This window comes from Methylosinus sp. KRF6 (genome assembly GCF_018887255.1).
GTDB classification, from domain to species: domain Bacteria; phylum Pseudomonadota; class Alphaproteobacteria; order Rhizobiales; family Beijerinckiaceae; genus Methylosinus; species Methylosinus sporium.
This window is the reverse complement of record NZ_JAHLJF010000001.1, coordinates 3,360,936-3,417,644: the sequence shown is the minus strand read 5'-3', so window position 1 is coordinate 3,417,644 and position 56,709 is coordinate 3,360,936. Positions and strand designations below refer to the sequence as shown.

The 56,709-nt window shown below is 65.3% G+C and carries 53 protein-coding genes and 1 pseudogene (1 of these 54 cut by a window edge); 43 read left to right on the top strand and 11 right to left on the bottom strand.

The window, feature by feature from the left end:
* The 4 genes and pseudogenes from dnaK to pyrF all read left to right on the top strand — a co-directional run.
* A pseudogene (gene dnaK, locus KP010_RS16115) lies at positions 1-1,299 on the top strand (molecular chaperone DnaK); it begins 603 nt to the left of the window's first position.
* Between the two features lie 403 nt (positions 1,300-1,702).
* Positions 1,703-2,824 carry a molecular chaperone DnaJ gene (gene dnaJ, locus KP010_RS16110; RefSeq protein ID WP_142861422.1) on the top strand — a complete coding sequence of 374 codons (1,122 nt, stop codon included), beginning with the start codon at positions 1,703-1,705 and terminating at the stop codon, positions 2,822-2,824.
* 76 nt (positions 2,825-2,900) lie between these two features.
* Positions 2,901-3,506: a class I SAM-dependent methyltransferase gene (locus tag KP010_RS16105; protein ID WP_142861423.1), complete on the top strand. Its 606-nt coding sequence runs from the start codon at positions 2,901-2,903 to the stop codon at positions 3,504-3,506.
* Position 3,507: 1 nt separating this feature from the next.
* The gene (gene pyrF / locus KP010_RS16100) at positions 3,508-4,224 is read left to right on the top strand and encodes an orotidine-5'-phosphate decarboxylase (protein ID WP_142861424.1); all 717 of its coding nucleotides are present in this window, start codon (positions 3,508-3,510) and stop codon (positions 4,222-4,224) included.
* A 9-nt stretch (positions 4,225-4,233) separates the two neighbouring features.
* Here pyrF and KP010_RS16095 read toward each other — a convergent pair whose 3' ends face one another.
* Positions 4,234-4,851, bottom strand: coding sequence for an HAD family phosphatase (locus KP010_RS16095; RefSeq protein WP_142861425.1), 618 nt, complete (start codon positions 4,849-4,851; stop codon positions 4,234-4,236).
* 122 nt (positions 4,852-4,973) lie between these two features.
* Here KP010_RS16095 and xth point away from each other — a divergent pair, with 122 nt between their 5' ends.
* The 7 genes from xth to KP010_RS16060 all read left to right on the top strand — a co-directional run bounded on the left by xth (position 4,974) and on the right by KP010_RS16060 (position 10,600).
* On the top strand, positions 4,974-5,753 hold the full coding sequence (xth, locus tag KP010_RS16090) for an exodeoxyribonuclease III (RefSeq protein ID WP_142861426.1): 780 nt from the start codon (positions 4,974-4,976) through the stop codon (positions 5,751-5,753).
* Positions 5,754-6,075: 322 nt separating this feature from the next.
* Positions 6,076-6,543, top strand: a complete 468-nt coding sequence (locus KP010_RS16085; protein WP_142861427.1) for a DNA polymerase III subunit chi — start codon at positions 6,076-6,078, stop codon at positions 6,541-6,543.
* Positions 6,525-7,235 (top strand): bifunctional 2-polyprenyl-6-hydroxyphenol methylase/3-demethylubiquinol 3-O-methyltransferase UbiG, encoded by a 711-nt coding sequence (locus KP010_RS16080; RefSeq protein WP_142861428.1) that lies wholly within the window; start codon positions 6,525-6,527, stop codon positions 7,233-7,235. The genes KP010_RS16085 and KP010_RS16080 overlap by 19 nt, the downstream gene beginning before the upstream one ends.
* 54 nt (positions 7,236-7,289) lie before the next feature.
* The gene (locus tag KP010_RS16075; RefSeq protein ID WP_142861429.1) at positions 7,290-8,348 is read left to right on the top strand and encodes an ABC transporter ATP-binding protein; all 1,059 of its coding nucleotides are present in this window, start codon (positions 7,290-7,292) and stop codon (positions 8,346-8,348) included.
* Positions 8,345-9,262: an ABC transporter permease subunit gene (locus KP010_RS16070; RefSeq protein ID WP_142861430.1), complete on the top strand. Its 918-nt coding sequence runs from the start codon at positions 8,345-8,347 to the stop codon at positions 9,260-9,262. The genes KP010_RS16075 and KP010_RS16070 overlap by 4 nt, the downstream gene beginning before the upstream one ends.
* Positions 9,259-10,053, top strand: a complete 795-nt coding sequence (locus KP010_RS16065) for an ABC transporter permease subunit (RefSeq protein WP_142861431.1) — start codon at positions 9,259-9,261, stop codon at positions 10,051-10,053. The genes KP010_RS16070 and KP010_RS16065 overlap by 4 nt, the downstream gene beginning before the upstream one ends.
* Positions 10,054-10,093: 40 nt before the next feature.
* Complete coding sequence (locus tag KP010_RS16060; protein WP_185966373.1) at positions 10,094-10,600, top strand: hypothetical protein; 507 nt, start codon at positions 10,094-10,096, stop codon at positions 10,598-10,600.
* Between the two features lie 109 nt (positions 10,601-10,709).
* Here the strand turns inward: KP010_RS16060 and KP010_RS16055 are convergent, their stop codons facing one another.
* The 3 genes from KP010_RS16055 to KP010_RS16045 all read right to left on the bottom strand — a co-directional run bounded on the left by KP010_RS16055 (position 10,710) and on the right by KP010_RS16045 (position 14,393).
* The gene (locus KP010_RS16055; protein ID WP_142861433.1) at positions 10,710-12,617 is read right to left on the bottom strand and encodes an AsmA family protein; all 1,908 of its coding nucleotides are present in this window, start codon (positions 12,615-12,617) and stop codon (positions 10,710-10,712) included.
* Between the two features lie 198 nt (positions 12,618-12,815).
* Positions 12,816-13,520, bottom strand: coding sequence for a transcriptional repressor LexA (gene lexA, locus KP010_RS16050; RefSeq protein ID WP_024878951.1), 705 nt, complete (start codon positions 13,518-13,520; stop codon positions 12,816-12,818).
* Between the two features lie 324 nt (positions 13,521-13,844).
* Positions 13,845-14,393, bottom strand: a complete 549-nt coding sequence (locus tag KP010_RS16045) for a helix-turn-helix domain-containing protein (RefSeq protein WP_216281188.1) — start codon at positions 14,391-14,393, stop codon at positions 13,845-13,847.
* 478 nt (positions 14,394-14,871) lie between these two features.
* On the opposite strand from KP010_RS16045, the gene KP010_RS16040 reads away from it, so the two are divergent.
* The 11 genes from KP010_RS16040 to KP010_RS15990 all read left to right on the top strand — a co-directional run bounded on the left by KP010_RS16040 (position 14,872) and on the right by KP010_RS15990 (position 24,808).
* Positions 14,872-16,656: a transposase family protein gene (locus tag KP010_RS16040; protein ID WP_216281186.1), complete on the top strand. Its 1,785-nt coding sequence runs from the start codon at positions 14,872-14,874 to the stop codon at positions 16,654-16,656.
* Complete coding sequence (locus KP010_RS16035; RefSeq protein WP_216281184.1) at positions 16,653-17,375, top strand: AAA family ATPase; 723 nt, start codon at positions 16,653-16,655, stop codon at positions 17,373-17,375. Before KP010_RS16040 ends, KP010_RS16035 begins: the two co-directional genes overlap by 4 nt.
* 61 nt (positions 17,376-17,436) lie before the next feature.
* A complete protein-coding gene (locus KP010_RS16030) occupies positions 17,437-17,670 on the top strand; it encodes a hypothetical protein (protein WP_216281182.1) in 234 nt (77 codons plus the stop codon).
* Positions 17,671-17,740: 70 nt separating this feature from the next.
* Complete coding sequence (locus tag KP010_RS16025) at positions 17,741-18,097, top strand: hypothetical protein (protein WP_216281180.1); 357 nt, start codon at positions 17,741-17,743, stop codon at positions 18,095-18,097.
* Entirely contained in the window at positions 18,094-19,107 is a 1,014-nt protein-coding gene (locus KP010_RS16020; protein WP_216281178.1) for a phage protease, read from the top strand. Before KP010_RS16025 ends, KP010_RS16020 begins: the two co-directional genes overlap by 4 nt.
* A 309-nt stretch (positions 19,108-19,416) precedes the next feature.
* Positions 19,417-19,890: a hypothetical protein gene (locus tag KP010_RS16015; protein WP_216281177.1), complete on the top strand. Its 474-nt coding sequence runs from the start codon at positions 19,417-19,419 to the stop codon at positions 19,888-19,890.
* Between the two features lie 11 nt (positions 19,891-19,901).
* The gene (locus KP010_RS16010; protein WP_216281176.1) at positions 19,902-20,798 is read left to right on the top strand and encodes a Mu-like prophage major head subunit gpT family protein; all 897 of its coding nucleotides are present in this window, start codon (positions 19,902-19,904) and stop codon (positions 20,796-20,798) included.
* A 54-nt stretch (positions 20,799-20,852) separates the two neighbouring features.
* Positions 20,853-21,203 carry a phage tail assembly protein gene (locus KP010_RS16005; RefSeq protein ID WP_216281175.1) on the top strand — a complete coding sequence of 117 codons (351 nt, stop codon included), beginning with the start codon at positions 20,853-20,855 and terminating at the stop codon, positions 21,201-21,203.
* 69 nt (positions 21,204-21,272) lie between these two features.
* A complete protein-coding gene (locus KP010_RS16000; RefSeq protein ID WP_216281172.1) occupies positions 21,273-23,348 on the top strand; it encodes a hypothetical protein in 2,076 nt (691 codons plus the stop codon).
* Positions 23,338-23,640 carry a hypothetical protein gene (locus KP010_RS15995; protein ID WP_216281171.1) on the top strand — a complete coding sequence of 101 codons (303 nt, stop codon included), beginning with the start codon at positions 23,338-23,340 and terminating at the stop codon, positions 23,638-23,640. Before KP010_RS16000 ends, KP010_RS15995 begins: the two co-directional genes overlap by 11 nt.
* Positions 23,641-23,743: 103 nt before the next feature.
* Positions 23,744-24,808 (top strand): ATP/GTP-binding protein, encoded by a 1,065-nt coding sequence (locus KP010_RS15990; protein ID WP_256448894.1) that lies wholly within the window; start codon positions 23,744-23,746, stop codon positions 24,806-24,808.
* A gap of 21 nt (positions 24,809-24,829) precedes the next feature.
* On the opposite strand, the gene KP010_RS15985 is transcribed toward KP010_RS15990, so the two are convergent.
* Both KP010_RS15985 and KP010_RS15980 read right to left on the bottom strand, forming a co-directional pair.
* Positions 24,830-25,828, bottom strand: coding sequence for an LLM class flavin-dependent oxidoreductase (locus tag KP010_RS15985; RefSeq protein ID WP_216281169.1), 999 nt, complete (start codon positions 25,826-25,828; stop codon positions 24,830-24,832).
* 69 nt (positions 25,829-25,897) lie between these two features.
* The gene (locus KP010_RS15980; protein WP_146188353.1) at positions 25,898-26,167 is read right to left on the bottom strand and encodes a hypothetical protein; all 270 of its coding nucleotides are present in this window, start codon (positions 26,165-26,167) and stop codon (positions 25,898-25,900) included.
* 39 nt (positions 26,168-26,206) lie between these two features.
* On the opposite strand from KP010_RS15980, the gene KP010_RS15975 reads away from it, so the two are divergent.
* From KP010_RS15975 to KP010_RS23385, 4 genes are all read left to right on the top strand, one after another.
* Entirely contained in the window at positions 26,207-27,922 is a 1,716-nt protein-coding gene (locus KP010_RS15975) for an OFA family MFS transporter (protein WP_216281168.1), read from the top strand.
* Positions 27,923-27,932: 10 nt separating this feature from the next.
* A complete protein-coding gene (locus tag KP010_RS15970) occupies positions 27,933-28,385 on the top strand; it encodes a cupin domain-containing protein (RefSeq protein ID WP_216281167.1) in 453 nt (150 codons plus the stop codon).
* Positions 28,386-28,448: 63 nt separating this feature from the next.
* Complete coding sequence (locus KP010_RS15965) at positions 28,449-29,672, top strand: exonuclease SbcCD subunit D C-terminal domain-containing protein (protein WP_142861439.1); 1,224 nt, start codon at positions 28,449-28,451, stop codon at positions 29,670-29,672.
* The gene (locus KP010_RS23385) at positions 29,672-33,436 is read left to right on the top strand and encodes an AAA family ATPase (RefSeq protein WP_142861440.1); all 3,765 of its coding nucleotides are present in this window, start codon (positions 29,672-29,674) and stop codon (positions 33,434-33,436) included. Before KP010_RS15965 ends, KP010_RS23385 begins: the two co-directional genes overlap by 1 nt.
* 4 nt (positions 33,437-33,440) lie before the next feature.
* Here KP010_RS23385 and KP010_RS15955 read toward each other — a convergent pair whose 3' ends face one another.
* Entirely contained in the window at positions 33,441-34,940 is a 1,500-nt protein-coding gene (locus tag KP010_RS15955) for an exopolysaccharide biosynthesis polyprenyl glycosylphosphotransferase (protein ID WP_142861441.1), read from the bottom strand.
* Between the two features lie 327 nt (positions 34,941-35,267).
* On the opposite strand from KP010_RS15955, the gene KP010_RS15950 reads away from it, so the two are divergent.
* Genes KP010_RS15950 through KP010_RS15940 form a run of 3 tightly spaced genes read left to right on the top strand, consistent with a single transcriptional unit; the run spans position 35,268 to position 36,828 of the window.
* Positions 35,268-35,840 carry an HNH endonuclease gene (locus KP010_RS15950; protein WP_174800236.1) on the top strand — a complete coding sequence of 191 codons (573 nt, stop codon included), beginning with the start codon at positions 35,268-35,270 and terminating at the stop codon, positions 35,838-35,840.
* Between the two features lie 9 nt (positions 35,841-35,849).
* Positions 35,850-36,308, top strand: coding sequence for a hypothetical protein (locus KP010_RS15945; protein WP_108916588.1), 459 nt, complete (start codon positions 35,850-35,852; stop codon positions 36,306-36,308).
* Positions 36,309-36,330: 22 nt separating this feature from the next.
* A complete protein-coding gene (locus KP010_RS15940) occupies positions 36,331-36,828 on the top strand; it encodes a hypothetical protein (protein WP_142861442.1) in 498 nt (165 codons plus the stop codon).
* A 12-nt stretch (positions 36,829-36,840) separates the two neighbouring features.
* On the opposite strand, the gene KP010_RS15935 is transcribed toward KP010_RS15940, so the two are convergent.
* A complete protein-coding gene (locus tag KP010_RS15935) occupies positions 36,841-38,400 on the bottom strand; it encodes a helicase HerA-like domain-containing protein (protein WP_185966374.1) in 1,560 nt (519 codons plus the stop codon).
* 368 nt (positions 38,401-38,768) lie between these two features.
* Between KP010_RS15935 and KP010_RS15930 the strand changes: the two genes are divergently transcribed.
* The 12 genes from KP010_RS15930 (at position 38,769) to KP010_RS15875 (ending at position 51,188) form a co-directional block, all read left to right on the top strand.
* Positions 38,769-39,407 (top strand): SCO family protein, encoded by a 639-nt coding sequence (locus tag KP010_RS15930; RefSeq protein WP_142861443.1) that lies wholly within the window; start codon positions 38,769-38,771, stop codon positions 39,405-39,407.
* A gap of 112 nt (positions 39,408-39,519) precedes the next feature.
* Positions 39,520-40,296, top strand: a complete 777-nt coding sequence (locus tag KP010_RS15925; RefSeq protein WP_108916585.1) for a M48 family metallopeptidase — start codon at positions 39,520-39,522, stop codon at positions 40,294-40,296.
* A gap of 214 nt (positions 40,297-40,510) precedes the next feature.
* A complete protein-coding gene (locus KP010_RS15920; RefSeq protein ID WP_142861444.1) occupies positions 40,511-40,957 on the top strand; it encodes an ArsC/Spx/MgsR family protein in 447 nt (148 codons plus the stop codon).
* A 42-nt stretch (positions 40,958-40,999) separates the two neighbouring features.
* Entirely contained in the window at positions 41,000-41,956 is a 957-nt protein-coding gene (locus KP010_RS15915; protein ID WP_142861445.1) for a bifunctional enoyl-CoA hydratase/phosphate acetyltransferase, read from the top strand.
* A complete protein-coding gene (locus tag KP010_RS15910; protein ID WP_371824214.1) occupies positions 41,953-43,140 on the top strand; it encodes an acetate/propionate family kinase in 1,188 nt (395 codons plus the stop codon). Before KP010_RS15915 ends, KP010_RS15910 begins: the two co-directional genes overlap by 4 nt.
* 327 nt (positions 43,141-43,467) lie before the next feature.
* The gene (locus KP010_RS15905; RefSeq protein ID WP_216281165.1) at positions 43,468-44,601 is read left to right on the top strand and encodes an alpha-amylase; all 1,134 of its coding nucleotides are present in this window, start codon (positions 43,468-43,470) and stop codon (positions 44,599-44,601) included.
* Positions 44,602-44,763: 162 nt separating this feature from the next.
* The gene (pheS, locus tag KP010_RS15900) at positions 44,764-45,846 is read left to right on the top strand and encodes a phenylalanine--tRNA ligase subunit alpha (protein ID WP_216281164.1); all 1,083 of its coding nucleotides are present in this window, start codon (positions 44,764-44,766) and stop codon (positions 45,844-45,846) included.
* A gap of 21 nt (positions 45,847-45,867) precedes the next feature.
* Entirely contained in the window at positions 45,868-46,191 is a 324-nt protein-coding gene (locus KP010_RS15895) for a hypothetical protein (protein ID WP_142862670.1), read from the top strand.
* Positions 46,188-46,646 (top strand): hypothetical protein, encoded by a 459-nt coding sequence (locus KP010_RS15890; RefSeq protein ID WP_142862669.1) that lies wholly within the window; start codon positions 46,188-46,190, stop codon positions 46,644-46,646. The genes KP010_RS15895 and KP010_RS15890 overlap by 4 nt, the downstream gene beginning before the upstream one ends.
* Positions 46,647-46,662: 16 nt before the next feature.
* On the top strand, positions 46,663-49,086 hold the full coding sequence (pheT, locus tag KP010_RS15885; RefSeq protein ID WP_142862668.1) for a phenylalanine--tRNA ligase subunit beta: 2,424 nt from the start codon (positions 46,663-46,665) through the stop codon (positions 49,084-49,086).
* An 11-nt stretch (positions 49,087-49,097) separates the two neighbouring features.
* Positions 49,098-49,379, top strand: a complete 282-nt coding sequence (locus tag KP010_RS15880) for a hypothetical protein (protein WP_142862667.1) — start codon at positions 49,098-49,100, stop codon at positions 49,377-49,379.
* A gap of 30 nt (positions 49,380-49,409) precedes the next feature.
* On the top strand, positions 49,410-51,188 hold the full coding sequence (locus KP010_RS15875) for an FAD-dependent oxidoreductase (RefSeq protein WP_216281163.1): 1,779 nt from the start codon (positions 49,410-49,412) through the stop codon (positions 51,186-51,188).
* Between the two features lie 7 nt (positions 51,189-51,195).
* Here the strand turns inward: KP010_RS15875 and KP010_RS15870 are convergent, their stop codons facing one another.
* Positions 51,196-52,173, bottom strand: coding sequence for a beta-ketoacyl-ACP synthase III (locus KP010_RS15870; RefSeq protein WP_142862665.1), 978 nt, complete (start codon positions 52,171-52,173; stop codon positions 51,196-51,198).
* A gap of 210 nt (positions 52,174-52,383) precedes the next feature.
* Here KP010_RS15870 and rimO point away from each other — a divergent pair, with 210 nt between their 5' ends.
* Both rimO and KP010_RS15860 read left to right on the top strand, forming a co-directional pair.
* On the top strand, positions 52,384-53,742 hold the full coding sequence (gene rimO / locus KP010_RS15865) for a 30S ribosomal protein S12 methylthiotransferase RimO (RefSeq protein WP_216281162.1): 1,359 nt from the start codon (positions 52,384-52,386) through the stop codon (positions 53,740-53,742).
* Positions 53,743-53,987: 245 nt separating this feature from the next.
* Entirely contained in the window at positions 53,988-54,251 is a 264-nt protein-coding gene (locus tag KP010_RS15860) for a hypothetical protein (RefSeq protein WP_216281161.1), read from the top strand.
* Here the strand turns inward: KP010_RS15860 and KP010_RS15855 are convergent.
* Positions 54,204-54,839: a nicotinate-nucleotide adenylyltransferase gene (locus KP010_RS15855; protein WP_216281160.1), complete on the bottom strand. Its 636-nt coding sequence runs from the start codon at positions 54,837-54,839 to the stop codon at positions 54,204-54,206. The genes KP010_RS15860 and KP010_RS15855 overlap by 48 nt on opposite strands.
* A 259-nt stretch (positions 54,840-55,098) precedes the next feature.
* Positions 55,099-56,391 carry a glutamate-5-semialdehyde dehydrogenase gene (locus KP010_RS15850; protein ID WP_216281159.1) on the bottom strand — a complete coding sequence of 431 codons (1,293 nt, stop codon included), beginning with the start codon at positions 56,389-56,391 and terminating at the stop codon, positions 55,099-55,101.
* Between the last annotated feature and the right edge of the window lie 318 nt (positions 56,392-56,709).

Here is a 56,709-nt window from a genome sequence, read left to right as displayed (position 1 = left end):
TCCATCCTGGAGATCGGCGACGGCGTGTTCGAGGTGAAGTCCACCAATGGCGACACCTTCCTGGGCGGCGAGGACTTCGACAGCCGCCTCGTCGAATATCTCGCGGGCGAGTTCAAAAAGGAGCAGGGCATCGACCTGACCAAGGACAAGCTCGCCCTGCAGCGCCTGAAGGAAGCTTCCGAAAAGGCGAAAATAGAGCTCTCCTCGGCGACGCAGACCGAGATCAACCTGCCCTATATCACTGCCGACTCCTCCGGCCCGAAGCATCTGACCCTGAAGCTGACGCGCGCCAAATTCGAGGCGCTGGTCGACGACCTCATCCAGCGCACGATCGAGCCCTGCCGCAAGGCGCTGAAGGACGCCGGCCTCTCGGCGGCCGAGATCGGCGAAGTGGTGCTCGTCGGCGGCATGACCCGTATGCCGAAAGTGCAGGAGGTGGTGAAGCAGTTCTTCGGCAAGGAGCCGCACAAGGGCGTCAATCCGGACGAGGTCGTCGCCATCGGCGCCGCGGTGCAGGCCGGCGTTCTGCAGGGCGATGTGAAGGACGTTCTGCTGCTCGATGTGACGCCTCTGTCGCTCGGCATCGAGACGCTGGGCGGCGTGTTCACGCGTCTCATCGACCGCAACACGACGATCCCCACCAAGAAGAGCCAGGTGTTCTCGACGGCCGAAGACAATCAGACCGCCGTCACCATTCGCGTCTTCCAGGGCGAGCGCGAAATGGCGCAGGACAATAAGCTGCTCGGCCAGTTCGATCTCGTCGGCATTCCGCCGGCGCCGCGCGGAATGCCGCAGATCGAGGTGACCTTCGACATCGACGCCAATGGCATCGTCAATGTGACGGCGAAGGACAAGGCCACCAATAAGGAGCAGCAGATCCGCATCCAGGCCTCTGGCGGCCTGTCGGACGCCGACATCGACAAGATGGTCAAGGACGCCGAGGCGCACGCGACCGAGGACAAGGCGCGTCGCGAGCTCGTCGACACCAAGAACCATGGCGAGGCCGCCGTGCATTCGGCCGAGAAGTCGCTGGCCGAGTTCGGCGACAAGGTTTCCGCCGCCGACAAGAGCGCGATCGAGGCCGCCATTGCGGCGCTGAAGACCGCGCTCGAGGGCGAGGACGCCGAGGCGATCAAGGCCAAGACCAATGAGCTGACCCAGGCTTCGATGAAGCTCGGCGAAGCGATGTACAAGGCCCAGCAGTCCGAAGGCGCCGCCCCGGCGGGCGAAACCCATGCGCAGGACGATGTCATCGACGCGGATTTCAAGGAAGTCGGCGGCGACGAGAAGAAGAAGTGAAGTAGACCGGTTCGCCGGAAGAAAAGGCGCCGCCGTCTCCCGCTCCTCGGGAGACGGCGGCGCCTTCGCGTCAGCGAGGGCGCATTCCTCCGCCAACATTCGCGACGCACAAAATTCGCGGCGCCCGACCCGGCCACCTACGAGCGGGAAAAAGACAGGCGGGAGCGAGCTTGGCGACGTCGCCTCACGGCCTGCCACGCTTTTCGCGCTGACAGTCAGATGCTGACGAACAGGTTGGAGGCGCAATTTCGCCGAGGCGCGAAAGACCCCAGCGGGTCCGGAAACACGACTTTGGCGCGTCCGTCAAACCGTGGTAACAAATTTTCCGAGTTCCTATATCGGCTGCGATCCTCGGCGCCTCCCGCCTGCAGGACGCCTTCCTCAACTCCTATCGACCGACCCCATGTCCAAACGCGACTTCTACGAGATTCTCGGCGTTTCCAAGACCTCGACCGACGTCGAGCTCAAGATCGCCTTTCGCAAGGCCGCGATGCAATATCATCCCGACCGCAATCCCGGCGACTCGGAGGCCGAGGCGCGCTTCAAGGAGGTCAACGAGGCCTATCAATGCCTCTCCGACACGCAGAAGCGCGCCGCCTATGACCGTTTCGGCCACGCCGCCTTCGAGCAAGGCGGCGGCGGTTTCGGCGGCGGCGACGGCTTCGCCGCCTCCATGGCCGATATTTTCGACGATCTCTTCGGCGAGGTGATGGGACGGCGCGGCGGTGGCCGCGGCTCCGCTCGCGAGCGCGGCTCGGACCTGCGCTACAATATGGAGATCACGCTGGAGGAGGCCTTCCACGGCAAGGCCGCGACTTTGAAGCTGCCGACCTCCGTCTCCTGCGAGGCTTGCGACGGGACCGGCGCCAAAAAGGGCTCCAAGCCCAAGACCTGCCCGACCTGCGCCGGCCATGGCCGCGTGCGGGCGCAGCAGGGCTTCTTCGCCATAGAGCGCACCTGCCCCACCTGCCAGGGCCGCGGCGAGGTGATCGACAATCCCTGCAGCGTCTGCTCGGGAACCGGCCGCGCCACCATAGAGCGCACGCTCTCCGTCAATGTGCCGCCCGGCGTCGAGGACGGCACGCGCATCCGCCTCGCCGGCGAGGGCGAGGCCGGGCTGCGCGGCGGCCCATCCGGCGATCTCTATATTTTCCTGTCGGTGAAGCCGCATACCTTCTTCCAGCGCGACGGCGCCGATCTCTATTGCCGCGTGCCGATCTCCATGGTGCGCGCGGCGCTCGGCGGCAAGATCACCGTGCATACGATCGACGGCGGCGAGACCGAGATCAAAATCCCCGAAGGCGCCCAAACAGGCAAGCAGATCAAGGTGAAAGCCAAGGGGATGCCGCTGCTGCGGGGGCGCGAATCGGGCGATCTCTATGTGCAGATCAGCGTCGAGACGCCGCAAAATCTCACCAAGCGCCAACGCGAGCTGCTCACCGAGTTCGAGGAGGAATCGTCCCACCAGACGCATCCCGAGGCCACCGGCTTCTTCGCCAAGATGAAAGAGCTGTTCGGCAAATGAGGCGGACGCCATTGACCGGGCGTGCGACCTCATACATGGTCGCGCGCGTTTGGAACGATCGAGGGGCTGTCTCAGCGTGTCACTGAATATCGAGCCACTGAAATCCGCTCTCGCCGATAATGCGCGCTTTCTGCGGTCCTGGATGGAAAATCCTCGCGGCGTCGGGGCCGTCTCGCCCTCGGGGCCTATGCTCGCCCGCGCCATGGCGAGCTATGTCGATCTCTCCCGCGAGGGGCCGATCGTCGAGCTCGGACCGGGCACCGGCCCGGTCACGCAGGCGCTGCTGGAGCATGGGGTTCCCGCCTCGCGCCTGCTGCTGGTCGAATATGAGACCGCGTTCTGCGATCTCCTGCGCCAGCGCTTTCCGGGCGTCGAGGTGGTGCAGGGCGACGCCTATTCGCTGAAGCAGACGCTCGCCGGCAAGGTCGAAGGGCCGATCTCCACGATCGTCTCGAGCCTGCCGCTGCTCAACCAGCCCGAATCGGACCGGCTGCGCCTGCTCGACCAGGGCTTCGAGATGATGGCGCCGGGCGGCATCATCATCCAGTTCACCTATGGCCTGTTCTCGCCCATGCCGCTGAAACGCCATCCGAACGGCTCCGCCTTCACGGCCGTGGGCTCGCAGGTCTGGGCGAATATTCCGCCAGCGCGCGTGTGGCGCTACGGCCGCAAGGCCGGCTGAGATGGCGAGCGGCGCGACGATCCCGGCGCGAGATCGCCTCATCGTCGCGCTGGACGTCGATAGCGTGGAGACGGCGCGCGCGCTCGTCGCGCGGCTCGGCGATTCGGTCTCCTTCTACAAGATCGGCATGGAGCTCGCCTATGGCGGCGGCCTGCCGCTGGTCGAGGAGCTGAAGGCCGGCGGCAAAAAAGTCTTCGTCGATCTGAAGCTGCACGACATCGGCCAGACGGTGGAGCGCGCGACGCGGCAGATCGCCCGGCTCGGCGCGGATTTCCTCACCATTCACGGCTTTCCGCAGACGATGCGCGCCGCCCGCCTGGGCGCGAGCGACCGCGGCCTGCGGCTGCTCGCCGTCACGGTGATGACCTCCTATGACGATTCCGATCTCGCCGAGGCCGGCTATTCCGTCGGCGTCGCCGAGCTGGTGTCACGCCGCGCTATTCAGGCGAAGGATGCGGGAATCGACGGGCTGATCCTGTCGCCGCAGGAAGTGGCGCCGATACGCGCTCTGGTCGGGCCGCGAATGGCGCTGGTGACGCCGGGCGTGCGCCCCGCCGGCGCAGCTCTCGGCGATCAGAAGCGCGTGATGACGCCGGGCGAGGCCATCGCCGCCGGGGCGGACCATCTCGTCGTCGGCCGACCGGTGACGCAGGCGCCCGACCCGCGCGCCGCCGCCGAACGAATCGTCGCGGAAATTTCCGCCGCTATGGGGGGGTGAGCGCGCCCTTCACAGCAGCGCCAGCTCCCGCAAATCCCGCTCGACCTGCTCTGGGCTCTCGAAGCGCGTCGCATGCATGCCGACAGCGCGGGCGCCCTCCACATTGGCCGCCGAATCATCGATGAAAATGCAGGCCGCCGGATCGAGCCCATAGCTCTCGAGCAGCAGCCGATAAATGGCGGCGTCGGGCTTCAGCAGCCCCACCCGCCCCGAGACGACGACGCCCGCGAAGCGCTGGAAAAAATCGAAGCGCGGGAATGTCTCCACATATTTCTCATCCGAGAAATTGGTGAGCGCATAGAGCGGCGTCCCGCGCGCGGCGAGCCGTTCCAGCAGCGCCACCGTGCCGGAGATCGGCCCGGCGATCATCTCGTCCCAGCGCGCGTCATAGGCGCGAATGAGATCGGCGAGATCGGGATAGAGCGCGATGCGCTCGGCCACCGCCTCGGCGAAGGGGCGGCCGCGATCCAATTCCAGATTCCAATCCGAGGTGCAGACCTCGCCGAGGAATCGCTCCATCGCCTGCGAATCGTCGAAAAGCTTGCGATAGAGGTAGCGGGGATTCCAATCGACCAGCACATTGCCGACATCGAAGACGACGGTGGTGACGTGGGATTTCACGAACATTCGGGGGCTCCAGGCTCGAGGCGAGCATATAGCGCCGGCCTGTGACGACAATTGGAGCGGAACGTTTCATTCCGGCGGCGCGCGCGCTATGACGAGGTCCGGTCCATGACCGGGAGCCCGCCTTGCGCATCGCCACTTGGAACGTCAATTCCGTCCGCCAGCGGCTGGAGCCGCTCACCGCCTATCTGCGCGAGGTCGCGCCGGACGTGCTGTGCCTGCAAGAGATCAAATGCGAGGACAAAGCCTTCCCGCGCGCCGAGATCGAGGATCTCGGCTATAATGTCGAGACGCATGGGCAAAAGACCTTCAACGGCGTCGCCATTCTGTCCAAGACGCCGATAGAGGTTGTGCGCGGCCTGCCGAAATTCGAGCATGATCCGCAGGCCCGCTACATAGAAGCCGTCGTCTCCACCGATCATGGCGCGCTGCGCGTCGCCAGCATCTATCTGCCCAATGGCAATCCGCCGGACACGGAAAAATACACCTATAAGCTCGCCTTCATGGACTGCCTCATCGCCCATGCGGCGAGCCTTCTGGCGCTGGAGGAGCCCGTGGTTCTGGCCGGCGACTATAATGTCATTCCCGCGGCCGGCGACGTCCATGACCCCAAAGCCTGGGCCGGCGACGCGCTGTTCCTGCCGCAGACGCGCGCCAAATTCCAGGAGCTGCTGAACCTCGGCTATACGGAGGCGCTGCGCGCCTCCACCGACGCCACCGGCCTCTACACATTCTGGGACTATCAGGCCGGCGCCTGGCAGAAGAACAATGGCATTCGCATCGACCATCTTCTGCTCTCGCCGCAGGCCGCTGACCGCTTGCAGAGCGTGACAATCGACAAGGAGCTGCGCGCCGGCGCGAAGCCCTCCGACCATGTGCCGATAAGATGCGAGCTGGAACGATGAGCGGCGGCACGAGGACCCCAGCCGCGGAGCTTCCCCCTCGAGCGCCGTCGAATGCGCCATCCTGCTCGCACCCGCGGCGTCATGGCCGGGCTTGTCCCGGCCACCCACGCCAGGAGGCCGAGGCGTCTAAAATGCTCAGCGGAACGTTGCCCCTCCGACGACGCCGGCCGTGGAATGAATCCGTGGATCGCGGGCGCTTTCCTTGGGTTTCGCAGCTGCTTGGCGTGGATGGCCGGGACGAGCCCGGCCATGACGGCCATTGTGTTTCGCGACGTGTGAAATCCCATAGCCCCTCGACGCGCGAAGCATGGAAGCTCACGCCATGACCGATGTCTGGTTCTACCATCTCCAGCGCCTCCCGCTGGAGAGCGCTCTGCCCAAGCTGCTCGAGCTGTCGCTGGCGCGCGACTGGCGGGTCGTGGTGCAGGCGACCAGCGCGCGGCGGCTGGAGGCGCTCGACGATCTGCTCTGGTCCTATGCGGGGGAGAGTTTTCTGCCGCATGGCTCGGCCAAGGACGATGATCCCGAGACGCAGCCGATCTTCCTCACCATCGGCGCGGACAATCCCAATCGCGCCCATGTCCGCTTCTTCGTCGAAAATGCGGAGCTCTCCCCCGTGCTCGCCGACTCTGCGAGCGCGCCGGAAGCGCGCGCAATACTCATGTTCGACGGCAATGACGAAGCGGCGGTGCAGGCCGCGCGCGCGCAATGGCGGCAGCTGAAGACGGAAGGCCACACGCTCTCCTACTGGCGCCAGAGCGAGGAAGGCAAATGGGAGAAGCAGGCGTGACCGAAGAGTTTTTCGCGCGCCGCGCCGCCGCGCGCGCCCGTCTCGACGAGATCGACCCACATAAGAGGCCCGGCGGCGTCGAGGCCGATCCGCAGCGCAAGGATTGGTTCGAGGCCGTCTATCGCCTCGCCGAGGGCGACGCCGCCGGCGTGCCATGGGCGCATCTCGCGCCGCATCCGCTGCTCGCCGACTGGCTCGCGACCCGACGCCTCGACGGTCTGCGCGCGCTCGATGTCGGCTGCGGGCTCGGCGACAACGCCGAGGCGCTCGCCGCCGCCGGCGCGAATGTGACCGCCTTCGACCTCGTCGGGGACGCCGTCGCCTGGGCGAAGCGCCGCTTTCCGCAGAGCGACGTCGATTATCGCGCCGCCGATCTCTTCGCCGCGCCGGAGGAATGGCGCGGCGGCTTCGATCTCGTCCATGAGTGCTACACGCTGCAAGCCCTGCCCGACACGCTGCTGGATAGAGCGGCGGAGGCGCTCGCCGGCCTCGTCGCGCCGGGCGGATTGCTGCTGGTCATCGCCCGCGCCCGCGACGAGGGCCAGGAGATCGGCGGCCCGCCCTGGCCGCTGCCGCCGAGCCGCATGGAAGCGCTCGCCGTGGGCGGCTTGCGTTGCGAGACGCTCGAGGATATTTCCGCGACGAACGCCATGGTCCGCCATTGGCGCGCGGCCTTCCGCCGGGACGGCTGACGGCAATCGGCGAGCCTTTTCGGCTCGCGCCTTCGATCCGAGAACAGGAGCGAAATGACCGACGCGCCGCTACTCTCGATCAAAGGCGCGTCCAAGCGCTTCGGCGCGATCGCGGCGCTCGAGGACGTGTCGCTCGAGGTGGGCGCCGGCGAGTTTTTCGCGCTGCTCGGCCCCTCTGGCTGCGGCAAGACAACGCTGATGCGCCTCGTCGCCGGCTTCGAGACCTTGGACGCCGGCCGCATCGAGATCGGCGGCGCCGATATGAGCGGCGCGCCGCCGCATCGGCGGCCGGTCAATCTCATGTTCCAATCCTACGCGCTGTTTCCGCATCTCTCGGTGTTCGAGAACATCGCCTTCGGCCTGCGCCGGCAGGGCAAGGGCAGAGCGGAGATCGCCGCCCGCGTCGCCGAGTTGCTGCAGATCGTGCGGCTCGAGGGCGTCGAGGAGCGCCGGCCGGACCTTCTCTCCGGCGGCCAACGCCAGCGCGTGGCGCTCGCGAGAGCCCTCGCGCCCGGCCCGCGGCTGCTGCTGCTCGACGAGCCCTTGGGCGCGCTCGATCGGCAATTGCGCGAGGAGACGCAATTCCAGATCAAGGAAATCCAGCGCCGGCTGAAGACGAGCTTCGTCGTCGTCACGCACGATCAAGACGAGGCGCTGGTGATGGCCGATCGCATCGCTGTGATGCGCGCCGGTCGCATAGAGCAGATCGGCGCGCCGACAGAGGTCTATGAGCGCCCCGCGACGCGCTTCGTCGCCAGCTTCATCGGCCAGATGAATTTCCTCGAGGGCCACATCGAGAAGGGCGCCTTCGTCGGCCCCTTCGGCCGTCTGCCGGCGGAAGGCGGCGGTCTCTCGCAAGGCGCGAAAGCCGTGCTCGCCGTGCGGCCAGAGCGGATCGCCATCGCGCCGGCGACGCAAGAAAACGCAGGCTTGGACGGCGTGGTGGAAGACGTCGCCTTTCGCGGCGAGACGACGCATTTCCGCCTGCGCCTTTCCGGCGGGGGGACCTTGCGCGTCTCGCGCGGCGCGAACAGCGGCGCGCCTTTTTGCGTCGGCGATGCGGCGCGCATCTCCATCGCGCCCGAGGCCGGGCGCATTTTCGCGAGCGAATGATGCAGGAGGGCGGCAAAAGACGCAGGCTCACGCGCGGCGAGATGCTGGTCATCGCCGCGCCCTATGCCTGGATCGCGCTATTCTTCCTCGCGCCCTTCGCGCTGATCGTCAAAATCTCGCTGTCGCGTCCGGCGCAGGCGCGCCCGCCCTATGAGCCTGTCTTCGACGGCGCCGGCCTCGCCGGCTTTTTCGAGAAGCTCTCGCAGCTCGGCCTCGACGCCTATCGCGGCCTCGCCGAGGATTCGCTCTATCTCGATTCCTATCTCTCCTCGCTGACCATCGCCGGCGTCGCGACGCTGGTCTGCCTTCTCATCGCCTATCCTTTCGCGCTCGCCATAGCGCGCGCGCCGCGCCGCTTGCGCCCCGTGCTCATCGGCTTCGCCGTCGCGCCCTTTTGGACGAGCTTTCTGATCCGCGTCTACGCCTGGATCACGCTGCTGAAGGACGAAGGGATCATCAATCACGCATTGATGGCGCTCGGCCTCATCGACGCGCCGGTCCCGATGTTCGCGACCAGCGGCGCGGTGGTCGTCGGCATCGTCTATTCCTATCTGCCCTTCATGCTGCTGCCGCTCTATGCGGCGATCGAGAGGCAGGACGCGTCGCTACGCGAGGCCGCCGCCGATCTCCGCGCGACGCCTCTCCAAGTCTTTCTGCATGTCACTCTGCCGCTGTCGCGCCGCGGAATCATCGCCGGCGCGCTGCTCGTCTTCATTCCCTCGGTCGGCGAGTTCGTCATTCCCGATCTGCTCGGCGGCTCCGACACGCTGATGATCGGCCGCACGCTCTGGAATGATTTCTTCGCCAATCGCGATTGGCCGGCGGCCTCCGCCACGGCGGTGGCGCTGCTGGCGCTGCTGCTCGTCCCCATTCTTCTCTATGAGCGCGCGCAATTGCGCGAGGGCGCGGGATGAGCGGCGCGCGTCTTCTGCGCCTCGCCGCGCTTTTGTTCGGCTTCGGCTTTCTCTATGGGCCGATCGTCATATTGGCGACGATGAGCTTCAACGCCTCGCGGCTTGTGACAGTGTGGGGCGGCTTCTCCACCAAATGGTACGCCGCCCTCCTCTATGACGAGCAAATGTTGCGCGCCGCGCAGATCAGCCTCTCCGCCGCTGCGCTCTCCGCGCTCATCGCGACGCTCAACGGATTGCTGGCGGCGCTGGCGCTGGCGCGTTTCGGCGGCTTCCGCTCGCGCACGCTCTTCGCGGGCTCCATCTATGCGCCGCTGGTGATGCCGGAAGTGGTGCTCGGCCTCGGCCTGCTGCTGGTCTTCGTCGCTTTCGGCGTCGAGCGCGGCTTTCTCACCCTCGTGCTGGCGCACGCATCTTTTACAATGTGCTTCGCCACTGTGATGATCCACGCCGCGCTGAAAGGCTGCGACCGCACGCTCGAGGAGGCGGCGATGGATCTCGGCGCGACGCCGGTCCGCGCCTTCGCGCTCGTCACTCTGCCTCTGATCGCGCCCTCCGTCGTCAGCGCCTATCTCCTCGCCTTCATCATCTCGCTCGACGATCTCGTGATCGCGAGCTTCACCACCGGCCCCGGCGCCACCACCTTGCCGATGCGCATCTACTCGCAAGTGCGGCTCGGCGTCTCGCCGGAGGTCAACGCCATTTCGACGCTGCTGCTCGGCTTCGTGGCCGTCGCGCTCGGCCTTTCGGCGCTAATCACGCGCGGGCGCGCCAAGGGAGGCGGGGCCGGGTGAAGGTCGATCTTCACGCCGTCGCGCTTTTCCTCGCGTTTTCTTGAATGAGATCGAACACACGCCGCGCATCGTCGATCATCAGAAATTGCGGCGTAGGATCGAGCGCGGGCGTCAAATCCGTCCAGCCTCGGTTTCCCCATATGGGTGCCGGGGCGCCGAAGCGGATGGAGCCGCTTCCGTCGATGCGCTCATTCAAATCGACCGCCGGCAGCCGGTCGAGCGCGAGCGCCGTGAATCGTCCGAAAGGCTCCGGTCGCATGATCAAAATGCGCAAGTTCGTGACGGCATAGCGCATATCGCTCCTGAGCCAAGAGTCGAACAGGAATCTACCGACGACGAAATAGAGCCCCATGCAAACAAAGAAGCCGCCCACGGCAATGAAGAACCAGGGCGCGTTCATCTGGCTGGCGGAAATCGTCCAAAACACTGCGAATCCACACCAGAGCAGGCTGAAGGGGATTTGAAAAACGTCGCGATTACGCAGCGACAGACCGCGAGCCGGCTGGCCCGACCAGAGAACACGCTCGCCGTCGAGCAGGCGATTTGAGAAATATTCGTCAGTCATGTGCGCCACTTCGAAACCGAGGATGGACGCCGCGTTTTATAGCAGAAGCGCTCGGTTGCCGTCACCGTCGACGAGTGGCTCGAGACGACCCTCACCGCTCCTTCGCCGCCCCACCCTCCGGCTCCACGCGCGGCAGCAGCGGCGCGGCGGCGCCCGAGCGCTTGATCAGCGCGGCGGCGTCCGGCGCGAAGACGGGATCGTCCCAAGCGCCGGAGAGATCGAAGCCGATCTGCACGCCCTTCTCGCGCGGCTTGCCGGCGGCGTCGGCCTCATTGGCCTGCGCCTTCATCGCGAGGCTGCGCTCCGGGATGCGCGCCTGGCCGGCGAAGGCCAGCGCGAAGCCCGGCCCATGCGCTTGGCCATCCTCTATATTCGCGGTTCCCTTGACGATTTTGATGGTCGCGCTGGCGCGATCCACCAGCGAGTGACCGGAGCGAATGTCCATCGCGCTCGACAAGGGCCGCTTGTCGATGCGGCGCAGCGCGCGCTCCAGGTCTATGCCGTCGACCTCGCCCTCGCTCAGCGTGAGGGTGGCGCGGCCGTCGAGATCGCGCATGAGCTGCGCGACGCTGTCGCCAGTGGCGTCGAGCGTGAAATTGGCGTCCAGCGCGCCGCCGAGATCGGGCCGCGCGGCGGCGTCCCAGGCGAGCGCGCCGGCGTCGACGCCGGTCAGCTGCGCATTGGCGTGGAATTCCAGCGCGCCCGCCGCATTGGCGGCGAAAATGGCGCGGCCCTTCACGGTTCCCTTATAAGCCGCCGCCTCGGCGAGAGCGAGCTCGAGCCGGCCGCCGCGCAGCAGCAGCGACAGAGCGGCGTCCTCGAGATTGAGCCGCAGAACGCGGGCGCGCGTCGCCGAAAGGCGCAGATCGACATCGGCGTTCTGAATATCCGGCAAAACGAAAGCGTCGCGGCTCCACTGGCCGTCGGCGCCGGAGAGCGGCGGCAGATCGGCGACCATCGGCTTCAGCGACACGTAATTGCTGGCGAGCGTCGCATGGACGATCGGCTTGTCGCCCTCGTGGCGCAGCCCGAAGGAGCCCTCGAACTCATTGTCGTCGGCCGAGAGCTTCAGATCGGTGAGCTGGAAATCGCGCAGGCCGACGCTGGCTTTGGCGGAAAGCTGGACATTCTCGAAAGGCCCGGGCAGCGGCGCGCTCACATTGGCGAGGGCGAGCGCATGGCGCAGCGAGGGCGAGGAGGCGGTGAGCCGCCCCATAAAGCGGGGCTTGGGGCCGAGCTGGCCGAAGCCCTCCGCCTCCGCCCGCAAGCTGTCGGAATCGAGCCGCACGGTGACCGCCGTTTGCTCGCCACGCAGAAGGGCGCCGGGCTTGAGCACCCACAGCGTGCCGCGCGGTCGCTCGCCGCGCCAGGAGAAGGCGAGGTCGAGCGTCGCGGGCGAGCCGACCGTGCGCCAGTCGAGACTGGCCTCTATGTCGCGCAGTGTCTCTTCGCCGCCGGCATATTTGACATGGGCCGCGCCGGAAACGATGGCGACGCCGCCGAGCCGGGCGCGATCGGCCTTTTCCGCCGCGGCAGTCGAGGGCCGCGCCGCCGCCGCGCGCACGGCGGCGCCTGCCGCGCTCATCGGCTTGCGGTCGAGATCGATCTCGATGGCGGGGCGAACGAGCTCTATGTCGGCGATCTCGAGACGGCCGGCGAGCAGCGGCAGCAGCAGCACATTGCCGTGCAATCGCTCCGCCTCGATGGTGAGCGCCGCGGTCGGGTCCGCGAAGGCGATGCCGTCTATGGTGATGTGCGGACGGGGGAGGACCGAGAAGGTCGAGCGCCCCTTGGCGGCGATGAAGAGACCAGCGGAGGAATTGAGCTGGCCGGAAATCTCCTCGAGCAGAGCGCTGGTGGAGAAGGTCCAGGGCGCGAGGGCCGCGCCGAGCGCCACCGTCACGACGGCGCCCATCACGATCAGCCAGCGCCGGGAAAGGCGCGCGAAAGGCAGGCGGCGGCCGAGGCTCGAGGGTTTCGATCCTTCGATTTCGCGCATTGGGCCGGTCGAGTGCGACATTCCATCGTCCATGCAGAAAGAGGCGGGGCAGAAAGAGGCGGGCCGGGCCGCACGGTCGCGCGCGACGGAGCGCGCTTCTTTCGAAAGGGCGGCCGCGCCGACAGGCCCGCGCGCCAATAGCGCGCGAGGCCGGACCATGGCGGCAAAGGGCGGCGAGATCGTGGCGGCGCGCGCCCTTCAGTATTTGCGCAGAAGGCTGACCAGACGACCCTGGATGCGGACGCGATCGGGCCCGAAAATGCGCGTCTCATAAGCCGGATTGGCGGCCTCTAGCGCTATTGACGCGCCGCGCTTGCGCAGGCGCTTCAATGTCGCCTCCTCGTCGTCGATGAGGGCGACGACGATATCGCCGGTGTCGGCGCTGTCCTGCTTGCGCACCACGACGACGTCGCCGTCGAGAATGCCGGCCTCGATCATCGAATCGCCACGCACCTCGAGCGCGAAATGCTCGCCGCCACCGAGCATATCCGGCGGCAGGCTGATGGTGTGGCTGCGATTCTGCAGCGCGGAGATGGGCGTGCCCGCGGCGATGCGGCCCATGACCGGGATCGCCACCTGCTGATCGGACTCGGGCTCGCCGGCCGGGACGGGCCGCACGCGGCCGAGCGCGCCCTCTATGACCGAGGGCGAGAATTTGCCGCCGCGCGCGGCGACGCGGGGCGTCGCCGATTCAGGGAGGCGCAGCACCTCGAGCGCGCGGGCGCGATTGGGCAGGCGGCGGATGAAGCCGCGCTCCTCGAGCGCGAGAATGAGCCGGTGAATGCCGGATTTGGAGCGCAGATCGAGCGCGTCCTTCATCTCGTCGAAGGAGGGCGGCACGCCCGTCTCCTTCAGCCGCTCATGGATGAAGCGCAGCAAATCGCTCTGTTTCTTGGTCAGCATAGGAGCCCCCCGGCGCCGCCCCGCCTGCGGCGCGCTTCCACTTATGTTGGCGCGGCTTCATAAACAAATCATGAACACGACATTATGCGTTCGCCCTGCGTTCCGCAAGTGGACATTGCGCTCGTCCCGTACTCGCCACTTCTCACGGGAGGCGCTATAAGGATTGGAGCGGCCATCGCTATTTGAGCGCGCCGGACATCGATATTTGGAAATCCATGTCAGCAAAGCTAGTAAATTCAGATATATAGATGAGGCAGATTGAGGAACCGATTGAGGAACCATCATTCGGGAATGCTGCGGGCCGTAAAGGTTTGAAATAAGGCGCTATTTACCGTTCGGATTGAGGAACCGCTCGTCTGGCGGGCCATCGCTTGAGGAACCAATTGAGGAACCTTGTTCGACACGAATGACCCCCGTAAGCTCGCCCGCGCTCATGAACTTGCCGTCGTAGGCCCGCTGGACCAACGAGATTAGATCATCTTCGGTCAGCTGGTGCTTTGCCTCAGATTGCACACGGCTTACTATTTTTTCAAGAAGCTCTTGCTCATTTGCGATCAAATACGAAACAATTGCATTTATGGAGTGCGGAGAGGATGAGTTAAAAGCGACTCCAACGGCATGGAGATATGCAATCCTCGTCACAGAAAGCACAACGCTGTTGCCCTCGATAGTGTCTGTGCGGACGCTATCGAACCTTATACCGCTAAGCTCCTCTATTACCTTAAGCTTTTTCTTTGGTATTTCTTCACGAAGTCGCCAACTCGCGATAGTGCTTTTTCCAACACCAAGGCGAGCGGCCAAATCTGCATCCCGGTCGGTGCCGAGCGCCAATTTGACTTTTTCCAAAAAGGTGGCGGTGGAGTTCTTCAGCATGGCCTTGACACGATAGCGAAACGCAATCAGATTGCATTTTGACCTCAAATACGAAGTCGGATGCAATCCATGGTTCCGTCTCCCGAACTCCTCATTCGCGTTCGAGCCGCCTTTGTAGAACAGGGCGGTTCATTTGCGAAATGGTGCCGTGAAAATCGGATATCACGCCAATGGGCGACGGCCGCGCTCACCGGGGGAAGGGACGGGCCGGCCGCAAGGTCACTGCGCACACGCATTCTCGAAGCAGTTTCCTTGAAGGCAGCTTGATATGAGCGCCGATTGGCTCGACTCGAACGGGTTCGCGGACCTTTGCGGGATCACACCCCGCGCGGCTCGCAAGGCGCTCGGACGGGCCAAAGCTGGCAAGCCGTATCTTGGGAAGGTGCTAGAGGTCCGCGAAATCCCCGGACGAGGCGGGCGAAAGGGAACAAATTTCCAAGTCCGCGCCGACAGCCTTCCGCTCGGCCTTCAAGAGCGTTTGAAAGCCTCTTCACAGCCCGCCGAGCCCCGCTCTTTCAAGACCGACATAGCCGCGATCATTGGCGTTTTCGGACCCGAGTTCGACAAGCTCCTCACACTCCGCAAGGGCTCGGTCGCGCGGGCGAAGGGCCTCGAGGAACTGAGCAAGCGCCCGCTGATCGACATAAAGGGCAAGAATGCTTTCCGATGCTATTCCGTCAACACGCTTCGCCGCTATCTCGCGGAATACGAGGCGAAGGGCGCCGCCGCGCTCGTGCGGCGGAAGCGGCGCGACGCGGGCGTGAAGAGCGTCATCCTTTCCAAAGAATGGGACCAGCAAGTCCCTTTCGATGACGCCAAAAAGCGCGAGATCGCGGAAAAGCTCAAAAAAGACATCCGCTCCTATTGGGCGCATGGCTACAAGAGAGGCGCCATTCTTTTCAGGGCCTCATTCGCGCTGGAAAAAATGACGCGCGAAGCCGGCTTCGAGCCGCCGCCCGGTCTCTGCCGAGTTCCTCATCACTTCGTCGGCAGCGAGCGGCTCTATCGGTCGATCCATGTCAAAAACACGGATCGAAAAACGTTCGAGGACAAGAGAGAGCGCGTTTGGCGTTCATATGACGCCCTTGTCGCGAATGAGCAATGGTTCGGCGATTGCCACAAGTGCGACGTGATCCTCAAAGAGTCCGCCGATTATCAGCGCCACGCGGTTTTCATCACTTGGATCGACGCCGCGACGCTACGCGTGCATATCGATGTTGTGATCCTCCCGAAGGGAAAGGGAATAACAAATTCGCACGTGAGCGCCAGCCTCTTGCGCGCGATGAAGAGCTTGGGCGTCCCCCAGTCGATCTGTATCGACAACGGGTCGGAATTCTACAATGTCGACTTTATCGCCGATCTGCTCAAATTGAGGTGCGGCGACGATCGGCAGGTGATCGTCCACTCTATCCCGCACAATCCGCAGGGCAAGGCGATCCTCGAAGGTTTCTTCGCCAATTTCGAGCAAAACTATCTCGGGGCCACACCCGGCCAAATCGGCGGCAACCGCATGGCGTCGAAAATAGCGAACGGCGGACGCAAGCCGGTTTCGTGGCCGCTGGACGAAGGAGCCTTCTTCCGACACATCGCCAACAACGTCCACATTTACCATCACATGCCGCAAAAGGGACGGATTTTGAAAGGGCTGTCGCCCTTCGAGGCTTATCAGAAACAAATCGACACCGGATTTGAGCGGGTCGAAATCGACGAAGAGGCGTTCATCGTCGCCTTTTCTGTTTTGAAACGCGTCGCTGTAGGCCGTGCCGGCATATCCCATGCGGGACGGCAATGGACGTGCGACGCCATTTCCTCATACCCCGGCGACCACGTTCTCATTCGCGTCCCGAAATACGACGATTGGGCCAATCTCCCCGTCTACGACGAGAAAGAACGCTTCCTCGGATGGGCGGCCCCAAAGCAGGCATTCGATTTTCACGATCGCGAGGGAGCGAAAGAAAGCGGGCGCCTGACAAAACTCGCGCGCGAGGGAATACACACCCTCGCCGAGGATACGCATTCTATCGACCCGATAGCGGACGCGGAGCATCTCGCCGCGATGCTGCCGGCGCCGCCGGTCGCGCCGAGCACTGGCGTCGTCACAACATCCGACACAGCGCGGGACATCATCAAGCGCGTGAAGGAAAGCCCCAAGGCGAAGCGCGAGCGCGAAGATGCAGCGCGACGGCGAGAGGCCGAAGAACAGCTCGCGCTCGGCGCAGAGTTTTTCGCAAAATTCGAAGCGCGGAAGGCACAAAACACATGAGACGCATCAGCAAAACATCGATCGTCGCCGCGATCGAAGACGCGGCCTCCTACGCTCGCACGATGAAACAGGCGGCGGCCGTCACCGGAGCGCCGGGAGTCGGCAAGACCACGGCGCTCGAGGCCGTCGCGAAGTCGCACCCGTCGTTTTCGATCTATGTCGGCGGCGCAAGGCAAACCCCGCGAGCGTTCACGTCCTTGCTGGCGAATAGCCTCGGCTACACGACGAAGGCCGAGAGCACGGCGAGACTGTGGGACATTATCGAGGGCTGGCTGGCGCATCCGCAATTCGACGACATTTTGCTGATCGACGAAGCGCAGAATATTCCGCTCGCGCTGCTCAAGGAAGTGGTCGACTTTCCCTCGCGTTTCGGCGTTCCCGTCCTCATCTGCGGCAATGCAGAGCTGTTGAAGCGCCAGCGCGCCACCGGCGCGGCCTTCGATCAGGTCTCGAGCCGTGTGGCGAAGCGCGTCGTTCTCAATGCTCCGACGCCCGAGGATTTCCAGACGATCGCAGTCGATTTCGACGTCTTCGGCAAGGACGCGCACGCGGCCTGCGTCGACTTCGGCCACAACACGTCCATTCGCGAGCTTGTCCAGGTGCTCGAGGCCGCGCGCGTCTATGCCGAAGACGGGCCGCTGCGCCTTCAGGAAATCAAGCGCGCCGTCTCCTGGATCAAGGGCACGCACGCTTTGAGGCTGCTTTCGCGGGCCGCGTGATTGGCCCGTGTCGTATGCGTCGCCGCGTTCATGGCAAATTTCTCGATAAAGGACTCTGGAAATGAAACCTGCCGCTACGACGCCCGAACTGCGTGAGACGCTTCTCGCGCTCCCTCCCGCGACGCTCGTCGACATCATCGAAGAGCACCGCGCGCATCTCTTCGCGCTCACGGATATTTGCAACGTCCTGACCGAGGGGCATCAGGCTTGGCTGGACGCCTGCAACAGAAATCAGGCTGCGCTGTCCGAGAACGTGAGCCGGCTGATCGACGGCCGCGGCGCCTTGCCGAACTGAAAGCGCAGCACGCGAGGCGGGTGGCCCCCCGCCTCGCGATGATCGCAGCCCCATGAACCGGATAGACCCTATGACGAAGCGACCGAAGACAGCCTACGCCAAAAAGCCCGCGCCGATCAAATTCGACGACGGCCCGAGCGCCCACGAAATGGAAGATGCGAAGCAAAACCTCAAGCTGGTGGACGACGGCCTGAGAGCGATACGCGACATGCTCGGCGTGATGGACATCATCGACCAGTCGGCTCTCGGCTCGGATGACCACGCCCGCCGGGAAAAGCTCGAGCGCTTTCTGGAAGTCCACCGCAAGTGCTTGGAAAACATGATTTCGGACTGCGACAGAGCGCTTATGCACGCACAATTCAACCTCGGGTTTGTTCGATGGGAGAACGGCGCGCGTGTGGAAATCACGGAAGTGAGGATATCATGACTCGGACAAGGCCAGCCTTTCAAAAACCGAATGCAGAGATAGCGCTTTGCGGCGACGCCTCTCCCGTCCTCGAGGGCGAGGCGCTGGCGCTTGCCGCAGAGGGCGGCGCGCCGGAATGGGCGCAGCTGCTCCCCAAGGGGCCGGATATCGTCGGCCGCGACGGCCGCAGATGGAAACTGCCCGACGCCGGCGCGCTGGTCGCGGCCTTCAATAGCCGCAAGGGTCCGCTGCCGATCGATTGGGAGCATGGGCAAGACCGGCTCGCGCCGCAGGGCCATCCGGCGCCGGCCGCCGGATGGATCGAGGCGCTCGAGGTCCGCGGCGGCGAGCTGTGGGGCCGCGTCGGCTGGACTGCAAAGGCCAAGGCCGCGATCGAGGCGCGCGAATATCGCTTCCTCTCCCCGACCTTCCTCCACAATCGCGCGAGCGGCGAAATCGTCTCGCTCGCCGGCGCCGGCTTGGTGAACCGGCCGAACCTCGAAATGGTCGCTCTCAACGCCGTCGATGAAAGGCAATCGGACTTGCGCGCGGCGCTCTCGGACGCGCTCGACGTGGCCGCCGACGCGGCGCCGGCCGACTTCGTCGCCGCGATCGAGCGACTGAAGACGGCCGCCGCGACGAATTCCGCTGACCTGTCGCTCTTCGTCCCGTGCGCCGATTTCGACGCCATGTCGGCGCGCGCGCTCAACGCCGAAAAAGCGATAGAGGATGCGGTCTCGGCGAGGCGCGAGGCGGAAATCGAGCGCCTCGTGAGCGAAGCCATGTCAGCGGGCAAGGTCACGCCGGCCACCAAGGACTACCACCTCGCGAGCTGCCGCGCGGAAGGCGGCGTCGAGCGCTTCAAGGCGTTCGTCTCCGACATGCCGTCGCTGTTCGGCGTGTCCAACATCGGAAAGCAGTCCGGCGGGCCGCAATCGGCGCTCGCGGCGACCGAGCGCGCGATCGTCGAGCAGATGAACATCAACGCCGAGGATTACCTCGCCGTGAAAGAGGCTGAGCGCGCAAAGTGACAAACACCGCGGGAGGCCTATAAGGAGGCCTCCCGCCTTTCCGCTACTGCGGTAGCCGATGGTCGAGCGAATCGCGCCCACGGCTTAAAATGGCCTTTCAACGCTCGAGCAAATCGCCGAGCCCGGCCCGCGCCCCTGACAAATCTATTCCGTTAGTCATTTCGGGAGACAGCTGTCTCCGGCAGTTGGCGGCGGCCGGCCCGTCTAAGTTCGCTTGGTTCCGCTTGTTTCTACGCTCGGCTGAACATCGGCGGAGAGGCCGGCGGGGAGAGCAACCCGCTTTGCGGGTTGCTCTCCATCGAGGTGAACATGTCGAAGCAGACCGACCGTTATTTGGATCTCGGCAACGACGCTCTGGAAGCTCGTCTCATCTGTCATTTGCCCGAGCCGTTGAGGCAAATCGGTGAGATCGCGGGCCTTCAACCTGCTGTTGCGATCGCCGAAGCGAAAGGCGGCGTATTGGTCTGGTTTCCGAATGGCAAGGGATTTTTGGCGAATAAAAGCTCGTGGCTCCTCGATTTCGTGGATGAGGAAATTGCGTGGAGGATTTGTGACGACATTTTCCCTATGGGGGAAAATGTCATGATCCCCATGGTTCCGTTCATCGTGCGGATCGTGCGCGTGAAAGAGTTGACGCTGGCGGGAATGAGCATCGCGAAAATCGCTCAGCGTCTCAGATGTCACAGACGCTCTGTCGTCCGCGCTCGCGCCTGGCTGATAAGCGAAGGCCAGCTACAGCGCATCGATCATGCCGCGCCGCCGGAAGCGGCCTCCGACTACTGAAAGGAACGGAAATGCTCATCACTTCCGAGACGCTGAACATGCTCACCACCGCCTACCAGACGAGCTTTCAGAAAGGGCTGAAAGCCGCGTCTCCCCGCGCCCTCGAAATCGCGATGAAGACTAAGTCGACGTCCGGCGAGACGATCTATCCATGGCTCGGACAATTCCCGCAGCTTCGCGAATGGATCGGCGATCGACAAATAACTCAGCTCAAAGCCTTTGGCTGGCTGATCAAGAACCGGCTCTTCGAAAGCACCGTCATCGTTCCCCGAATTGCGATCGAAGACGATCAATACGGCCTGTTCGCGCCTTTGTTCGAACAGATGGGCGATACGACGGCGCTCCATCCCGATCGGCTGCTCTTCGAGCTGATCCAGATGGGGTTTCAGAGCAAGTGCTATGACGGACAGAACTTCTTCGACGCGGAGCATCCTCTCAAAATGGACAATGCCGGTGACGAGGTGCTCGTCTCGAACATGCAGCCGGGCGTCGGCCCGGCTTGGTTCTTGATCGACGCTTCAAAGCCTATCCGGTCTTTCGTGTGGCAAGAGCGTCTTCCCTATGAGTTTCAGACGATCAATACGCATAATTCCGAGCGCGTCGTCTTGAAGGATGAATATCTCTACGGGGTGCGCGGAAGGGTGAACGCCGGCTACGGGCTGTGGCAACTGGCGTTCGGCTCCAAAGCCGCGCTCGATTGGGCGAACTACGCTGCCGCACGCCATTCGATGCAAAGCCTGCGCGGCGACACTGGGGGCTTGTTGGGGATCACGCCCACACATCTCATCGTCGGCCCCAGCCTGGAACAGGCAGCTCTGGAGCTGCTGAAAGCGGCGTTGGTGGAGAACGGCAGAAGCAATATTTGGATGGACAGCGCCAAATTGATCGTCTCGCCCTTCCTGGACTGATCGGATCGCAAACATTGCGATTTGATTTTACCCCTCTTTGACAAGGCTTTGAAAATGACAGACCCGAGACTTTCGGCCCTCGAACCCGAAACGGAAACCTTGGAGCCGCCCGCGGTTTCCGATCATTTCCGCGACATGGACAAGGAGGATGGTTGGGGCAGCGTCTCGATTCCGCTGCAACATCCCTTCACGTTTCGCGGCGTCGCTTGCGACAATCTCGTCTTTCGCATTCCGAACGGTGGCGACATGGTCCGCTATTTGTCCGAGCAGAAGCGCCCGGCGCATCTTCTTCTCAGCATCGTCTCGGATGCGCCGCGGGAATTGCTGGAGGCGATGCACGCCGCCGACTTTCTGACGTGCATCAACGCTCTCGCGCGCGTCATGAACGGCGAGACCGAGGAATGAAGGCCGGCAAGCGGGCGGTCGCGTGAGAGCGCGGCCGTTCGCTTCCTCCATGCTCGAGGCTGACTCCCCATGGCCATGAATGTCGAAATGATCCTGCGCCTGATCGATCAGGCGACAGGGCCAATTCGCGGTGTCGAGAGCGAGCTCGACAAGCTTCAGCGCACGGCCGCAAAGATCGACGCGCAACGCACCAGCGGCGGCGGCGTCAAGGCAAGCGTCTGGCTCGAGCAGCAACAGGCGATCAAAAAGGCGCAAGAGCAGGCCGAGGATTACGAAAAGCAGCTGCGGAGCGTCGACAGCGTACTTTCGAGGCTCGGAGGCGCGGCCGCCGGCTTCGCCGCTGCACACGCGGGACTGAAGCTTTTCAAAGACGAGGCCAGCGCCGGCGCCAATGCGGTCCGAAACGCCGTCAGCCTCGAAACAGCCGGTTTCAAAGCCTCCGATATCGCCAAGGCGCAAGCCGAGGCGCGGCGCGTTTCCTCGCTGTTTCCACAGTTCGATCGCAGTCAGATCGAAGAGCAGATCATAGAGACGACGCCGGCTCTCGGCTCGCTCGAACATGCGCTCGAATTCCAAGAGCCATTGACCCGATATCGAGCGAACGTCGAGGCGCAAGACCCCGGCGCCGGAACCGGCAAGGGAATGCTGGCGATCGTTCGCGCGCTCGAGGAATTCGGCGCGGCGAACACTCTGGACGATGCGGAAAAATATCTCGAGCGCTTCGCAAAGGTCGCCAACGCTTTCAAGAAGACGGTGAAGCCAGAGGACTGGTATCAGTTCGGCAAATACACGGGCTCTCTCAGCGCTCGCAATCTGTCGCTCGATTACATCGCCGGCCCCGCCGCGTCGCTCATCGCCGCGATCGGCGGCTCGACCGCCGGCGTCGATCAACGGCAGTTCTTTCAGGAAATCATCGGCGGGCGCATGTCGCCGAAAGCCGCGCAAGCATGGGTCGACGCGGGGTTTGTCCCGGACGCGAAAGACCCGCGATATGTCGACCTGGACAGCAAAGGGAATTTGAAAGGCATAAAACCCGGCGCGCTTCTGGGCCAGAATACGGCGAAAACGAACCCATTTCAGTGGGTTCATGAAATCGCGCTGCCACAGTTGAGACGGGCCGGTTACAGCGACGAACAGATCGACGCATGGTCGTCGAGGGCGATGGAAAACCCCTCGGTTCGAGGACTCTTCGATTTCTATCGCGCCAATAAGAGCCGTATCGACAAGGATACCGCGCTTTCGAGGCAAGCCATGGGGTTAGAAGCGGCGGACGTGTGGAAAAACAAGGACGCCGCGACCGCTTTCAAGGCTCTCGAGCGCCAACTCGAGAATTTCAAGCGCACGTCGGCCGAACCGCTCATGGGGCCAGGAACCTCTGGGCTCCATGGCGTGACATCCCTCCTCGATTGGTGGGAATCCAACGTCGCGAAGGATCGGCCATGGGTGGATACGCTCCTCTCGGGAGCCGCCGTCGGCGGGGGACTGTTCGCGGGCGCCAAGGGCGCGAACGCTCTCTTGTCTCTCAGGAACGGCGCGGGCGCCGCTTCGAAAGTCATCGGCGCGCCGAGCGATTTCGCGACGGAATTCGTCAAAGGGGCCGGCGGAGTGGAGCGCGTGCTCGAGGTTGCGCGCGGCGTCGGCGCCACGCTCCGCACTGGGCTCGCGCTCGGCGCCGTCCAATGGGCGGGACAATGGGCGCTCGGCAAGGCGGAGGAAAAGGCGTTCGGCTGGACGCCCGAGATATTGGCTCGAAAAGAGGCCGAAATCACCCGCAGGGCTCATGAGTGGTGGCGCTCTCACGGAATTTCCCTGCCTTGGTGGTCGGACCCGCGCAACCTCCCGGAGCCGCAGAAAGTCCCCACCCTCGCCGATGCGCCCGCCCCTCAGCCTGCCGCGCCGCAGGTCGACGCGACGAAAATGGAGGAAGGCCGCGACAAGGCGCGCGAGGTCGGGCGCGAGATCAAGGAAGCCCTCGAGGTCAAGGCCGAGCCGAGCGTAGAGACCGCAGGCCTGGAAAAAGCTCTCAGCCTCGCCCGCCAGCTCCGGCACGAATTGGAGGGCGTCGGCCGAGCCGCCGCCAACATCCGATACGGAACCCGCGGGCTTGGCCACCATAGCCTTCACGACGGGCCGGATGGCCATTGAAACCGGCTTGAAGGAGCCTTCAACCGTGGTCGAACAGTTCACCGTCGTCCTGTTCCGGCGGCCATGGTGGGAAAAAGACCCGGAAGTCGCCACGTATCTGCGGTCGATTTTCGGGACGATGCCGGTCGGACAGATGCCGGCGGCCATCGCCGCCCGGTTTTCCCCCGAACGGGCCCCGGCGAAGTCGTCGATTTTCCGCTACATGAATGTATTGCGAGGCCTGCCGCCGGTGCCGCCGAAGAAAAAGCGACGGCGCGGCCAAAGGCGGACGATCCCGGCTGATCGCGGCTGATCCCGGGCAATCCCGGTGAACATCACCAATTATCGCTGTCTATCACCCGGTATCGATGTCTCGTCCAGGATCGCGTTGATATAGCGGCGTCTTTGGGGAACCGATGGTCAACTCCTTTTCTATGCGAAATTTCCGTTGCTTTCGAGACGCGGAAGTGGACGGCTGCACGCGCGTCAATGTTGTCGTTGGAGATAATGGAACGGGAAAGACATCCCTTCTCGAAGGGTTATTTTTGGTTCGAGGAGTTAGCCCGGAGCTTGCCGTGAGCACTCGCAGCTGGCGCGGTCTCGAAGGAGTTCATTTGAGCGCAGAACAGGCGGATATTTGGGACGCGCTATTTTCCGATCTGTTTTTTGCATTTGACACCAATAAGCAGGCACTTATTTCTATGAAAGGCAAGCAAGACGAGAACAGGTCTGTAACTATTCAAATGCAAAATCGAACCAGACCACCATCTCCACGTCGAGACAACCCTAGCGTTCCTCCACAGACAATTCCACTCAGATCACCAATCCGATTCATATATAAACTCAATGGCGAAGTCGAAGATATCGTCGAACCAGAAATTCGAAATAGCGAAATAAGTTTTACAAAAGCATTAGGTGAGCATGTCAATATTTCTCTCATTTCAGCAAACAGGCCTCTATCACACCAAGAAACGCTGAGTCAATTTTCGCATTTGAGCCAGCATTATAGCGACGCTCAATTTGTGACACATTTTTCTAAAATTTATCCGTCAATATCTGGTATTTCTGTAGAAATAGCCGGAGGATCTCCCGTTCTATGCGCCTCTATCACAGGGCTACCGAAGAAAATTCCCCTCTCTCTTATGTCCAGCGGGATCACGAAGCTCGTATCGATACTGCTTTCTATTACAAAGCAAGCTGGAGGAATTGTACTCATAGATGAGCTCGAGAATGGATTTCACTACTCACACTTGTCTCAAATATGGGAATCTTTGCTATCATTTTCGCGGCATTATGATTGCCAACTCTTCATTTCAACCCACAGCCATGAATGCCTGTCGTTCGCCGCAGAATTCGCGAAACGTAATCCAACCGAGTTTGCCGTAATTCGTGTTGCAATGAAAAAAAACGAGGCGCAAATTCGTATCTTGGATGGATATAGGTTCGTCAATGCGGTAGAAGAGAACATCGAAATTCGATGAGACGCCGTTTTCGACTGCCCCTCACTGCGCCGCCGCCGCCTCCAAGCCCAGCATCGGCCGCACATGCCGCGCGAAATCCTCGAGCGAGCGCAAGTTCTTCTCCGGATCCCGCGAGATCGGCTTCAGCAATATCGCCCGCGCGCCCGTCTCCTCGCGATAGGCGGCGATCTTCTCCGCCACTTCGTCGAAATCGCCGATCAGCGAGCGTTGCAGCAACCCCTCCTCGGTCAGCGAGGCCGGCGCCGCGCCGTCCTGGCGGGCGAAATTGCCGCGCATCCGCTCGGCGAAGCGGGAGAGGAAGGGAATGGCCTCGGCCAGCGCCTGCTCGCGGCGCGGCGCGGCGAAATAAAAGCGCGCCATGGTGAAGCGCGGATCGCCCTCCGGCCCTGCGGCCTCGCAATAGATGCGCAAGGTCTCCTTTATCTGCTCTATGGGGAAAGGCGGGCCGGCCATCACGCCATGGCCATTGCGCGCGGCGTAGCGAATCGCTCCCGGCGTGGTGGTGGCGAGATAGGTGGGAATGGGCTTTTGCAGCGGGCGCGGCGTGAGGCTGAGGCCATTGGCCTCGTAATGCGCGCCGGTGAAAGTCACTCTGTCCTCATAGAGCAGGCGATTGACGAGGCCGAGCGCCTCCAGAGTCATCTCCCGCGTCGAATCCTTGCCGGCGCCGAAATGGCGATTCTGCAATTCGAACGGTCCGCCGCGCGCCACGCCGAAATCGAACCTGCCCTTGGAGAGAAGATCGATGGTGGCGACATCCTCCGCCACCTGAATCGGATTGCGGAAAGCGAGCAGCACCGCCGCCGAGCCGAGCCGAATCGTGCTCGTCACGCCGGCGAGATAGGAGAGAAGCGTGAGAATTGAGGGACAGGCGGCGTCCGGCTCGAAATGATGCTCGGCGACCCAGGCCTCCTCGAAGCCGAGCGCCTCGGCATGGCGCACGAGGCGCGTCTGCGTCTCGAAGCAGCGCGCGAAATCCTGCTGCGGGTTTTCGTAAGTGGAGAAGACGCCGAACCGCATGGCGAGGGCCTCGAGATGCGCGCCGCCGCTCCCATGCGCGCCTTGGCTATATACGGCAGTTACATATTGTCATACAGAATATGGACGCAAAAGCCCGCCCGCAAGCGCAAAAACATTGGCGTCACGCGCGAATTTCGGTCGGCCGATAGAAAGCTCTCGTCCAATCCGGCGGATGGGCGTCATAATAGAGAAATCAAATAAAGCGACGAGAAAAGCACATTGATCGACGATCGGCGCTGTGGCGATTTTCCGATAGAAAGAGTTGAAAAAGTCGCAGCCCTCGGCATTGTCTCTAGGAATAGCGGACGCTGCGGAAGCGGCGTTCGGGGGAACGCTCACGACGCCACGCGAAGCGCGGCTCGACTTTTGGAGGATTTGATGTCGGTAGCCGCAATGCCGTCCCGGCAATTTTTCAGCCGGGAGCGCTCCATCGCAGCGCCCGGCTTCAATCGCTGGCTGGTGCCGCCGGCGGCTCTCGCCGTGCATTTGTGCATCGGCATGGCCTATGGATTCAGCGTGTTCTGGCTGCCGCTGTCGCGCGTCGTCGGCGGCGCCGAGCCCAAGGCCTGCCCCGCGGATATGGGGTTTTTCGCCAGCGTCTTCGCCACGAGCTGCGATTGGAAGATCAGCATGCTCGGCTGGACATTCACTTTGTTCTTCGTCTTTCTCGGCTCCTCGGCGGCGGTGTTCGGCCATTGGCTGGAGACCGCCGGCCCGCGCAAGGCGGGCCTCGCCGCGTCGGTGTGCTGGTGCGGCGGCCTGCTGATCTCGGCTGCCGGCGTCTATCTGCATCAAATCTGGATGCTGTGGCTCGGCTCGGGCGTCATCGGCGGCATCGGCCTCGGGCTCGGCTATATTTCGCCGGTCTCGACGCTCATCAAATGGTTCCCGGACCGGCGCGGCATGGCGACCGGCATGGCGATCATGGGCTTCGGCGGCGGCGCGATGATCGGCGCGCCGCTCGCCGACAGGCTGATGTCCTTTTACGCGACGCCCGGCTCGGTCGGCGTGTGGCAGACCTTCGTCACGATGGCGGCGATCTATTTCGTCTTCATGGTGGGCGGCTCGCTCGGCTATCGCGTACCGCGCGAGGGCTGGAAACCGGAGGGCTGGGCGCCGTCCACGACGGCCGCCAACAAGATGGTGACGAGCCGCCACGTCCATCTGAACGTCGCCTGGAAGACTCCGCAATTCTGGCTGCTGTGGGCGGTGCTGATGCTCAATGTCAGCGCCGGCATCGGCGTGCTCGGCATGGCCTCTCCCATGCTGCAGGAAGTGTTCGGCGGCAAGCTCATCGGCCTCGACATCGGCTTTTCCGAGCTCGACGCGGCGCAAAAGGCGAAGATCGCCGCCATCGCCGCCGGCTTCACCGGCCTGCTCAGCCTCTGCAACATCGGCGGCCGCCTCGCCTGGGCGACATGGTCCGACAAGCTCGGCCGCAAGACGACCTATGCGATCTTCTTCATCCTCGGCATTATTCTCTATTCGACCGCGCCATGGGCCGCGCAGCAGGGCAATATCGTGCTCTTCGTGCTGTTCTTCTGCGTGATCCTGTCCATGTATGGCGGCGGCTTCGCCACTATTCCCGCCTATCTCGCCGATATTTTCGGCACGCATTATGTGGGCGCGATTCACGGCCGCCTGCTCACCGCCTGGTCGACGGCGGGCGTGCTCGGTCCGGTGCTGGTCAATTATCTGCGCGACTATCAGCTCGACCACGGCGTCGCGCGCGATGCGGTCTATAATCAGACCATGTATATTCTCGCCGGCCTGCTGGTTCTCGGCCTCGTCTGCGATCTCGCCGTGCGGCCGGTCGCCGAGAAGCTGTTCATGACCGATGAGGAGGTCGCGGCGGAGAAGAAGACCAGCGTCGCCGCCGTCGTCGCGGAGGAAAAAGAGCCGCACGCCGATTTCGAGGATTATGTCGAGGAAGGACAGGCTGCGGAGGCCGCCGCGGCCGATGCGCGCCGCGCCGCCGCCGCGCAGAACGGCAATTCGCGCATTCTGCTCTTCGCCGCCTGGGCCGCCGTCGGCATTCCGCTCGCATGGGGCGTGTCGATCACGCTGCAGAAGACCTTCGTCCTCTTCCACTGACGGAGGCCTCATGCGCGCTCGCAATCTTCTCGGCCTCGCGCTGGCGCTCTGCGCCGGCGCGGCGCTGGCCGACGGCCCACCGCCGGCCGTGCTGCAGAGCGAATTGAAATATGCGCCCGTGCCGATCTTTTCGGGCGTCGTCGCCGCGCCGGTGAGCGGAACGGCGACGCAGCCGGGCGCGCTCTATGCGCTCTCGGTGAAATATGCGGCCGGCGCGAAATCGTTGCCGCATACGCATCCCGACGCGCGCCTGGTGACGGTGATCTCCGGGCGCTTCCACGCCGGCGTCGGCGGTGAATTCGACGAGAAATCGCTACGCGTCCTCGGCCCGGGCGATTCCATCGTCGTGCCGGCGGAGACGGTTCATTTCGGCTGGGCCAAGGACGGCGAGGTCCTGCTGCTCGAGACCGGCGTCGGCCCTTCCGGCGCCAGCCTGTGGCCAAAGCCCGCTCCGCAGCGCTGACCGCCTTCTTGTCTTCCGCGTCTTCATGGTAGATCGAGCCACGAAGACGCGAAGGACAGGACGCTGCTCACCCTCCTCCATACGGCCGATTGGCATCTCGGCGCGCAGCTGCAAGGCTGGCCGCGCGAGGCGGAGCATCGCAAGGTCCTGCGCGCGCTGGTCGCCATCGCCGCCGAGCGCCGCGTCGATGCGGTGATCGTCGCCGGCGATATTTTCGACAGCCTCAACCCTTCCGCCGAGGCGCAGAAGCTCCTCTACGACACGCTGAAGGAGCTGCGCGCCGCCCTGCCCGCCGCGACCATCGTCCTTCTCGCCGGCAATCACGATCCCGCCGGCCGCATAGAAGCGCCGCGCGCTCTGTTCGATCTCGTCAATGTCGCCGGCGTCGGCGTGATCGCGCGCAAGAATGGCGAGATCGACGCCGACGTCCATCTCGTGCCACTGCGCGGCGCCGGCGGCGCGGTCGAGGCGCACCTCCTCGCCGTACCCTATCCGCGCGCCGCCGATCTGCCGGTTCTGGAAGGCGAGAACGAGGGCTCGCCGGTCGTGCGCTCCGTGCGCGCGCTCTATGGCGAGCTGATCGCCGCGGCGCGGGCGCGCATCGGCGCGGCGCCGCTCATCGTCACCGGCCATTTGCATGTCGCCGGCGGCCTCGAATCGGAAGGCGCCGAGCGCCGCATTCTCGTCGGCGGCGAGCATGCCGTTCCGCCGGACATGTTTCCGCCGGATGTGGCCTATGTCGCGCTCGGCCATTTGCATCGGCCGCAGGCGATCGGGCGCGAGAACATCCGCTATTCCGGCTCGCTGTTTCCGCTCTCCAAGACCGAGATCGACTATCGTCACGGCGTGTCGATCGTCACGATTCGAGAGGCCGAGACGACGATCGAGCATGTCCCGCTGCCGCGTCCGACAGCCTGCCTGCGCATTCCGCCGCGCGGCGGCATGGCGCGGAACGATGTCGAATCCGCTTTCGCCGCGCTCGCCCTCGATCCCGCGACGCCAGCGGATGAGAAGCCGTTTATTCACCTCACCATCGCCGCCGAAGGGCCGATCGTCGGCCTGGACGCCGAGATCGACGCGATAGCGGAGAAATTTCCGATCCGCCTCGCCTCACTCACCGTCGAGCGTCCGCAGCGCGCCGAGACGGAGGCGCCGGCGCCCGCCGCTCTGCGCCTTTCGGAACGCCAGCCGGTCGAGCTGTTCCGCGAGGCCTTCGCGCTCACCCATAAAGCCGAGCCGACGGCGGAGCATCTCACTCTGTTCCATTCCGCCGCGATGGAGGAATAGTGCGCATTCTCGCGATCCGGGGCGAAAATCTCGCGAGCCTCGCCGAGCATTTCGAGATCGATTTCGAGAAGGAGCCTCTGCGCGGCGCCGGCCTCTTCGCCATCACGGGCGAGACCGGCGCCGGCAAATCGACGATTCTCGACGCGCTCTGCCTCGCGCTCTACGACGCTTTTCCGCGCGTCGCCGCGCAGGGCGTCAATGAGAGCGTTCCCGACCCGAGCGGCCAGACGGTGAGCGCCGCCGATCCGCGCTCCATTTTGCGCCGCGGCGCGGGACGCGGCTTCGCCGAGGTGGATTTTCTCGGCCGCGACGGCGAGCACTATCGCGCCCGCTGCGACATTGCGCGCGCTCGCGGCCGCGCGACCGGCAATCTTCAGCAGCGCAGCCGCGCGCTGCATCGTCTGGATGCGGAAGGCGCGGTGGTCGCGGCTGTCGCCTCGGGCGTCGAGCCGGTGCGCGCCAAAATCGTCGAGCTCACCGATCTCACCTTCGAGCAATTCCGCCGCACCGTGCTGCTGGCGCAAGGCGATTTCGACGCTTTTCTGCGCGCCGATTCGAAAGAGCGCGCCGATCTGCTCGAGAAGATCACCGGCGCCTCGGTCTATGCGGAGATTTCCAAGCGCGTCTATCTGCGAACGAAAGCCGCGCTGGAGGCGCTGGACCATCTGCGCCGCCGCCGCGACGAGATCGGCCTGCTGCCGGCGGAAGCGCGCGCGGCGCTGGAGAGTGAGCGCGAAACCTCCGCCGCCGCCCGCGCCGAGGCCGCGCGGGAACGCGACGAAGCCGCCGCTCTGCTGCTGCGCCATGCGGCGATCACGCAAATGGAGACGCGCCTCGCCGAGGCGGAAAGCCGCGAGCGATCGGCGCTCGCCGCGCAGGAAACACTGGCGGAAACGCGCGAACGGACGAAGACCCTCGATCTCGCCGAGCCGCTGCGCGCGCCGCTCGCCGCGCGCGAAGCGGCAACGCAAAATCTCGCCCGCGCGACAACGAATGAGATGGCCGCGCGCGACACCTCGGAGAAAGCGCGGGCCGCGCTCGAAGGCGCGCGCGCCGCAGAGGCGCAAAAGCGCGTGCGTCTCGATGCGGCGGAGGCCGAATTCAAAGCATTCGGGCCTTTGTGGTCGCAGGCCGAAGGGCTCGACGCCGATGTCCTCGCGGCCGAGCAGGAGGCGGCGAAAGCCACGAAAATCGCAGGCGACGCGGCGCTGATCGCGCAGCAGAAGACGAGCGAGGAAGCGGCGCTGATCGAGCGCATCGGCGCCGCCGAGTCGCAAGCCGAAACTGCGCGCGCCGCGCTGGAGCGTCTCGCCGGCGCCGAACCGCTGCTCACGCGCTGGAACGAGATCGCCGAATGGCTCGGCCGCCGCAGCGAGGCGACGAAGTCGCTCGCCCGCGACGCTGCGCGCATGCAGGAGCTCGGCGCCGAGATCGACGCCGCCGCTCGCGAGCTCGCCGCGCTCGACGCCGATGACGGCGCGGCGAAAGAGCGGCGCGCGACTCTCGCAAAGCAGATCGAAGCGCGCGGCGACGCGCTGACGCAGTCGAAAGAGGAAGAGGCGAGCGGCCGCCGCCGCGCGCTCGACGCGCTCGCGCGCCTCGCCACGCAGATCGAGACGCAGATGCGCCGTCATGCGAAGGCGCGCGAGACCTCCCACCGCGCGACGCTCGATCTCGAGACGGCGAACGCCGCGCAGGAGAGCGAGACGCGCGCGCTCGGCGCGGCGCGCGCCGCGCTCGAGATGTGCGAGGCGCGACGCGGCGAGGTGGAGCGGCTCGGAGAAATCGCCGACGCCGCCGTCTCCAAACAGGCGCTGGCGCTGCGCGCCAGCCTCGTCGAAGGCGCGCCCTGCCCCGTCTGCGGCGCCAGCGAGCATCCCCATGCGCATTCGAGCGCGGCGGCGAATGCGCTGATCGCCGAGCTGCGCGCACGGCGCGACGCGCTACGCCGTGAAATGGCGGAAGCCGAGCGCGCGATGGCCTCTGCGAGCGGGCGCCGCGCCGCGGCGCAGGACCGCGCCGACGACGCGACGCGCCGCCGCGGCGAAGCGCAGGCCGAGGTAGAAGAGGCCGCGAAAGATTTCGACGCGGCGCGCGCGTTCTGGCGCGATGACGCGCCAGCGGCGCCGGCGGCGATCGACGATATGGCCGCGCTCGCCGTCGCCGCCGAAGCGATCGAGCGCGAGAGCGCCGCGCTCGACGAACGGATCGCGCGCGCGCGGGCGCTGCGCGCCGATATGGACACGCTGCGCAAGACATATGATCGCCTCGCCGAAGCGATGGAGGAACGCCGACAGAGGCGCGACGATCGTCTCGCGCGCATCGCCTCTGCGCGCGAAGAAGCGGCGCGCCTCGGCGAAGCGCGCGCGGCCGCGACGGAGAGCCGGAACGCCGCGGATCGCGCGCTCGCGCTGTTTCTGCCGCTCTGCGGTCTCGTCGCCGCCGATCTCGAGCGCGATCTCGCGGGCGCGACGCGCCGGCTGAAGACGAAGGGCGAGGATTTTCGCGACGCGCAGGAAAGCGCCGCGCGCATGAAGCGCGATCTCGAGGAGATGACGCAGACGCTGATCGCGCTGCGCGTCGAAACGCGCGCGCGCGCCGAGGCGGCGGCGATCGCGAAGCGGCAGAAGGAGGATCGCGCCAGCGCCCTCGCGGAACTGCGCGCGCAGCGCTGCGAATTGCTAGGCGGCGAAGCGACGGCGATCCATCGCACGCGCAGCAACGAGGCGCGCCTCCTCGCGCGGCAATCGCTCGACGCCGCGACGCGAAGCAGCGCCGAAGCCGAGGCGCGCCGCGCCGCCGCCGAACGCGATTTCATCCATGCGAGCGACGCGCGCGCCGACGCGCAGGCACGAAGCGATGCGGCGACGCAGGAATTTTCCGCGGCTATCGTCGCCGTGGGAATGGACGAGCCGGCGGCGCTCGCCCTGCTCGCCGTCTCGCCGCAGGAGCGCACGCAATTGCGCGCGCGGCTGGAAGCGGCGGACGCCGCGCTCGCCGCCGTGCGAACAGAGAGGAATGCGCGCGAGAGAGACCTCGCCGATGCGCTCGGCGGCGCAGGACGGCCGGAGCAGGATGTCGCGATTGTGGACGCGCGCCGCGCCGAAGCGGAAGCGAAATTGGAAGCGCTGGCGCGGCGACTCGGCGAGATCGGCGAAAGGCTCGCAGCCGATGATCTCGCGCATGGTCGCGCGCAGACGCTGGCCGGCGAGATCGCCGCCGCCGAGGCGACGCATAAGAGCTGGGCGGAGGTCGACGCCGCCATCGGCTCGGCGAACGGCGACAAATTCCGCCGCTTCGCGCAGAGCGTGACGCTGGAGCATCTCGTCGCCCTCGCCAATCGCAATCTGGCGACGCTGACGACGCGCTATCGGCTGGAGCGCTCGGCCAGCGACACCGCCGATCTCGGCCTGCAGATCGTCGATCGCGATCTTTGCGACGAGCGGCGCTCGACGCGCTCGCTCTCCGGCGGCGAGCGCTTTCTCGCCTCGCTCGCGCTGGCGCTCGGCCTATGCAGCCTCGAGGGCCGCGGCTCCTTCGTCGACACTCTGTTCATCGACGAGGGCTTCGGCACGCTGGATCAAGGAACGCTCGACGTCGCCATGGATGCGCTGGAGCGGCTGCATGGACAGGGCCGCAAGGTCGGCGTCATCAGCCATGTGGAGTCGCTGCGCCAGCGCATCCCCGTGCAGATCAGGGTGGAGAAGCGCGGCGGCGGCCGCAGCGCGGTGCGCATAGAGGCGCGCGCCGGCCTGCTGGTGTGAGGCCTCACAGCGCGTTGCGATAGGCCTTGCGCGAGAAGATCGTCATGAAGATGATCCACACGTCGAGCGGCAGCGACCAATGGTCGATGTAATAGAGATCATGCTCGACGCGCAGGCGGATCTTCTCCGGCGAGTCGATCTCGCCGCGCAGCCCATTGACCTGCGCCCAGCCGGTGATGCCGGGCTTCACATTGTGGCGGCGCGCATAGAGGGCGATCTTGCGCTCGAAGAGCTGGTCGTGCGCCAGAGCGTGCGGACGCGGGCCGACCAGCGACATGTCGCCGCGCAGCACATTGAAGAGCTGCGGCAACTCGTCGATATTGTAGCGGCGGATGAAGCGGCCGACGCGCGTCACGCGCTTGTCGCCGGCCGTCGCCTGAGTGATCTCGCGGCCGTCCTCCATCGTCGTCATGGAACGGAATTTGGCGATGCGGAAGGGCTCGCGGTTGAAGCCGTGGCGACGCTGGAAAAACAGCGCCGGGCCTTTGCTGTCGAGCTTGATCGCCGCCGCGACGGCGAGCAGCAGCGGCGACAGCGCGATGAGGCCCGCCGCCGCCAAGACGATATCGAAGAGACGCTTGGCGATGATCTCGAGCGATTCGTGCCGGCGGCCGCTCAGATTGAGGCTGGCGATCGAGCCGATCTTGTTGATATGCGCATCGGCGAAACGGTCGAGCACGCGCTCCGGCCCGAGATGAATGGAGGCGGGAACGCGCAGAAAAGCGGCGACGCAATCGTCGATGACGTCGGTGCGGCTCCAGGGCGCGAGGATGAACACATCGTCGGGCAGCAGCATTCGCGCCGAAGCCTGCGCCAGAGCGAGATCGTCCTGCATGGCGTCGGCGCGATCGCGCAGCGCCACGGCGGCGACGATATTCATGCCGCTCTCCCAGGGCTGATAGCGGCGCGTGAATTCGTCGATATCGCTCTCGAAGCCGACGAGAAACACGCGGCGCGCCGAGGCGCCGCCGCGCTCGGCGCTGCGCCGAACCACGCCGACCAGCGCCGCGCGCGCCGCATAGACGGAGAGAAAGCCCGTCGCATAGAAGAGCACGAAGGCGCCGCGCGAGGATTCTTCGGTCGCCTTGGCCAGAAAGCCGAAGGTCAAGGCGCAGACGAAGGCGACGCTCCACAGAACCGCGCCGCGCCAGCCATGGCCCTCCAGCGTCAGATAATTCTTGATCGCATATTCGTGCCGCATCACATTCGAGAGCACGAAGAGGATCGCCGCGAACATGCACAGCCGCAGATTGGGCAGCGTCGAGCCGTCATAGCCATAGGCGAAATAGTGATACAGCGTCTCGCAGGCGATGGCCGTGGCGAGAATGACCGCCATATCGACCAGCGCAGCGATCACCGAGAAGGAGGCGCGCATCAGCGCCGCATTGGGGCTCGGCATGGCGCGCGACCAGCCGCTGCGCAATGCGGCGCTGTCGGCTCCTGCTTTGGCGCGAGCGTCGCCTTTACGGAGCGACGAAAAGGGAAGATCGGCGATACTCGACACGGCCTCGTCTCCAACCCGATACTGCCGCCGTGCCGTAATGGAGCAATTCCCCCGTTTTGGCCGGCTTTCGGGAGTTTGGCTGCAAACGGCCTGCCCGCAGGGCGGCGAAATCGCGGCAAAATCGGGAGAAGAGGGCGGCGGCCGAGCCTCGCCATTCCATCAAGCTGTTGATTTATATAGTATTAACCAATAGCGGCGGCGGGTCCGCGCGTCTGCGGCGCCGCGGCGCCGAGAGAAGCCTTCACAATGGCGTCATCCTGCCTATAGACTATGGCCGCGGCTCGGGGGCTGGAGGGCGTCCGATCGATTCGCGGAAAGAGGGCCGAGGTGACCGTTCACTTTCGCCAGTCCAATGTTTCGCCGCAGGCCTGCCCTGCGCTGGTTCTCAACGCCGACTATCGGCCGCTGAGCTACTACCCTCTGTCCCTATGGGGATGGCAAGACGCGATAAAGGCGGTCTTCCTCGACCGGGTCAATATCGTCTCGGAATATGACAAGACGGTCAAAAGTCCGAGTTTCGAAATCAGATTGCCCTCGGTCGTTTCTCTCAAAGCCTATGTGAAGCCCGCCCGCCATCCCGCCTTCACCCGCTTCAACGTCTTTCTTCGCGACCGCTTCACGTGCCAATATTGCGGACAGCGGGACGACCTCACCTTCGATCACGTGATCCCCCGCTCCAAGGGCGGCGCCACCACTTGGGAGAATGTCGTCGCCGCCTGCTCGGCCTGCAATCTGCGCAAGGCCGACCGGCTGCCGCATGAGGCGCATATGGTTCCGGCGCAGCCGCCGTTTCAGCCGAGCGTCGCCGATCTGCATCGCAATGGGCGGCTGTTCCCGCCCAATTATCTCCATGACAGCTGGCTCGACTATCTCTATTGGGATTCGGTGCTGGAGCCCTGATATCCCCTTATGCTGCGCCGCCTTCTCGTCATCTCTTTCGCCTTCGTCCTGGCGGCCGGGGCCGGCATGATCTTCCTGCCCATCGCCGCGCTGAGCGATCCCACGACGCGCGAGGCCGGCTCGTCCCTGGCCATTGCGGCGCTGTTCTGGGCCGAGCCGGACGACGTCGCCGCAGCCTTCGGCTATGTGCTGTGGGCGATGGGGATCGCCGGCTGCGTGGCGCCGCTCGCCATTGTCGCGCTCGTCGGCGAGGTCGCCGGCGCGCGCGCCTATACATGGTATGCGGGCGCGACGGCGCTGCTCGCCGCTGCCGCGCCGACAATTCTCCGCGCCGCGCGCGGGGGCTCTCGCGTCGCAGAGGCGAGCGCGGCCGAGGGACGCTTCGCGCTGCTGTTCTTCCTCACAGGCGCGTTGACCGGCACGATCTATTGGCTGATCGCCATGCGCGGGCGGGAAGCGCGCGGCTGACGATAGCGACGCGGGATTTTCGATGAAATTGCCTCCGATTATGTTTTTGCCGCCCGCATTCGCCGTTTTGGTCGCCGCAGCGCGGGCGCAGACGGTCGAGAACGACCGCTGGCGCTTCGACGGCGATGCAGAGATTGCGCAACTGGTGCGCGCCTCGACCGAAGGCACCGATATGGTCGGGCGCTTCTCGTTCAAATGCCGCGCTCACTCGGGCGAAGTCGAGACGACCATCATCCTCGACAAAGGTGATCTCGGCGAGATCGGCGACCTCATCAAAAGAGACGGCGCCCCCGAGTTCCGAATGCTTCCCGATCTCGACAACCTAGAATTCAAGATCGAGAGCAATAATATGTATGGCTGGACCATGCTCTTCACCGTCGACGCCGGCTCCGAATTCATGCGCTCCTTCGGTCGCAGCGGCCAGCTGCGCTATCGTCTCGGCAAGACGACGCGGCAATATGGGACCACGGCCGGCAAGGACGACGCCGCGGCCTTCGTTGATGCCTGCTCGAAGAAATAGAGAGAGCCGCGATCAGCGCGATATGCCGCCGAGCACGCCGCGCAGCACTTCCTTCGCGATCTGCGTGCCGATGGAGCGCGCCGCCGATTGCACCGCCGAGCGCATGGCGAGCTCGCCCGTCGACATGCGCTTGGGATTCTCGCGCTTGAACAATCCGCCGACGACGCCGCCGACCATGCCGCCGATCTTGCCGAGAACGCCGCCGCCGGCGTTCGCCTGCGTCGTCTGCTCGCCGGGCCGCGCCGGGCCGGCGCCGGCCGAGCTCAAATGGCCCTCGGCGCGCTTCTGCAACACTTCGAAGGCCGATTCGCGATCGATGGGCGTGTCGTATTTGCCGCGCAGCGGACTCGCCGCCAGCACATTGGCGCGCTCCTCGGGGGTGATCGGCCCGACGCGCGCGGCCGGCGGCGCGACGAGCACGCGATCGACGATCTCCGGCTTGCCCTTGGCGTCGAGCATGGAGACGAGCCCCTCGCCGACGGAGAGCTGCATGATCGCCTCCGCCGTGTCGAAAGCCGGATTTTGCCGGAATGTTTCCGCCGCCGCGCGCACCGCCTTCTGGTCGCGCGGCGTGAAGGCGCGCAGCGCGTGCAGCACGCGATTGCCGAGCTGGCCGAGCACACTGTCCGGCACGTCGAGCGGGTTTTGCGTGACGAAATAGACGCCGACGCCCTTGGAGCGGATGAGCCGCACCACTTGTTCGATCGCCGTCAGCAGCGCCTTGGGCGCATCGTCGAAGAGGAGATGCGCCTCGTCGAAAAAGAAGACGAGCTTCGGCTTGTCGAGATCGCCGACCTCGGGCAGCTGCTCGAACAGCTCCGACAAGAGCCACAGCAGGAAAGTGGCGTAGAGCCGCGGCGAGCGCATGAGCTTGTCGGCCGCCAATATATTGATGACGCCGCGGCCGTCGCGATCGACGCGCAGGAAATCGGCGATGTCGAGCGCCGGCTCGCCGAAGAACTTCTCCGCCCCTTGCGCTTCCAGCACCAGCAGCTGGCGCTGGATGGCGCCCACGGTCGCCGGCGCGACATTGCCGTATTTGGTCTTCAAACGGCCAGCATTGTCGGCGACATAACTCAGAGCGGCGCGCAGATCCTTGAGGTCCAGCAGCAAGAGGCCCTGCTCGTCGGCGACGCGGAACGTCACATTGAGAACGCCCTCTTGAACATCGTTGAGCTCGAGCAGGCGCGCGAGCAGCAGCGGCCCCATTTCGGAAATGGTGGCGCGCACCGGGTGCCCCTGCTCGCCGAACACGTCCCAGAAGATGACGGGAAAGCGGTCCACCGCATAGGCGAGGCCGATCTCGAGCGAGCGATCGACGAAAGCCTGGCGCATCTCGCCCGTCTGCGACAGGCCGGCGAGATCGCCTTTCACATCGGCGAGAAACACCGGGCATCCAGCATTGGAGAAGCCCTCGGCCAATTTCTGCAGCGTCACCGTCTTGCCGCCGCCGGTCGCGCCGGCGATGAGGCCGTGGCGATTGCCGACGGAAAGAGTGAGGTAATTGTAAACGCCATCGGCATTCGCGCCGACGAGAATTTTTCCGGGGCTGGCGTTCGGGTCGTCGCTCATGTTCTCGCGCCTGCGCTCATTGGGAGAATCGCCGAGCCGACATTATATATCGAGCCGTCGCCCGCGCAGGCGTTTTCCTGCGGCGTGCTGCAACGCGGCGCCGCGGCGTCGGCCACGCCGCCCGACGCTCGACGCGGCGACGCGCGACGCGGCGACGCTTGGCGAACGCCCTTCCGCAGGCTAAGTTCTGCGGCGAGAGAGGAGCGTCGAACCATATCGCACGCAGGAGCGCCGCGCCGAAGGGCGCACGTCGCGCAAAGGCCGCCGAGCGCGAAGAGGTCTCACGACAGGCGATCGCGACAAGGCCGCGAGCCGTCGGGTCACGGCGATAAACGAGAAACGACGCCAAATTTTCGGGAAGCAAACGCATGTCCAAAAGTTACGCCTCCAAGAGTTCCGCCCGGAGTCGAAAGGGCCGCGCCGACGGCGGCAATATTCCCAAACTGCCTCTCTTCGCGATCGGCGGAGTCTTTCTCGCGGCCTTCGCCGCATTGGTGATTTTCACCAGCATGAAGCCGCCGCCGCCGCCCGCCGCCGCCATCGGCGGTCCGTTCCAGCTCGTCGCCCATAATGGCCAGACGGTCACCGAGAAGGATTTTCTCGGCCGGCCCTTCCTGGTCTTCTTCGGCTACACCCATTGCCCGGACATTTGTCATACGACTCTGTTCGAGATTTCCGAGATCCTGCTCGCGCTGGGGCCGAAGGCCAATGTCGGCGCATTATTCGTGACCGTCGATCCCGAGCGCGACACGCCCCCCGTGCTCAAGGACTATCTCTCCAATTTCGATCCGCGCATCGTCGGCGTCTCCGGCGAGCGCGCGCAGCTCGATCCGATGCTGAAGGAATATCGCATCTACGCCAAGAAGGCGGCCGAGAGCGGCGAGGACTATGCGGTCGATCACACGACCGTCGTCTATCTGATGGACAAGAACGGCCGCTTCGTCAGTTCCTTCAATGTCGGACGCAAGCCCGCCGACGCCGCGCGCGATCTCGAACGCTATTTGTGACGCGCGCGCCGCGCAGACGCGACGACGCAGAGACGACACAGTCGACATTTTTTTGCGTAAGTCGGACACTTCCCTGTCGCGACTCGGCATGGCTTTGCGTTAGCATCGCGCCATGCTTCGTTTGCGACGCGACGGATTCGCCAAAACCGCGGGCTCCACCGCCATAACAGTCACTCACGCCGGCGAGACGCTCACCGTCTCGCTGCGGCGCCTGGGCAGCGCGCGGCGTTTCACGCTGCGCGTTCGCTTCGCGGCGCGCGACGCCGTGCTCACAATGCCGGCGCGCGCCTCTTTGCGCGAGGCGCGCGAATTCACCGAACGTCACGCCGCCTGGATTTCCGCGCGGCTTCGTCGGCTGCCGGAGACGATTCCCTTCCGCGACGGCGCGATCGTGCCTCTGCGCGGCGTCGACCATTCGATCGCGCATCGCCCCGGCGCGCGCGGAACCGTATGGATCCAGACGCGTTTCGCGGAAGCGTCGAGCGACATAGCGGGATCCGAGCTCTGCGTCGCCGGAGCGCAGGAGCATATTCATCGCCGCGTCACCGATTTTCTGAAACGCGAAGCGCGCCGCGATCTGGAAGACGCGGTCGAGCGCCATACGCGCGCGCTCGGCCTGCCCGCGCGCAGCGTCGGCCTGCGCGACACGGTGAGCCGCTGGGGCTCCTGCTCGGCGACGGGCTCGCTGAACTTCTCCTGGCGGCTGATCATGGCGCCCGCTTTCGTGCTCGACTATCTCGCCGCGCATGAGGTCGCCCATCTCGAATATCTCGATCATTCGGATCGCTTCTGGGCGCTGACGCGGCGCCTCTGCGCGGAGACGGATCGCGCCGAGGGCTGGCTCTCCACGCATGGCGCGCATCTGCACAAATTCGGCGCGAGCGAATAGCGCCGCGCCGTCCCTCCGCTCCCCCTCGTCGAGGCATGATTTCATCTGCGCCGGAAAGGCCCGGAACGGCGGCCGTCATCGGCCCGTCACGACCGCTTGGTTTCTGAACGGTTAAAAATTCGGCGCCGCCGAATCACGCCATTCCGCGACGCACAAAAATGCGCTATAAAAGAGACGAGCTTTCTTCTTCGGTAGTCGCTCATCGAGGTGGCGTATGGCCGATGTGATCTTCTACGAGAAACCCGGCTGCTCCGGGAATGCGCGCCAAAAGGCGCTGCTGCTCGCCTCCGGCCATGCGCTGCAGGTGCGAAATCTGCTCGCGGAACCCTGGAGCGTCTCCAGCCTGCGGCCCTATTTCGGCGAGACGCCGGTGCGCGAATGGTTCAATCTCGCCGCGCCCAAGGTCAAATCCGGCGAGATCGACATCGACAGGATCACGCCGCAGGCGGCGCTGGTCATGATGATCATCGACCCGATATTGATCCGCAGACCTCTCATGAAGGTCGGCGGCCGCTGCGAGGCCGGTTTCGATCCCGAGCGGATCGGCGCCTGGATCGGCCTGCAGCCGACCGAGAAGCGGGTGAGCGACGCCTGCGTGCGGTCGGAAACGGCGGCGCGACGCGCCGAGAGCGAGACCAAAGCGACGCCCACCACCGATTGACTCGGCGGCGGCGAGAGCGAGCGGGCGCACAAGGAGGTCGTGATGCTGTTCCGGCGCGATGCTCTGGCCCCTGCCGCGCCCTGCGGCATGTATTTCGAGAGCTTGCTCGAGCGCTGCCGGGCGATGCGGCCCATTCGCATCGGCGTGGTGCATCCCTGCGACGCCGTGTCGATAGAGGGCGCCCTCGCCGCGCGCGACCGAGGGCTCATCACGCCCGTTCTTGTCGGGCCGCGCGCCAAGCTCGCGGCGGCGGCCGCCGCCGCGAACCTCTCGCTCGAAGGCGTCGAGATCGTCGATGCGCCGCATAGCCACGCCGCCGCCGACAATGGCGTCGAGCTGGTGCGTCGCGGCGAACTCGAGGCGCTGATGAAAGGCTCGCTGCATACCGACGAGCTGATGGGCGCCGTGGTGCGGGAGGGGACCGGCCTGCGCACGGAGCGGCGCGTCAGCCATGTCTTCGTGCTCGACGTGCCCAATTACTGCAAGCCGCTGCTCGTCACCGACGCGGCGATCAACATAGCCCCCACGCTCGCCGAGAAGCGCGACATTGCGCAAAACGCCATAGACCTCGCCCATGCGCTCGGCATAGAGCACCCCAAGCTCGCAGTGCTCTCGGCGGTCGAGACCGTCGACGCCAAAATCCCCTCGACGATCGAGGCCGCCGCGCTCTGCAAAATGGCCGATCGCGGCCAGATCACCGGCGCCGACGTCGATGGTCCGCTCGCCTTCGACAATGCCATCTCGCCCGAGGCCGCGAAGGCGAAAGGCATTGTCTCCAACGTCGCCGGCTATGCCGACATTCTCCTCGTTCCCGATCTCGAGGCCGGCAACATACTCGCCAAGCAGCTCGTCTATCTCGCCGACGCCGAGGACGCCGGCATTGTGCTCGGCGCCCGCGTGCCGATCGTGCTGACGAGCCGCGCCGATGGCGTGCGCGCCCGCATCGTCTCCTGCGCGCTGGCGCAGCTCTTCACCCATCGCGTGGTGGAGGGTGTGTGAGCGGCGCTTCTGCAGTTCTATTGGCGCTCAACGCCGGCTCCTCGAGCCTCAAATTCGCGCTCTATGACGCAGCGACGCGCGCGCCTCTGTGCCGCGGCGGCGTCACCGCCATAAAGGAAAAGGACCGGCCCGCCCATTTTTCGGCGAAAGGCGAGGCGGCGACGGCGCTGATGGCGGGAGAAGGCCCCTCGCCGGACACAGACCATGAGGGCGCGGCGCGCTGGCTCATCGCGGCGATCGGCGAGCGGCTGGCGGAGCTTCCCCTCGCGGCCGTGGGGCATAGGGTCGTCCATGGCGGCGCGGAATTCGACCGCCCCGTCCTGGTGACGCCGGACATTTTGCGGCGGCTGGAGGCGCTCTCGCCGCTCGCGCCGAGCCATCAGCCCCATAATCTCGCGCCGATCCGCAGCCTGCTCGACAGCGCGCCCGACCTGCCGCAGATCGCCTGTTTCGACACGGCCTTTCACCGCACGCAGCCGCGTCTCGCGCAGCTGTTTCCGCTGCCGCGCGAATTCGCCGAGCGCGGCGTGCTGCGCTACGGCTTTCACGGCCTCTCCTATCAGTTCATCGCGCAAGAGCTGCGCCGCCTCGAGCGCGCGCCGGGCCGAACGATCGTCGCGCATCTCGGCCATGGCGCGAGCCTCTGCGCCATGCGCGATCTCGAGAGCGTCGCCACCACAATGGGCTTCACGGCGCTCGACGGGCTGATGATGGGCACGCGCAGCGGCGCGATCGACCCCGGACTGCTGCTGCATCTCGTGATGCAGGAGGGCTATTCGCCGAAAGAGGTTCATGCTCTGCTCTATGAGCGATCGGGCCTGCTCGGCGTCTCCGAAATCAGCGACGATCTGCGCGCGCTCGAGGCGAGCGCCTCGCCGGCGGCGGAGGAGGCCATGGCGCTCTTCGCCTATCGCGCGGCGTGCGAGATCGGCTCGCTGGCGAGCGCGCTGAACGGGCTGGATCGCCTCGTCTTCACGGCCGGCGTCGGCGAAAATTCGCCGTCCATGCGCGCGCGAATCTGCGCCTATCTCGGCTTTCTCGGCCTCGCGCTGGACGATGCGGCGAATGCGGCCAATGCGCAAGTCATCAGCGCGCCGTCGAGCCGCGTCGAAACCCTCGTGCTTCCGACCAATGAGGAAGCGGTGATCGCCGAGGCCGCGCAGGCGCTGCTCGGCGTCCATTGAGAGCGACGAAGCGCCGAAAATCGCACAGCAATTCGGCGCCCGTCGCATATTTTGCAGGCTAATTTTCGCGCCGCCCGCGCGCCGCTTTTTCACAAGCGCCTGATTTGTCGAGATGAGGCCGGCCGCACTGAGATGGCGCGGAGATTGCGTCTAGTCGGACGCCGAGAGCCGAGCTTTCGGCGCGGCCCAAAGAGGGGCCAAAATCAGCAACGCCGCTGTTCCGATCGTGTCGCGCCCAAAACGCGATCGTCGGACGGCGGCTTTTTTTTGTCCGTCGCGCCCCGACGGAGCGCGGCGCCGACGAGGGGCAGACACAAAATGATGAGAATGAAACGAAGCGCTCCGCCGCGCCCGATCCTCGTGAGCGCGAAGACTTTGGCCATCGCCGCCGCTCTGCTCGGCGTCTGCGTCGGAGAGGCGGCCGGCGCGGACGCGCCAGCCAAGCTCGTCGCCGCGCCTGCGCCCGATGTCGCCGCCCCTGCGCCCCTGCCGCCGGCGCCGCTCGGCGTCTTCGGCGCCGATATGCCGCCCGCCGGCAAGCTCGTCGTCTCCATCATCCCGCAATTCGCCAATCTCTCGCATACGTTGAAAGGAACGCGGCGGCTCTCGTCGGAAGAGGTGGTCGCGACGACGCCCTGGTTCGGCCATCCGACATCGAAGCTCCGGCTCGTGCCGCAGAATGTCTCCGTCGCCTCGCAAACGCTGGCGCTCGCCTATGGAATTACCAAGGACTGGTCCGTCGTCGTCACCGGCGGCATGATCGAGCGCAATCTCGACATGCTGACCTTCCAAGGGCCGACGAACCTGAACCGGCTTGGAATCAGCCATACGGGAACCGACGGCCTCACCGATTTCACCGCCTCGACGATCTATCGCGTCTACCAGGACGAGATACATCGCATTCAGCTCAATCTCGGCATGAGCTTCCCGACCGGAAGCACCCACAACACATTCCGCCTGCTGCTGCCGGACGGCAGCTATGCGACGAGCCGCGCCTTCTACGCCTTGCAGCCCGGCGCCGGCACTTTCGACGTCATGCCCGGAATCGTCTATGCCGGTCATATCGACAAATGGTCCTGGGGCCTCTCCTATCGCGGCCGCTTTCCGCTGGCCGCCAATCCGGAAGGCTATCTCTACGGCGATCTGCACGAGTTCAACGGCTGGGCCGGCTATAGCTGGATAAAGGGCCTCACCACCACCTTCCGCGTCAACGCCACGACGCAGGGCGAGATTCGCGGGCTCGATCCGATGATCCGCGGCAAGGCGCAGGCGGCCAATCCCAATTTCTACGGCGGCCAGCGAGTGGAGCTGTGGGGCGGCGCGACGATCGGCGGCGGCCTCATCGGCCAGGAGGCGCTGACCATCGCGCTGGAGGCGGGCATTCCGGTCTATCAGAGCCTGAACGGGCCGCAGCTCTCCAAGAATTGGCAGGCTGGCATGGCGCTGCGCTGGAAAATCTAGGAGCATGTTCCCGAAAAGTGCGAAGCGGTTTTCGGAAAAAGAACATGCGAGCTCGACTCTGAGAAATCGAGCGGCGGGGCGCGGCGCCCCGCCCGCGTTCTCGACATCGCCTGCCGAGCGTGGCACAACCCGCCCCAGAAAATCAAAAGCCGTGGCGGGACGATGACGGATATAGCGGAACTGGAGACCGAGACTCTGGCGGCGATCGCGGCGGCGGCCGACGAGGCCGCGCTCGAGGCCGTGCGCGTCGGCGCGCTGGGCAAGAAGGGAAGCATTTCGGCGCTGCTGGCGACGCTCGGCAAAATGTCGCCCGAAGACCGCAAGACCGAAGGCGCCAAGATCAATGCGCTGAAGGACAAGGCCCAGGAGGCGATCGCTGCGCGTCGCGACGTCCTGCAGGCCGAGGCGCTGGAGAAGCGCCTCTCCGCCGAGACGGTGGATGTGACGCTGCCGGTGCAGGAGAGCGGCCAGGAGCTCGGCCGCATTCATCCGATCTCGCAGGTGATGGACGAGCTGACGGCGATCTTCGCCGATATGGGCTTTTCCGTCGCCGAAGGGCCGGATATCGAAAGCGACGATTACAACTTCACCAAGCTGAACTTCCCCGAGGGGCATCCCGCGCGGGAGATGCACGACACTTTCTTCTTCCCGCCGGGCGCGGACGGCAAGCGCAAGCTGCTGCGCACGCATACGAGCCCGGTGCAGGTGCGCACCATGCTCACCAAAGCGCCGCCGATCCGCGTGATCTGCCCCGGCCGCACCTATCGCTGCGACAGCGATCAGACGCATACGCCCATGTTCCATCAGGTCGAGGGGCTCGTCATCGACGAGACGACCCATATGGGCCATTTGAAATGGGTGCTGGAGGAGTTTCTGAAGGCATTCTTCGAGGTGAAATCGGTGAAGATGCGCTTTCGCCCCTCCTTCTTCCCCTTCACCGAGCCCTCGGCGGAAGTGGATGTGCAATGCCGCCGCAAGGACGGCGACATTCGCTTCGGCGAGGGCGAGGATTGGATGGAGATATTGGGCTGCGGCATGGTGCATCCCAATGTGCTGCGCAATTGCGGGCTGGACCCCGACAAATATCAGGGCTTCGCCTTCGGCGTCGGCATAGACCGTCTCGCCATGCTGAAATACGGCATGTCGGATCTGCGCGCCTTTTTCGAGGCCGATGCGCGCTGGCTGACGCATTATGGCTTCCGGCCGCTGGATTTCCCGACGCTGGCGGGTGGGCTGAGTGGGTGAGGTTTTTCTCGGGGTAACGCAATGGACAATGCGGACATTCAGATCGTCGCGGATCGCGTATTGCGGAGGGAACTCGGCAAGTTCGGCTATCAGCGGGCCGAAGTGCGCTCCGGATTCGATCACAGCGACGAGCCCGCTGTTTATGTGGACGCGGTTCTCGGCGCCGGCGCTCCGCCGCTCGAGCCGACGACCTTTTTCGATGCGCATGCCGCGCTCGGCCGCGCGCTCCTCGCCGAAGGCGAAGAAAGGTTTCCTTACTTCCGCATGAGACGGCTCGAAGAAGAACTGCCCGAGGACGAGGTTTCGCGCGAAAGCCCGCCGCGCCCCGAGCGGAGTCATTCGTGATCGACGATCTCCTGGGCCTCGCCGATGAGCTCGCTGGACGCGAGGCCGGTCGTCCGAAGCAAGCCTCGCTGCGACGAGCCGTCGCGACAGCCTATTACGCCGTGTTTCACACGCTGGCGAAGCTTTGCGCCGATCAGCTCATCGGCGCCTCGAAGCCGTGGGATGTCTATACGCCGATCTATCGGTCGCTCGATCACAATGCGGCACGCAAATTGTTCCGAGAGGCGCGCAAGTCCTCAGCGTTCGCAGCGCAGCTCGAAGCAATCGCTTTCGCCTTTCTCACCCTGTACGATAAGCGGATCGAAGCGGATTACATTCCCGAACCGTTCAAATATTCCCGTCAGGAAGTGAAGGATCTGATCCAGGACGCACGTAGCGCAATTGCGTCGATCGATGGATTGCCGACCGACACAAAGCTCGCGCTCGCCGTGCAGCTCTTGACGAAAACGCGCTGACTCGAGAACGAAAAGAATGAAACTCACACTCTCCTGGCTGAAAGACCATCTCGAGACGAGCGCCTCGCTCAAGGAGGTCGTCGAAACTCTGACGCGCATCGGGCTCGAGGTCGAGCATTTGCACGATCCCGCCGCGCAGCTGAAGGATTTCCGCATCGCGCATGTGATCGAGGCCAAGCCGCATCCCAACGCCGATCGCCTGCGCGTCTGCATGGTCGATACGGGCGAAGGCGCGCCGGTGCAGGTCGTCTGCGGCGCGCCCAACGCCCGCACGGGATTGAAGACCGTCTTCTCCGCGCCCGGAACCTATATTCCGGCCAAGAAGATCACGCTCGGCAAGGGCGTCATCCGCGGCGTCGAATCGCTCGGAATGCTGTGCTCGGCCGCCGAGCTGGAGCTCTCCGACGAGCATGACGGCATCATAGAGCTGCCGGAGGACGCCCCCATCGGCGCGGTCTATGCCAAATGGGCCGGGCTCGACGATCCGGTCATCGAGATCAATCTGACGCCCAACCGCTCCGACGCCGCCGGCATTTACGGCATTGCGCGCGATCTCGCCGCCGCCGGCCTCGGGACGCTGAAGACGCCGCCAGTGGAAACGATCGAAAGCCGCTTCGCCATTCCGCAGCGCGTCACGCTCGATTTCGTGGACGCGGACGAGCATCTCGCGCCGCTCTTCGCTCTGCGTCTGGTGCGCGGCGTGAAGAATGGCCCGAGCCCGGCCTGGCTGCAGGATCGCCTGCGCGCCATCGGCCTGCGCCCGATCAACGCGCTCGTCGACATCACCAATTATCTGACCTTCGACCGCGCGCGTCCGCTGCATGTCTTCGACGCGAAGAAAGTGGCGGGCGAGCTCGTGGTGCGCCGCGCCCGCGCCGGCGAGGAGCTGCTCGCGCTCGACGGCAAGACCTATAAGCTCGATTCCGACATGGTCGTCATCGCCGACGACAAAGGCCCCGAATCTCTCGCCGGCGTCATGGGCGGCGAGCATTCCGGCTGCTCCGACGACACGACGGACGTGCTGATCGAGACCGCGCTGTGGGATCCGGCCAATATCGCTCACACCGGCCGCAAGCTCGGCATCTCCACCGACGCGCGCTATCGTTTCGAGCGCGGCGTCGATCCGTCCTTCGCTCTGCCCGGCCTCGAGCTGGCGACGAAGCTGGTGCTGGAATTCTGCGGCGGCGAGGCGTCCGACGTCGCCATTTGCGGCGCGGCGGAAACGCCGACGCGTCAGCTACGCTTCCCCTGGAGCGAGACGAAGCGCCTCACCGGCCTCGACGTCTCGAAAGACGAGTCGACCGCCATTCTCACGCGCCTCGGCTTCACGATCGAGGCGGCGGGCGAGGAGGCGCTGGTGGGCGTTCCCAGCTGGCGCCCGGACATTGAAGGCAAGGCCGATCTCGTCGAGGAGATCGCCCGCATCGCCGGCTTCGACACCATCGCCGCGGCGCCGCTGCCGCGCAACGCCGGCGTAACCGAGCCAGTTCTCACCCTGCTGCAGAAGCGCACGCGCGCGGCGCGACGCGCGCTGGCGACGCGCGGGATGGTCGAGGCCGTCACCTGGTCCTTCGTCTCCGAGGAGCAGGCACAAGCTTTCCGTAGCAGCGGCGAAAATCGCCTCGCCCTCGCCAATCCGATCGCGGCGGAACTCTCGGACATGCGGCCGAGCCTGCTGCCCGGCCTCGTCACCGCCGCCGGCCGCAACGCCGCGCGCGGCTTTCCCGATGTCGCTTTGTTCGAGGTCGGTCAGATCTTTCTCGGCGAGGATGAGAAGGGCCAGAAGATCGCCGCCACGGGCCTGCGCCGCGGCTTCGCTCTGCCGGCCGGCGCCGGCCGGCATTGGTCGGGCAAGGAGCGCGCGGTCGGCGTCTTCGATGTGAAGGCGGACGCGCTCGCGCTGTTGCAGACGCTCGGCGTCGCCACGGGCGGCTTGCAGATCGTCGCCGGCGGCCCCTCCTGGCTCCATCCGGGCCGCTCGGCGACGCTGCAATTCGGCCCCAAGGCGGTCATCGGCCATTTCGGCGAATTGCACCCGCGCGTGTTGCAGGCGCTCGACGTCGAGGGGCCGATCGCCGCATTCGAGATTATTCTCGACGCGCTTCCGGCGCCCAAGGCCAAGCCCACCAAGGCCAAGGCGAAATTGGAGCTCTCCGATCTCCAGCCGGTCTCGCGCGACTTCGCCTTTCTGCTGGATCGCGACCAGCCGGCCGGCGATCTCATTCGCGCCGTGCAGGGCGCCGATCGCGCGCTCATCACCGATGTCAGCGTCTTCGACATTTACGAAGGACAAGGCGTGCCGGAAGGCAAGAAATCGGTCGGCGTCGCCGTGCGGCTGCAGCCCCGCGACAAAACGCTCACCGACGCCGATCTCGAGGCCCTCGCCCACAAAATTGTCACAGAGGCGGGCAAGAAAACGGGCGCCCAACTCAGAGGTTGACGATGCTTCGCATGATTCGCTTCGTCTTCATTGCCTGCTTCGCCGGTTCTTGCCTCGCCGCGGCCGCCGCGCCGCGCAATATCGGCGATTGCGAGCAGATTCAGGCGGCGGACGCCTATAATCGCTGTCTCGCCTCCTTCGGCCCGGTCGCCCGCACGCGGAGCAACGCTTCCGCGCTCTCCTTCGCTCCAGCGGAGGAGACGGCCTCGCAGAGCGACAAGCGCGCCGGCGCTTTCGCGGAGCGAGGCCGCCGCGGGCGCTTGCGCATGATGTTTTCGCCCGACGGCCGCTGACGACCGCCGCCGGCGAGGGAGGAGCGACCAATGGCTCGAACACCCTCGATCGACGGCATAGCGCGACGCGATTTTCTCAATGGCCTGCTGATCGCCGCGGGCGGCGCTGTCTCGCGCAGCGTTTCCGCGTGCGCTTTCGCGGGCGGGACCTGCGACGGGCCGATCGGCCTCGATCCGCGCGCTCTGCGCGGCGGCAATCTCCCTTCCGTTTTCGCCGTCTCGCATTGGCTGCGCGACGGTCGCCTGACGTTCGAGAAAGGCTCCGTCTCGCTCGCGCCGGGATGCGACGAGAGCGCCGGAACTTTTCCCATTCTGGACACGAATGGAAGCTTCGACGTCATCGTCATCGGCGGCGGCCTGTCCGGCCTTTCCGCCGCGCATCATCTGCTGCGCGAGCGCCCGCAGGCGCGCCTGCTGATCCTCGAGGCGGCGCCTGTCCTCGGCGGCAACGCCGGTCGCGACGACGCCCCGCCCCTCCCCGGCCCGGCCTCCACCGCCGGCGCCTATGGAGCCGCGCCTTCCGCCGATTGGCTGAGACAATTTTATCGCGCGATCGACGTCGATTGGCTGGCGCAGAGCGTCCCCGGCCCGGAGAGCAGCTTCTATTTCGACGAGTTCGCGCCCGGCCTCGGCGCCGGCGCGCGCGGCTGGAACATAGACACATTCGAGCACGGCGCCGCGCATCTTCCCTATGACGCGCGCCTGCGGGAAGACTTCGCCCGCGCTTTCGCGGCGATCCGCGCGCTCGGCGAAAAAGGCCTCGCCGAGCCGGCCGACGAGAGCGATCCCACGCTCGACGATCTTTCGAGCGTCAGCCTCGCGCAGCATCTCGAAACAGCGCTCGGCTGCGACGCGATCGTCTCGCGCTTTTTCACCGCCTATACGCTGACCGCTTTCGGCGGAACGGCCGAGCAGGTGAACGCTCACAGCGCCATCACATTCCTGTCGAGCGAGTTGACGCGCGGCTCGGTCTTCACCTATCCGGGCGGAACGTCGGAAATCGCGCGCCGCATTTCGCGCCGACTGGCGCAGAGCGAGACGCCGCCGCGCTTCGAAACCAACGCCACGGCGCTACGGATCGAGACGACGGCGCGGGGCGCGAGCGTCGTCTATTTCCAGGATGGCCGCTTTCATCGGATCTTCGGCGAGCGGATCATCCTCGCCGCGCCGGCGCAGAGCGCGCGCCATCTCGTCGCGCATCTTTCCGACGCCGCGCGCAATACGGCCTGGACGCAATTCCATGCGGCGCCCCTCGTCACCGCCAATGTGACGCTGCGCTGCGCCGCGCCTTTGCTGCAGCTCGGGCTCGGTTACAGTCAGAGCTGGTGGGGCGGCCGGCATTTCGTCAATTACATCGTCGCCGATTGGATGAGCGACAAGCGCGCCGCTCCCCAGCGGCAAACGACGCTCACTTTCTACGGCGGCTGCGACGCGCCGCTGGGCGCTCTCGCCGAAGCGCGCATGAGGCTGATGCACACGCCCTTTTCCGATTACGAAGACTCGCTCCGCAGCGATCTGTCACGGCTGATGCGCGGCGCGGATTTCGATTTCGATCGCGATGTACGCGCGCTCTTCCTCTATCGCTGGGGCCACAGCATGTTGCGGCCGCCGCCGGGCTTCCTCTTCGGCGCGACGCGAGGCGCGAGCGGAAAGCTCGACCGCGCCCAGGCGCCGCGGCGCATCGCCTGCGCGCCCATGGGGCCGATCGTTTTCGCGGGCCAGCATGTCGAAGGCACGCCCTCTATCGAGAGCGCGATCGGCTCCGGTCGCCGCGCAGCGCAGCAAGCGCTGGAGACGGCCCCACGCTGAAAGCGCCTCACCAGCGCAACACCGCGCCGCCCCAGGTCATTCCAGCGCCGATCGCCATCATCGCGATCACATCGCCTTTCTTCAGCCGGCCGGCGCGATTGGCCTCGTCCAACGTGATCGGCATGGAAGCGCTCGACGTGTTGCCGAAGCGGGAGATATTCATCCAGCATTTCTCGAGCGGCACGCCGAGCTGCGCCAGCGACGCCTCTATGATGCGGGCGTTGGCCTGATGCGCGATGACGTGATCGACATCCTTCGCCTCGAGGCCGGCCATGGCCAGCGCCTCGGTGACGATCTCCGGCAATAGGCGCAGCGCGACCTTATAGACCTCGCGGCCGCGCATTTTGATCTTATGCGCCTCCCCCGGCGTCGGCCCGTCCTGGCGCGGATCATAGGCGCGCGGAATGCCGAGAATGCTGGTCAATGTTCCATCGGTGCGCAGACTGGTGGAGAGCAGGCCGCGGCCTTCCTCCTCACCCGGACCGAGCACCATGGCGCCGGCGGCGTCGCCGAACAGCACGCAGGTCTCGCGATTGGTCCAATCGACGACGCGGCTCAGCGTCTCCGCCCCGACGACCAGGGCGCGGCGGACCTTGCCGGTCTTGATGAACTGATCGGCGATGGAGAGCGCATAGAGCGAGCCGGCGCAGGCGGCCGAGACATCGAAGGCGAAAGCGTTCTCGGCCCCGATCTTGGCCTGCAGAAAGGCGGCGCAGGCGGGCGTCTGGGCGTCGCCGGTCACTGTGGCGACGATGATGAGATCCAGTTCGCGCGGATCGACGCCGGCCAGCTCCAGCGCGTTTTTCGCCGCGGCGGCGGCCATATCGGAGGTGGATTCGCCCGGCGCGGCGATGCGGCGCTCCTCGATCCCGGTGCGGCTGACGATCCAGGCGCCATTGGTCGCGACCATTTTCTCGAGGTCGGCGTTGGTCAGAACCTTCGCGGGGGCGTAGGATCCGGTTCCGAGTATGACGGTTCTGAGCAACGGCGTGCAGCCTCTTCCTTCTGACCCCGGCGAGCGTGCGCCGCCGCGGAAACCTCATGCCTAGCAGGGATCGGCGAGGCGCGAACCTTAAAATTCGTTAATCCCCAAGCCTAGCTCGAGATTGGCCCAGCTCGAGTTCGGCCGAGTTCACGTTTCGATCCGCGCCGGGGGCGATTGCCACGGCGCGCGCGCCATGGCAAGCCTTCGCCCATGCAGAACGTCCCCGCCGACCCGCCCGCGCCCGCCAAAGAGGCACCGCGCGTCTCCTTCGTCTCGCTCGGCTGCCCCAAGGCTCTCGTCGACAGCGAGCGCATTCTCACGCGCCTGCGCGCCGAAGGCTATGAGCTTTCGCGCACCCATGCGGGGGCCGATGTCGTGGTGGTGAACACCTGCGGCTTTCTGGACAGCGCCAAGGCCGAGTCGCTGGAGGCGATCGGCGCGGCGCTGAAGGAGAATGGCAAGGTCGTCGTCACCGGCTGCATGGGCGCCGAACCGCAGGCGATCACTGAGCGCTTCCCCGACGTTCTCGCCATCACCGGCCCTCAGGCCTATGAGAGCGTGGTCGAGGCCGTCCACGCCGCCGCCGCGCCGAGCCATGATCCGTTTCTCGATCTCGTGCCCGAGCAGGGCGTCAAGCTCACGCCGCGCCATTACGCCTATCTCAAAATCTCGGAAGGCTGCGACAATAGCTGCTCCTTCTGCATCATTCCGCATTTGCGCGGCTCGCTGGCCTCGCGACCGGCCGGCGAGGTGCTGCGCGAGGCCGAGCGGCTGGTGAAGGCCGGCGTCAAGGAGCTGCTCGTCATCTCGCAGGACACCAGCGCCTATGGCCGCGATCTGCGTTATTCCGAGAGCCAATGGGGCGACCGCAGCGTGCGCGCGCGCTTTTTGGATCTCACACGCGAGCTGGGCTCGCTCGGGGCCTGGGTGCGGCTACATTATGTCTATCCCTATCCGCATGTGGACGAGGTCGTCGAGCTGATGGCGCAGGGCAATATCCTGCCCTATCTCGACATTCCTTTTCAGCACGCCGCGCCTTCCGTGCTGAAGGCGATGAAGCGCCCCGCCAATGAGGAGAAGACGCTGGAGCGCATAAAGGCGTGGCGGCGCATCTGCCCCGATCTCGCGCTGCGCTCCACCTTCATTGTCGGTTTCCCCGGCGAGACGGAGGAGGATTTTTCCTATCTGCTCGATTGGCTGGAGGAGGCGGAGATCGACCGCGCCGGCGCCTTCCGCTACGAGCCCGTGGCCGGCGCGCCGGCCAATGATCTGCCGCGCGACGCCATCGCGCCCGAGGTGAAGGACCAGCGCTGGAAGCGCTTCATGGAGCGCCAGCAGAAGGTGAGCGCCCGCCTGCTGAAGCGCAAGATCGGCAAGCGCCTGCAAGTTCTGGTGGACGAGCCGGGCGGCGGCGCGACCGGCCTCGCGCGTGGACGCAGCAAGGCGGACGCGCCGCAGATCGACGGAACGGTGCACATCTCCTCGCGCCGCCCGCTGCGCGCCGGCGACTTTGTGACGGTGAAGATCGACCGCGCCGACGCCTATGATCTCTACGGCGCGGCAGTGTGATAATGTGAGGCGAAACCTCGCCGCGCGTATCCTTCTCCCACTCGTGGGAAAAGGTGGCCCGGCGAAGCCGGGTCGGATGAGGGTCCCGGCCGCCACAGCGAATGATATCGTTCAATAAGACGGTAAAAGCGGCGAACCGCAGCGGCCCTCATCCGACCTCGCTTCGCGAGGCCACCTTCTCCCACAAAGTGGGAGAACGAATGCGCACGACGAATGCTGAACGATAATAACCGAGGAGCTGCGCGATGACCGAAGAACCCCCGAAGGACCGCATTCCGCGTCTGCTGGCCAGCCGTCAGCTGATGTTCTTCACGGCGGTCATCCTCGCCTTGTGGGTGTTCGTCACCTTCTTCTTCCGCAACCCGTATCGGCAGGCGGTCGAGTTCGGCTATTACGACAATCACCCTTATGACGAAGGCACGATCTGGACCTATGTGCTGGTCGTCGTGCCGATGATCGGCCTAGGGGCCGCGCTGCTCTGGTGGCAGCGGCGCAGCGCCGGCAAATAATCGCGCGCTGCGCAGCGCTGTCGAAGACTGCGCGACGCGCGGCGCATGGAGATAGACGAAAGCAGGCGGCGGCATGTCGGCGAGCAGCGCCGCCGCGCTCTCCGGCAGGCGGGCGGACGCATAGCGTTGCGCCGCTTTGGCCGAGGCGGCGCGAAAGGTCGCGCCCGGCCGATCGACGATGGCGATCGGCGTCGTGCGCGCGATCTCCTGCCAATCGCGCCAGCGATGGAATTGCAGCAGATTATCCGCGCCCATGATCCAGACGAAGCGCACGCCTGGACAGCGCCGATGCAGAAAACGCAGCGTGTCCGCCGTATAGCGCGCGCCGATCTCCGCCTCGAGCCCCGTGACCACTATGCGCGGATCGCGGGCGATTTTCTGCGCCGCGGCGATGCGCTGCGCCAGAGACGGCAGGCCGGCGATCTCCTTCAACGGATTGCCGGGCGTCACCAGCCACCAGAGGCGATCGAGCGCCAGCCTCTGCAACGCCACCTGCGAGACATGCGCGTGGCCTTCATGCGGCGGATCGAAAGAGCCGCCGAACAGGCCGATGCGCATCCCCGGCGCATGTGGCGGCAGGCGAATCATCGGGAAATCTTCGAAAGCTCGCGCTTCCTTCTCCCACTTGGGGGAGAAGGTGGCCTCGCCATAGGGCGTCCGTGAGGACGCCCGTCGCGAGCGACGGGCTTTGGCGGAGGTCGGATGAGGGCCCTGGCGGCCACAGCGTTCTTTGGGACCAACTCGGCTCGCATACGGAAAACCTCGGCGACCCTCATCCGACCCGACTGCGTCGGGCCACCTTCTCCCACAAGTGGGAGAAGGGAGCGCGCACGAAGATTCCGCGCGCTCATCCCCGCACCTGCCCGGCGCCGTGGACGCGATATTTGAACGAGGTGAGCTGCTCGACGCCCACCGGGCCGCGCGCATGCATGCGGCCCGTCGCTATGCCGATCTCGGCGCCGAAGCCGAACTCGCCGCCATCGGCGAATTGCGTCGAGGCGTTGTGCAGCACGATCGCCGAATCCACCTCCGCCATGAAGCGCCGCGCCACATCCTCATTCTGCGTGATGATGCAATCTGTGTGATGCGAGCCGTAAGTCTCTATATGCGCGATCGCCGCCTCCAGCCCGTCGACGACGCGGACGGCGATGATGGCGTCGAGATATTCGGCGCGCCAATCCTCCTCGCTCGCCGGCAGGACCCGCGCGTCGACATCCTGCGTCGCGGCGTCGCCGCGCACCTCACAGCCGGCGTCGAGCAGCATCTTCACCAGCGGCGAAAGATGCGTGGCCGCGCAGGCGCGATCGACCAGCAGCGTCTCGGCGGCGCCGCAAATTCCGGTGCGGCGCATTTTGGCGTTGAGCAAGATTCGTTTCGCCATGTCGAAATCGGCCTGCCCATGGATGAAGACATGAACAATGCCCTCGAGATGGGCGAAAACCGGCACGCGCGCCTCATGCTGCACGCGCGCGACGAGGCTCTTGCCGCCGCGCGGCACGATGACGTCGAGATTGCCGTCCAGCCCGGCCAGCATGGCGCCGACGGCGGCGCGATCGGCGATGGGGACCAGCGAGATCGCCGCCTCCGGCAAGCCGGCGGCGACGAGGCCGGCGACGAGACAGGCGTGGATCGCGCGCGAGGAGCGCAGGCTCTCCGAGCCGCCGCGCAAAATCGCGGCGTTGCCGGCCTTGAGGCAGAGGCCGCCAGCGTCGGCGGTGACATTGGGCCGGCTCTCGTAAATGACCCCGATGACGCCGAGCGGCGTCGCCACCCGCTCGATGAGCAGGCCGTTGGGCCGCTCGAAAGAGGCCAGCAGCCGGCCGACCGGATCGGTCAGCTCGGCGATCTCCTCGAGGCCGCGCGCCATCGCCTCGACGCGCGCGGGATCGAGCGTCAGCCGATCGAGAAAAGCGGCGGCGGTTCCACGCGATTTCGCCTCCGCGACATCCAGCGCATTGGCGGCGAGCAGCTCGCCCATGCGCCGGCGCAGCTCCGCCGCAGCAGCGCGCAGAGCGGCGTTTTTGGTCTCGGCCGACGCCAGCGCGACCGACCGCGCCGCCCGCCGGGCGCCGGCGCCGAGCGTGGACATCAGCTCGCCGATCGCCCGCTCGCTCGTCACGATTGCTTCCGCCTGCGCCATTTTCTTCGCCTTTCGACTGCTCGCGATCCGCTAGCACGAATCGCCCCGCCGCTGAAAGCCGGCGGTTTCGAGCAGGCGATTCCGAACAGGCGATTCCGAGCGGACTTGCCTTCCGGCGGAGCCTTTTGTAATACGCCACGGCTCGCGGGCCTCGGCGCCGAGCGGCCGAGACGAACGACTCGTCGGCGACGCCCGACTGGGTATCCGAGCGCAGGCGAAACGGACCCTGCGAATGCGCGGAGCACACCGAAACGAGGTTCTTCGGATGACCAAACGCGCGCTGTTGACGGGCATTACCGGACAGGACGGAGCCTATCT

Excerpts from the sequence above, each read along its gene's own strand:
- dnaJ (WP_142861422.1), top strand. The coding sequence starts at position 1,703 with ATGTCCAAACGCGACTTCTACGAGATTCTCGGCGTTTCCAAGACCTCG.
- pyrF (WP_142861424.1), top strand. The coding sequence starts at position 3,508 with ATGGCGAGCGGCGCGACGATCCCGGCGCGAGATCGCCTCATCGTCGCG.
- KP010_RS16095 (WP_142861425.1), bottom strand. The coding sequence starts at position 4,851 with ATGTTCGTGAAATCCCACGTCACCACCGTCGTCTTCGATGTCGGCAAT.
- KP010_RS16085 (WP_142861427.1), top strand. The coding sequence starts at position 6,076 with ATGACCGATGTCTGGTTCTACCATCTCCAGCGCCTCCCGCTGGAGAGC.
- KP010_RS16080 (WP_142861428.1), top strand. The coding sequence starts at position 6,525 with ATGGGAGAAGCAGGCGTGACCGAAGAGTTTTTCGCGCGCCGCGCCGCC.
- KP010_RS16075 (WP_142861429.1), top strand. The coding sequence starts at position 7,290 with ATGACCGACGCGCCGCTACTCTCGATCAAAGGCGCGTCCAAGCGCTTC.
- KP010_RS16070 (WP_142861430.1), top strand. The coding sequence starts at position 8,345 with ATGATGCAGGAGGGCGGCAAAAGACGCAGGCTCACGCGCGGCGAGATG.
- KP010_RS16065 (WP_142861431.1), top strand. The coding sequence starts at position 9,259 with ATGAGCGGCGCGCGTCTTCTGCGCCTCGCCGCGCTTTTGTTCGGCTTC.
- KP010_RS16055 (WP_142861433.1), bottom strand. The coding sequence starts at position 12,617 with ATGCGCGAAATCGAAGGATCGAAACCCTCGAGCCTCGGCCGCCGCCTG.
- lexA (WP_024878951.1), bottom strand. The coding sequence starts at position 13,520 with ATGCTGACCAAGAAACAGAGCGATTTGCTGCGCTTCATCCATGAGCGG.
- KP010_RS16045 (WP_216281188.1), bottom strand. The coding sequence starts at position 14,393 with ATGCTGAAGAACTCCACCGCCACCTTTTTGGAAAAAGTCAAATTGGCG.
- KP010_RS16035 (WP_216281184.1), top strand. The coding sequence starts at position 16,653 with ATGAGACGCATCAGCAAAACATCGATCGTCGCCGCGATCGAAGACGCG.
- KP010_RS16030 (WP_216281182.1), top strand. The coding sequence starts at position 17,437 with ATGAAACCTGCCGCTACGACGCCCGAACTGCGTGAGACGCTTCTCGCG.
- KP010_RS16025 (WP_216281180.1), top strand. The coding sequence starts at position 17,741 with ATGACGAAGCGACCGAAGACAGCCTACGCCAAAAAGCCCGCGCCGATC.
- KP010_RS16020 (WP_216281178.1), top strand. The coding sequence starts at position 18,094 with ATGACTCGGACAAGGCCAGCCTTTCAAAAACCGAATGCAGAGATAGCG.
- KP010_RS16015 (WP_216281177.1), top strand. The coding sequence starts at position 19,417 with ATGTCGAAGCAGACCGACCGTTATTTGGATCTCGGCAACGACGCTCTG.
- KP010_RS16010 (WP_216281176.1), top strand. The coding sequence starts at position 19,902 with ATGCTCATCACTTCCGAGACGCTGAACATGCTCACCACCGCCTACCAG.
- KP010_RS16005 (WP_216281175.1), top strand. The coding sequence starts at position 20,853 with ATGACAGACCCGAGACTTTCGGCCCTCGAACCCGAAACGGAAACCTTG.
- KP010_RS16000 (WP_216281172.1), top strand. The coding sequence starts at position 21,273 with ATGGCCATGAATGTCGAAATGATCCTGCGCCTGATCGATCAGGCGACA.
- KP010_RS15995 (WP_216281171.1), top strand. The coding sequence starts at position 23,338 with ATGGCCATTGAAACCGGCTTGAAGGAGCCTTCAACCGTGGTCGAACAG.
- KP010_RS15990 (WP_256448894.1), top strand. The coding sequence starts at position 23,744 with ATGGTCAACTCCTTTTCTATGCGAAATTTCCGTTGCTTTCGAGACGCG.
- KP010_RS15985 (WP_216281169.1), bottom strand. The coding sequence starts at position 25,828 with ATGCGGTTCGGCGTCTTCTCCACTTACGAAAACCCGCAGCAGGATTTC.
- KP010_RS15975 (WP_216281168.1), top strand. The coding sequence starts at position 26,207 with ATGTCGGTAGCCGCAATGCCGTCCCGGCAATTTTTCAGCCGGGAGCGC.
- KP010_RS15970 (WP_216281167.1), top strand. The coding sequence starts at position 27,933 with ATGCGCGCTCGCAATCTTCTCGGCCTCGCGCTGGCGCTCTGCGCCGGC.
- KP010_RS15945 (WP_108916588.1), top strand. The coding sequence starts at position 35,850 with ATGCTGCGCCGCCTTCTCGTCATCTCTTTCGCCTTCGTCCTGGCGGCC.
- KP010_RS15940 (WP_142861442.1), top strand. The coding sequence starts at position 36,331 with ATGAAATTGCCTCCGATTATGTTTTTGCCGCCCGCATTCGCCGTTTTG.
- KP010_RS15935 (WP_185966374.1), bottom strand. The coding sequence starts at position 38,400 with ATGAGCGACGACCCGAACGCCAGCCCCGGAAAAATTCTCGTCGGCGCG.
- KP010_RS15930 (WP_142861443.1), top strand. The coding sequence starts at position 38,769 with ATGTCCAAAAGTTACGCCTCCAAGAGTTCCGCCCGGAGTCGAAAGGGC.
- KP010_RS15925 (WP_108916585.1), top strand. The coding sequence starts at position 39,520 with ATGCTTCGTTTGCGACGCGACGGATTCGCCAAAACCGCGGGCTCCACC.
- KP010_RS15920 (WP_142861444.1), top strand. The coding sequence starts at position 40,511 with ATGGCCGATGTGATCTTCTACGAGAAACCCGGCTGCTCCGGGAATGCG.
- KP010_RS15915 (WP_142861445.1), top strand. The coding sequence starts at position 41,000 with ATGCTGTTCCGGCGCGATGCTCTGGCCCCTGCCGCGCCCTGCGGCATG.
- KP010_RS15905 (WP_216281165.1), top strand. The coding sequence starts at position 43,468 with ATGAAACGAAGCGCTCCGCCGCGCCCGATCCTCGTGAGCGCGAAGACT.
- pheS (WP_216281164.1), top strand. The coding sequence starts at position 44,764 with ATGACGGATATAGCGGAACTGGAGACCGAGACTCTGGCGGCGATCGCG.
- KP010_RS15895 (WP_142862670.1), top strand. The coding sequence starts at position 45,868 with ATGGACAATGCGGACATTCAGATCGTCGCGGATCGCGTATTGCGGAGG.
- pheT (WP_142862668.1), top strand. The coding sequence starts at position 46,663 with ATGAAACTCACACTCTCCTGGCTGAAAGACCATCTCGAGACGAGCGCC.
- KP010_RS15880 (WP_142862667.1), top strand. The coding sequence starts at position 49,098 with ATGATTCGCTTCGTCTTCATTGCCTGCTTCGCCGGTTCTTGCCTCGCC.
- KP010_RS15875 (WP_216281163.1), top strand. The coding sequence starts at position 49,410 with ATGGCTCGAACACCCTCGATCGACGGCATAGCGCGACGCGATTTTCTC.
- rimO (WP_216281162.1), top strand. The coding sequence starts at position 52,384 with ATGCAGAACGTCCCCGCCGACCCGCCCGCGCCCGCCAAAGAGGCACCG.
- KP010_RS15860 (WP_216281161.1), top strand. The coding sequence starts at position 53,988 with ATGACCGAAGAACCCCCGAAGGACCGCATTCCGCGTCTGCTGGCCAGC.
- KP010_RS15855 (WP_216281160.1), bottom strand. The coding sequence starts at position 54,839 with ATGATTCGCCTGCCGCCACATGCGCCGGGGATGCGCATCGGCCTGTTC.
- KP010_RS15850 (WP_216281159.1), bottom strand. The coding sequence starts at position 56,391 with ATGGCGCAGGCGGAAGCAATCGTGACGAGCGAGCGGGCGATCGGCGAG.